The 57,671-nt window shown below is 39.4% G+C and carries 60 protein-coding genes, 1 pseudogene and 1 riboswitch (1 of these 62 running past the window's edge); of the genes and pseudogenes, 40 read left to right on the top strand and 21 right to left on the bottom strand.

Features of this window, described 5'->3' with window-relative positions; genetic code table 11:
- The 5 genes from WFK81_RS20685 to WFK81_RS20705 form a co-directional block, all read left to right on the top strand.
- On the top strand, nt 1–857 hold an 857-nt coding region (locus WFK81_RS20685), incomplete at its 5' end, for a M23 family metallopeptidase (RefSeq protein WP_336788277.1).
- A 106-nt stretch (nt 858–963) separates the two neighbouring features.
- Nucleotides 964–1,197 carry an SHOCT domain-containing protein gene (locus WFK81_RS20690; RefSeq protein ID WP_336788278.1) on the top strand — a complete coding sequence of 78 codons (234 nt, stop codon included), beginning with the start codon at nt 964–966 and terminating at the stop codon, nt 1,195–1,197.
- A 21-nt stretch (nt 1,198–1,218) separates the two neighbouring features.
- Nucleotides 1,219–2,142 carry a F510_1955 family glycosylhydrolase gene (locus WFK81_RS20695; protein ID WP_336788279.1) on the top strand — a complete coding sequence of 308 codons (924 nt, stop codon included), beginning with the start codon at nt 1,219–1,221 and terminating at the stop codon, nt 2,140–2,142.
- Nucleotides 2,143–2,248: 106 nt separating this feature from the next.
- A riboswitch (cyclic di-AMP (ydaO/yuaA leader) is annotated at nt 2,249–2,386 on the top strand.
- A gap of 3 nt (nt 2,387–2,389) precedes the next feature.
- Entirely contained in the window at nt 2,390–2,860 is a 471-nt protein-coding gene (locus WFK81_RS20700) for a C40 family peptidase (RefSeq protein ID WP_336788280.1), read from the top strand.
- 133 nt (nt 2,861–2,993) lie between these two features.
- Nucleotides 2,994–4,481 carry an IS1182 family transposase gene (locus WFK81_RS20705; RefSeq protein WP_442956083.1) on the top strand — a complete coding sequence of 496 codons (1,488 nt, stop codon included), beginning with the start codon at nt 2,994–2,996 and terminating at the stop codon, nt 4,479–4,481.
- 179 nt (nt 4,482–4,660) lie between these two features.
- Here the strand turns inward: WFK81_RS20705 and WFK81_RS20710 are convergent, their stop codons facing one another.
- Nucleotides 4,661–5,458: a C39 family peptidase gene (locus WFK81_RS20710; protein WP_336788282.1), complete on the bottom strand. Its 798-nt coding sequence runs from the start codon at nt 5,456–5,458 to the stop codon at nt 4,661–4,663.
- 370 nt (nt 5,459–5,828) lie between these two features.
- Between WFK81_RS20710 and WFK81_RS20715 the strand changes: the two genes are divergently transcribed.
- From WFK81_RS20715 to WFK81_RS20730, 4 genes are all read left to right on the top strand, one after another.
- Nucleotides 5,829–6,344, top strand: coding sequence for a C40 family peptidase (locus WFK81_RS20715; protein ID WP_336775245.1), 516 nt, complete (start codon nt 5,829–5,831; stop codon nt 6,342–6,344).
- A gap of 113 nt (nt 6,345–6,457) precedes the next feature.
- A complete protein-coding gene (locus tag WFK81_RS20720; protein ID WP_336775246.1) occupies nt 6,458–6,871 on the top strand; it encodes a BlaI/MecI/CopY family transcriptional regulator in 414 nt (137 codons plus the stop codon).
- Between the two features lie 103 nt (nt 6,872–6,974).
- Entirely contained in the window at nt 6,975–7,712 is a 738-nt protein-coding gene (locus WFK81_RS20725; protein ID WP_336788283.1) for a M56 family metallopeptidase, read from the top strand.
- A gap of 179 nt (nt 7,713–7,891) precedes the next feature.
- Nucleotides 7,892–8,158: a DUF2933 domain-containing protein gene (locus tag WFK81_RS20730; protein WP_336788284.1), complete on the top strand. Its 267-nt coding sequence runs from the start codon at nt 7,892–7,894 to the stop codon at nt 8,156–8,158.
- A 157-nt stretch (nt 8,159–8,315) separates the two neighbouring features.
- Here WFK81_RS20730 and WFK81_RS20735 read toward each other — a convergent pair whose 3' ends face one another.
- Nucleotides 8,316–8,885 carry a YdhK family protein gene (locus tag WFK81_RS20735; protein ID WP_336788285.1) on the bottom strand — a complete coding sequence of 190 codons (570 nt, stop codon included), beginning with the start codon at nt 8,883–8,885 and terminating at the stop codon, nt 8,316–8,318.
- Nucleotides 8,886–9,263: 378 nt separating this feature from the next.
- Between WFK81_RS20735 and WFK81_RS20740 the strand changes: the two genes are divergently transcribed.
- From WFK81_RS20740 to WFK81_RS20795, 12 genes are all read left to right on the top strand, one after another.
- The gene (locus WFK81_RS20740; protein WP_336788286.1) at nt 9,264–10,172 is read left to right on the top strand and encodes a WD40/YVTN/BNR-like repeat-containing protein; all 909 of its coding nucleotides are present in this window, start codon (nt 9,264–9,266) and stop codon (nt 10,170–10,172) included.
- Nucleotides 10,173–10,396: 224 nt separating this feature from the next.
- On the top strand, nt 10,397–10,726 hold the full coding sequence (locus WFK81_RS20745; RefSeq protein ID WP_336788287.1) for a four-helix bundle copper-binding protein: 330 nt from the start codon (nt 10,397–10,399) through the stop codon (nt 10,724–10,726).
- A 138-nt stretch (nt 10,727–10,864) separates the two neighbouring features.
- A complete protein-coding gene (locus WFK81_RS20750; RefSeq protein ID WP_336788288.1) occupies nt 10,865–12,076 on the top strand; it encodes a multicopper oxidase family protein in 1,212 nt (403 codons plus the stop codon).
- Between the two features lie 84 nt (nt 12,077–12,160).
- Nucleotides 12,161–14,359 carry a spermine synthase gene (locus tag WFK81_RS20755; protein WP_336788289.1) on the top strand — a complete coding sequence of 733 codons (2,199 nt, stop codon included), beginning with the start codon at nt 12,161–12,163 and terminating at the stop codon, nt 14,357–14,359.
- Nucleotides 14,360–14,587: 228 nt separating this feature from the next.
- Complete coding sequence (locus WFK81_RS20760; protein ID WP_336788290.1) at nt 14,588–15,334, top strand: urease accessory protein UreH domain-containing protein; 747 nt, start codon at nt 14,588–14,590, stop codon at nt 15,332–15,334.
- A 122-nt stretch (nt 15,335–15,456) separates the two neighbouring features.
- Nucleotides 15,457–16,170: a cytochrome c biogenesis CcdA family protein gene (locus WFK81_RS20765; RefSeq protein WP_336788291.1), complete on the top strand. Its 714-nt coding sequence runs from the start codon at nt 15,457–15,459 to the stop codon at nt 16,168–16,170.
- A gap of 5 nt (nt 16,171–16,175) precedes the next feature.
- Nucleotides 16,176–16,997, top strand: coding sequence for a prolipoprotein diacylglyceryl transferase (lgt, locus tag WFK81_RS20770; protein ID WP_336788292.1), 822 nt, complete (start codon nt 16,176–16,178; stop codon nt 16,995–16,997).
- Between the two features lie 102 nt (nt 16,998–17,099).
- Nucleotides 17,100–17,336 (top strand): hypothetical protein, encoded by a 237-nt coding sequence (locus WFK81_RS20775; protein WP_336788293.1) that lies wholly within the window; start codon nt 17,100–17,102, stop codon nt 17,334–17,336.
- 154 nt (nt 17,337–17,490) lie between these two features.
- On the top strand, nt 17,491–17,985 hold the full coding sequence (locus WFK81_RS20780) for a hypothetical protein (RefSeq protein ID WP_336788294.1): 495 nt from the start codon (nt 17,491–17,493) through the stop codon (nt 17,983–17,985).
- 272 nt (nt 17,986–18,257) lie between these two features.
- Nucleotides 18,258–18,887, top strand: coding sequence for a hypothetical protein (locus WFK81_RS20785; protein ID WP_336788295.1), 630 nt, complete (start codon nt 18,258–18,260; stop codon nt 18,885–18,887).
- Entirely contained in the window at nt 18,880–19,779 is a 900-nt protein-coding gene (locus tag WFK81_RS20790) for an LTA synthase family protein (RefSeq protein ID WP_336788296.1), read from the top strand. Before WFK81_RS20785 ends, WFK81_RS20790 begins: the two co-directional genes overlap by 8 nt.
- A gap of 433 nt (nt 19,780–20,212) precedes the next feature.
- Entirely contained in the window at nt 20,213–21,451 is a 1,239-nt protein-coding gene (locus WFK81_RS20795; protein WP_336788297.1) for a hypothetical protein, read from the top strand.
- 43 nt (nt 21,452–21,494) lie between these two features.
- Here WFK81_RS20795 and WFK81_RS20800 read toward each other — a convergent pair whose 3' ends face one another.
- Nucleotides 21,495–23,078: a multicopper oxidase family protein gene (locus WFK81_RS20800; protein WP_336788298.1), complete on the bottom strand. Its 1,584-nt coding sequence runs from the start codon at nt 23,076–23,078 to the stop codon at nt 21,495–21,497.
- A gap of 235 nt (nt 23,079–23,313) precedes the next feature.
- Here WFK81_RS20800 and WFK81_RS20805 point away from each other — a divergent pair, with 235 nt between their 5' ends.
- The 7 genes and pseudogenes from WFK81_RS20805 to ltrA form a co-directional block, all read left to right on the top strand.
- Entirely contained in the window at nt 23,314–23,736 is a 423-nt protein-coding gene (locus tag WFK81_RS20805) for a BlaI/MecI/CopY family transcriptional regulator (protein WP_336788299.1), read from the top strand.
- A complete protein-coding gene (locus tag WFK81_RS20810; RefSeq protein WP_336788300.1) occupies nt 23,733–24,581 on the top strand; it encodes a M56 family metallopeptidase in 849 nt (282 codons plus the stop codon). Before WFK81_RS20805 ends, WFK81_RS20810 begins: the two co-directional genes overlap by 4 nt.
- A gap of 77 nt (nt 24,582–24,658) precedes the next feature.
- Nucleotides 24,659–25,192 carry a TlpA family protein disulfide reductase gene (locus WFK81_RS20815; protein WP_336788301.1) on the top strand — a complete coding sequence of 178 codons (534 nt, stop codon included), beginning with the start codon at nt 24,659–24,661 and terminating at the stop codon, nt 25,190–25,192.
- The gene (locus WFK81_RS20820) at nt 25,189–25,923 is read left to right on the top strand and encodes a prolipoprotein diacylglyceryl transferase family protein (protein WP_336788302.1); all 735 of its coding nucleotides are present in this window, start codon (nt 25,189–25,191) and stop codon (nt 25,921–25,923) included. The genes WFK81_RS20815 and WFK81_RS20820 overlap by 4 nt, the downstream gene beginning before the upstream one ends.
- A 367-nt stretch (nt 25,924–26,290) precedes the next feature.
- Nucleotides 26,291–26,641 (top strand): RNA polymerase sigma factor, encoded by a 351-nt coding sequence (locus WFK81_RS20825; RefSeq protein ID WP_336788303.1) that lies wholly within the window; start codon nt 26,291–26,293, stop codon nt 26,639–26,641.
- A gap of 77 nt (nt 26,642–26,718) precedes the next feature.
- A complete protein-coding gene (gene tnpA, locus WFK81_RS20830) occupies nt 26,719–27,036 on the top strand; it encodes an IS66 family insertion sequence element accessory protein TnpA (protein ID WP_336788304.1) in 318 nt (105 codons plus the stop codon).
- Nucleotides 27,037–27,522: 486 nt separating this feature from the next.
- Nucleotides 27,523–28,369, top strand: a pseudogene (gene ltrA, locus WFK81_RS20835) (group II intron reverse transcriptase/maturase); the annotation flags it as partial.
- Nucleotides 28,370–28,574: 205 nt separating this feature from the next.
- Here ltrA and WFK81_RS20840 read toward each other — a convergent pair.
- Nucleotides 28,575–29,336 carry an SDR family oxidoreductase gene (locus tag WFK81_RS20840; protein WP_336788305.1) on the bottom strand — a complete coding sequence of 254 codons (762 nt, stop codon included), beginning with the start codon at nt 29,334–29,336 and terminating at the stop codon, nt 28,575–28,577.
- A 258-nt stretch (nt 29,337–29,594) separates the two neighbouring features.
- Between WFK81_RS20840 and WFK81_RS20845 the strand changes: the two genes are divergently transcribed.
- From WFK81_RS20845 to WFK81_RS20865, 6 genes are all read left to right on the top strand, one after another.
- Complete coding sequence (locus tag WFK81_RS20845) at nt 29,595–29,915, top strand: tyrosine-type recombinase/integrase (RefSeq protein ID WP_336788306.1); 321 nt, start codon at nt 29,595–29,597, stop codon at nt 29,913–29,915.
- Between the two features lie 37 nt (nt 29,916–29,952).
- A complete protein-coding gene (locus WFK81_RS31000; RefSeq protein WP_442956084.1) occupies nt 29,953–30,102 on the top strand; it encodes a hypothetical protein in 150 nt (49 codons plus the stop codon).
- A 548-nt stretch (nt 30,103–30,650) separates the two neighbouring features.
- On the top strand, nt 30,651–31,007 hold the full coding sequence (locus WFK81_RS20850; protein ID WP_336788307.1) for a type II toxin-antitoxin system RelE/ParE family toxin: 357 nt from the start codon (nt 30,651–30,653) through the stop codon (nt 31,005–31,007).
- Nucleotides 31,008–31,319: 312 nt separating this feature from the next.
- Nucleotides 31,320–31,604 carry a helix-turn-helix domain-containing protein gene (locus WFK81_RS20855; RefSeq protein WP_336788308.1) on the top strand — a complete coding sequence of 95 codons (285 nt, stop codon included), beginning with the start codon at nt 31,320–31,322 and terminating at the stop codon, nt 31,602–31,604.
- 536 nt (nt 31,605–32,140) lie between these two features.
- A complete protein-coding gene (locus WFK81_RS20860; protein WP_336788309.1) occupies nt 32,141–36,934 on the top strand; it encodes a DNRLRE domain-containing protein in 4,794 nt (1,597 codons plus the stop codon).
- 31 nt (nt 36,935–36,965) lie between these two features.
- Nucleotides 36,966–37,271, top strand: coding sequence for a hypothetical protein (locus tag WFK81_RS20865; protein WP_336788310.1), 306 nt, complete (start codon nt 36,966–36,968; stop codon nt 37,269–37,271).
- A 337-nt stretch (nt 37,272–37,608) separates the two neighbouring features.
- Here the strand turns inward: WFK81_RS20865 and WFK81_RS20870 are convergent, their stop codons facing one another.
- Complete coding sequence (locus tag WFK81_RS20870; protein WP_336788311.1) at nt 37,609–37,911, bottom strand: hypothetical protein; 303 nt, start codon at nt 37,909–37,911, stop codon at nt 37,609–37,611.
- A gap of 717 nt (nt 37,912–38,628) precedes the next feature.
- Between WFK81_RS20870 and WFK81_RS20875 the strand changes: the two genes are divergently transcribed.
- Nucleotides 38,629–39,567 carry an AlbA family DNA-binding domain-containing protein gene (locus WFK81_RS20875; protein ID WP_336788312.1) on the top strand — a complete coding sequence of 313 codons (939 nt, stop codon included), beginning with the start codon at nt 38,629–38,631 and terminating at the stop codon, nt 39,565–39,567.
- A 591-nt stretch (nt 39,568–40,158) separates the two neighbouring features.
- Here the strand turns inward: WFK81_RS20875 and WFK81_RS20880 are convergent.
- On the bottom strand, nt 40,159–40,617 hold the full coding sequence (locus tag WFK81_RS20880; RefSeq protein WP_336788313.1) for a M48 family metalloprotease: 459 nt from the start codon (nt 40,615–40,617) through the stop codon (nt 40,159–40,161).
- A gap of 386 nt (nt 40,618–41,003) precedes the next feature.
- Between WFK81_RS20880 and WFK81_RS20885 the strand changes: the two genes are divergently transcribed.
- Nucleotides 41,004–42,143 (top strand): hypothetical protein, encoded by a 1,140-nt coding sequence (locus WFK81_RS20885; protein ID WP_336788314.1) that lies wholly within the window; start codon nt 41,004–41,006, stop codon nt 42,141–42,143.
- Nucleotides 42,144–42,208: 65 nt separating this feature from the next.
- Here WFK81_RS20885 and xerS read toward each other — a convergent pair whose 3' ends face one another.
- Complete coding sequence (gene xerS / locus WFK81_RS20890; RefSeq protein ID WP_336788315.1) at nt 42,209–43,285, bottom strand: tyrosine recombinase XerS; 1,077 nt, start codon at nt 43,283–43,285, stop codon at nt 42,209–42,211.
- Between the two features lie 210 nt (nt 43,286–43,495).
- On the opposite strand from xerS, the gene WFK81_RS20895 reads away from it, so the two are divergent.
- Complete coding sequence (locus WFK81_RS20895; RefSeq protein WP_336788316.1) at nt 43,496–44,173, top strand: hypothetical protein; 678 nt, start codon at nt 43,496–43,498, stop codon at nt 44,171–44,173.
- A 124-nt stretch (nt 44,174–44,297) separates the two neighbouring features.
- Here the strand turns inward: WFK81_RS20895 and WFK81_RS20900 are convergent, their stop codons facing one another.
- The 6 genes from WFK81_RS20900 to WFK81_RS20925 form a co-directional block, all read right to left on the bottom strand.
- Nucleotides 44,298–44,480: a hypothetical protein gene (locus WFK81_RS20900; RefSeq protein ID WP_336788317.1), complete on the bottom strand. Its 183-nt coding sequence runs from the start codon at nt 44,478–44,480 to the stop codon at nt 44,298–44,300.
- 249 nt (nt 44,481–44,729) lie between these two features.
- Complete coding sequence (locus tag WFK81_RS20905) at nt 44,730–45,920, bottom strand: outer membrane protein assembly factor BamB family protein (protein ID WP_336788318.1); 1,191 nt, start codon at nt 45,918–45,920, stop codon at nt 44,730–44,732.
- A 230-nt stretch (nt 45,921–46,150) separates the two neighbouring features.
- On the bottom strand, nt 46,151–46,315 hold the full coding sequence (locus tag WFK81_RS20910; protein WP_336788319.1) for a hypothetical protein: 165 nt from the start codon (nt 46,313–46,315) through the stop codon (nt 46,151–46,153).
- Nucleotides 46,316–47,029: 714 nt separating this feature from the next.
- Nucleotides 47,030–48,043 (bottom strand): hypothetical protein, encoded by a 1,014-nt coding sequence (locus WFK81_RS20915; protein ID WP_336788320.1) that lies wholly within the window; start codon nt 48,041–48,043, stop codon nt 47,030–47,032.
- Between the two features lie 104 nt (nt 48,044–48,147).
- Nucleotides 48,148–48,780, bottom strand: a complete 633-nt coding sequence (locus WFK81_RS20920) for a hypothetical protein (protein WP_336788321.1) — start codon at nt 48,778–48,780, stop codon at nt 48,148–48,150.
- Nucleotides 48,771–49,253: a hypothetical protein gene (locus WFK81_RS20925; protein WP_336788322.1), complete on the bottom strand. Its 483-nt coding sequence runs from the start codon at nt 49,251–49,253 to the stop codon at nt 48,771–48,773. The genes WFK81_RS20920 and WFK81_RS20925 overlap by 10 nt, the downstream gene beginning before the upstream one ends.
- Nucleotides 49,254–49,442: 189 nt before the next feature.
- Between WFK81_RS20925 and WFK81_RS20930 the strand changes: the two genes are divergently transcribed.
- Nucleotides 49,443–49,592 carry a hypothetical protein gene (locus tag WFK81_RS20930; protein ID WP_336788323.1) on the top strand — a complete coding sequence of 50 codons (150 nt, stop codon included), beginning with the start codon at nt 49,443–49,445 and terminating at the stop codon, nt 49,590–49,592.
- A gap of 36 nt (nt 49,593–49,628) precedes the next feature.
- On the opposite strand, the gene WFK81_RS20935 is transcribed toward WFK81_RS20930, so the two are convergent.
- The 8 genes from WFK81_RS20935 to WFK81_RS20970 all read right to left on the bottom strand — a co-directional run bounded on the left by WFK81_RS20935 (nt 49,629) and on the right by WFK81_RS20970 (nt 55,901).
- Complete coding sequence (locus WFK81_RS20935) at nt 49,629–50,588, bottom strand: hypothetical protein (RefSeq protein WP_336788324.1); 960 nt, start codon at nt 50,586–50,588, stop codon at nt 49,629–49,631.
- Between the two features lie 849 nt (nt 50,589–51,437).
- Entirely contained in the window at nt 51,438–51,617 is a 180-nt protein-coding gene (locus WFK81_RS20940; RefSeq protein ID WP_336788325.1) for a hypothetical protein, read from the bottom strand.
- A 182-nt stretch (nt 51,618–51,799) separates the two neighbouring features.
- Entirely contained in the window at nt 51,800–52,903 is a 1,104-nt protein-coding gene (locus WFK81_RS20945) for a GGDEF domain-containing protein (RefSeq protein WP_336788326.1), read from the bottom strand.
- A gap of 43 nt (nt 52,904–52,946) precedes the next feature.
- The gene (locus WFK81_RS20950; protein ID WP_336788327.1) at nt 52,947–53,564 is read right to left on the bottom strand and encodes a nuclease-related domain-containing protein; all 618 of its coding nucleotides are present in this window, start codon (nt 53,562–53,564) and stop codon (nt 52,947–52,949) included.
- Between the two features lie 78 nt (nt 53,565–53,642).
- Nucleotides 53,643–54,137, bottom strand: a complete 495-nt coding sequence (locus WFK81_RS20955; RefSeq protein WP_336788328.1) for a hypothetical protein — start codon at nt 54,135–54,137, stop codon at nt 53,643–53,645.
- 27 nt (nt 54,138–54,164) lie between these two features.
- The gene (locus WFK81_RS20960; protein WP_336788329.1) at nt 54,165–55,133 is read right to left on the bottom strand and encodes a helix-turn-helix domain-containing protein; all 969 of its coding nucleotides are present in this window, start codon (nt 55,131–55,133) and stop codon (nt 54,165–54,167) included.
- Nucleotides 55,134–55,138: 5 nt separating this feature from the next.
- Nucleotides 55,139–55,612 carry a hypothetical protein gene (locus WFK81_RS20965; RefSeq protein ID WP_336788330.1) on the bottom strand — a complete coding sequence of 158 codons (474 nt, stop codon included), beginning with the start codon at nt 55,610–55,612 and terminating at the stop codon, nt 55,139–55,141.
- A 55-nt stretch (nt 55,613–55,667) separates the two neighbouring features.
- Nucleotides 55,668–55,901, bottom strand: a complete 234-nt coding sequence (locus tag WFK81_RS20970) for a hypothetical protein (RefSeq protein WP_336788331.1) — start codon at nt 55,899–55,901, stop codon at nt 55,668–55,670.
- 418 nt (nt 55,902–56,319) lie between these two features.
- On the opposite strand from WFK81_RS20970, the gene WFK81_RS20975 reads away from it, so the two are divergent.
- Nucleotides 56,320–57,420, top strand: a complete 1,101-nt coding sequence (locus tag WFK81_RS20975; protein ID WP_336788332.1) for a tyrosine-type recombinase/integrase — start codon at nt 56,320–56,322, stop codon at nt 57,418–57,420.
- Between the two features lie 38 nt (nt 57,421–57,458).
- Nucleotides 57,459–57,671, top strand: partial view of a prepilin peptidase gene (locus tag WFK81_RS20980; protein WP_336788333.1) — the 5' end (the start) only. The gene runs 432 nt beyond the window's last position; 213 of the gene's 645 nt are visible here — the first part of the coding sequence; its start codon is at nt 57,459–57,461; the stop codon falls past the right edge of the window.

Raw genomic sequence — 57,671 nt, forward strand, 5'->3', positions numbered from 1 at the left:
TTCGGCTCATGTATCAAAATGGTGCGGTCTCCTATATAAATGTTCTATTGCAATCAAATAGTTTTATGGATTTTATTGACCGGATCGAGAGCCTGAAAATCATTATTGCCCAAGACCAATCCATCATCGAACAAAATCAAGCAGATGCAACAAACATTTCCCTAAAGCAAACAAAGATGGAGGAGCAAATGCTTGAGGTCAAGGAGCTCCGTTTACAAACGGATCAGATGATGAGTGAGCTTCGTCTTAAGGAGCAGGAAAAGCAAGTATTAATTGCTTCATTAGAGCAAGAACAGAAGGCGCTGCTAACGGTATCAAAGGATCAAGAAATTAAACTATTGGATATGGCCAGAGAAGCTGCTGCCCTCAAAGAGAAGAAAAAAACGCTGGAAGAGCAAGCATTAAAAGAAAGTGAGCATGAGGAGCATCAAACCAACAGCGATAGTTCACCTTCTAAGGGAACCGGGCTTATTTGGCCATTCGCTAAAACCTATCCCATTACATCTCCGTTTGGAGGCCGGGAAGATCCGATAACTGGGGAGAAGGACACTTTTCATAAGGGGATTGATATTGGGGCGCCAGGAGGAACGGCAATATTGGCTGCCCAATCAGGTACGGTCTTGTTGGCAAGATGGACAAGCGGATATGGAAATACGGTTATCATCGATCATGGAAATGGTATGTGGACGCTGTATGCCCATATTCGTATGAACGGAATAAAAGTGGAGGAAGAAGAAAAAGTTAATAGAGGCCAGAAAATAGCCGAAGTAGGCTCGACAGGGAATTCAACTGGTAATCATCTTCATTTTGAAGTCAGGATCAATGAAGAAGTTCAAAATCCAATGGATTATTTATAAGCATACGTTGTCATAACATTTTTATTTCCTACACATTATCATCAAATGTGAATTGTATCATGGAATAGAAATCGACAATGATATCGAAGAGAGGAGCTGATTTGTCATGATGATGGATAATATGACAGGAAATTCATCTATGATGCAAATGTGTATCATAATGGCTATTGCAGGGATCGTGTCTATTCTAATACTTGGTTTAACCATTTTTTTCGTCATTCGTTCATTGCAAAAGGGTAAAGTGAAAGACCATCCCCGGATGATCTTAGGCGAGCGTTACGTTAATGGCGAAATCAATCAAGATGAATACTTTGAAAAATTGAAGTGGTTGGACAAATAATCGGGTAGAGAGGAACAGTTAATGAAAAAGAAAGGTTCGGCCATCATGCCGAAAACATGGTGGGCAGGAGGACTACTCTTAGGATTTTTGGGTGCTGCATTTATCCAATTAGTAGTGTTACCGTCTAAAAAAGAAAATGCAAAAATCACTCATATTCATGGATTAGGTTTCACGAACGACGGAACTCAGCTGTTAATTCCCGCACATGACGGAATTATGGCCTATAGAAATGATCGCTGGAACCCCTTTGAAGGGGACAAGCATGATTATATGGGATTTAATCTTGTTGACGTCGGATTTTATAGCAGCGGTCATCCTGCATTAAGGTCCGACCTGGTTAATCCTCTTGGAATTGTGAAAGTTACTAATGACGGAAAAACGATTATCCCATTGGATTTACAGGGTGTCAGGGATTTTCATGGGATGGCAGCAGGGTATAAAACGCACGCCATTTATGTCTATAATCCGGAAGCCAATGCAAGGTTAAGTACATCGGGCGTATACGTAACATTAGATGACGCGAAAACGTGGAAAAAGAGCGAGTTAAATGGATTGGACGGACAAATGACCGCAATAGCCGCTCATCCTTCAGACCCCCAAACGGTTGCCATCGGAACAAGCAACGGTGTTTTCTTGTCGAGCGATTATGGCGATCAATTTAAGAAGCTAGCTCTTGAGGAAGAAGTGACTGCCGTAGCATTTGGAAAAAACGGCGATTTATTTATCGGAGGAAAGAAATTATTGTGGCAAATAAATGAAGAAATAAGATCGCTTATTACACCTGCCCTTGACCCGAATGATTTCATTACTTTCATCGCCCAAAACCCGCAAATTGAAAACGAAATAGCATTTTCCACATCTGAACGAAACGTTTTCTTAAGTCGGGATAAAGGAATAAGCTGGATCAAAATAGCGGTTAAAGGAATCGGTATAAAAAACAAGTAAATATATTATATTCATTTATTCTTTGTCGAATATGAGATTATTCTAATAGAAAATAAGAAGGAATTGGATAGAAAAAAGAGAAATAAATAAACCGAAATAAAAAACAAAACGAAATTTGCCGAATTCCTCTTAAAAAATGGAAACGGGGGATCCACTCTCGGGTGAATTAATCTGCACTTAAGGATTATAGGGAAACCTTCTTCCGAACCCTTAGCTAACCTCGTAGGCATCGAAGGGAGAAACTGTTTTGAAGAAAGTTATTGCTTCACTTGTATTGGGTACTATGTGTTTTGCTTTTTCTGGAAGTGCGTTTGCAAACGGAATGGATATCAAACATGCCGTTGATCAGGTCGTTGGAACTCCTTATAAATGGGGGGGGACAACAACAAACGGCTTTGACTGTTCAGGATTCATCTTATACATATTCAATAAATATGATGTAGATCTTCCACGGACATCCAAGGCACAGGCGCAAGAGGGAATAAAAGTTGCAAAAGAGAATTTAAAACCTGGCGATCTCGTGTTCTTTAACACAGATGGAAAGGGCATATCTCATGCCGGCATATATATCGGTAATGAACAATTCGCTCATTCTTCCAGCAGCAAAGGGGTAAGAATTAGTAGCCTCTCCGAGGACTATTATGAAAAACGGTATGTGACAGCTCGGCGTGTCGTAACAGAAGAAGTTTATGGGGAAATGACAACGAAAAACCATTAAAAAACCGAAAGAAACAAGTCCGTTTACGAGAGCCCTGCAAAACGAATACAGTTTCTGTAAAAGACAACCCAGTACCGCGCCGGTACTGGGTTTGTTGTATACTAGAAAAAAAGGAAAAAGCGAGTGACCATTTTTGTTGAATGCAGCCAAACAATTAACCGCATCGTTTCATGCGGAACTATATAATCTTGTTCCTGAAGACCATCTACTGCGGAAGATCCATGCATTAGTGGATTTCAGTTTCATCCACGAACTGGTGGAGCAATCTTACTGTAAATATTATGGCAGACCTGCCAATGAGCCCGAGATGCTTTTTCGCTTGTTGTTTCTGCAAATTCTGTACAACCTCTCCGATGAGCGTGTCGTACAGGAAGCGCAGGTAAACTTGGCTTACAAGTGGTTTCTCGGCGTGAATCCAGAAGATGCCGTACCAGATGCTTCGCAGTTATCACGGTTTCGAAACCATCGGCTCGGAGCGAGCCAAGTAGAAGACGTACTGAAACATGTGGTCGGTCAATGTATCGACCAAGGTTTGGTCAAAAGTAATGCCATTATTCTGGATGCTACACATACGCTGGCCGGCAGTCAGAAACAACGGCCTTTGGACGTTTTGCGAGATGCAGCAAAACGTTTGTTTCGTGTGGTCACCAAGCGTCACCCTAAATTAGAAAAGAAACTGCCTCAACTGCCAAAAGTTAAAAGCGACCAGGAAGATGCGGAACGAATTCTGCTGATCTATCTTGCCACATTAGGAGAAACCATTGAAAATCTTCTGCCTGACCATGAAGGCGCAGTAACGGAAAAGCTGGAAATTGCAAAACAAATCGTTGAAGATGAACGCTTGTTATCAAGCAAAGGTGTTTTATCGGCTATCGATCCGGATGCACGCTTCGGTTGGAAGAGCAGCACAAAGTCATTCTTCGGTTACAAAGAACATATCGCCATAACGGAAGAAGAAATCATTACCGCCTTGGAAGTCACACCAGGAAGCACAGACGATGGTAAACAACTACCTGTTCTGCTCGAACAAGCTAAAGCCAATGGAATTGACGTAGTAGAAATCATTGCAGACAAAGCATATTCCGGGAAAGACAATTTAGAGATAATGAAGACGGAAACCATTTCGCCGGTGGTTCCCCTTCATCCTGTTGTTCACGGTGGTGGTGAACGTCAGGAAGGGTTTGAATATAACAAGGATGCCGACTTTGTTGTTTGTCCTGCAGGTGAACACAGCACACGAAGGGCCATTCAGGGTAGCAAGAAAGACGGACGCAGTCGTTCGATGGTCTATTATTTTGACATTGAGAAATGTAAAACTTGTCCTCTGCAAGATGGCTGCTACCAGCCAGGAGCTAAAAGCAAGTCTTACTCCATACGAATAATAGCCGAACACTATAAAGAGCAGATTGAATTTGAGCTTACCGATACGTTCAAAGAAAGAATCCGGCGCAGACCGATCATAGAACATAAAAATGCGGAGATGAAAAGGTTCCACGGTATGGCTACAGCTAAATACCGAGGCTTATTTCGCATGCGAATACAAGCTTATCTCACCGCTTTCGTTGTAAACGTAAAGCGGATGGTGAAACTAAAAGAACAAAAACAGCTCGCCCTCAGATGAGGAACGAGCTGTTTTTGTGTGTGATTGAAATACATTTCCCAATTTCGAGTCCACTCTTATACAAAAGCAAGGCTTTTGCAGGGCTCTCGTTTACGGGGCTTGTTTCTTTTACTAATTGGCGAAGGAAAGGATAATAGAGGCCGTGTGAGTATTATCCTCTTATGCCCAACAAACCATTCTCAATTACCATAAGAAATGGCCTGCTTGCCCAAGGCTGTCCAACCTAACAAAAAAATATGTTTATTCACTTTTACTTGTTTCTTACCGCTGAGCGGGTCGTTTAGATAAACGTGATCTTTATCATAGCCAACCAGTAATACGCTATGTTCTTTAAAAGTAGCTTTAATCGTTCCAGCCGGAGAACTCCACGATTTCCAGTCATTTTCCGCTGGTGCACTATAGTTAACTGTGGTCCAAACTACGACCGGGTAGCCGGCTGAAAGCTTCTGTTCCAATTCATCCAAGGAAGTACCGCTTAAATCGACAGCTGTATCGATGTAAGTTTTTAGCAGTTGATATAATGGTTCATGGTAGATACCGTAACCAATTTTCTTGCCGGTAATATCGCCGACAAATCCAATGTTCGGATCTCCCCAGGTTAAAATTTGACCATTCTTACTTTTAATAATCGGTGTTTCATCCCGAATAAGCTCCGGGACTAAATCCATTTTATCCTTCTTAATTCCGTAATATTGCAAGAGCATTGTTAAGGATGTTATTTCGCAGCCGTTTAACAATTCGGGTAATTGTTTAACTAACGGTGCGGTCAATAGAACGGATGTCTTCCGCTGAGAGGGAGGCAAGTCCTTAGTCATATTAATTGGATCGGTTTCTTTGGGTGGAATTGCTCTAGCAGGTGTGGGTGTTGCCATCAAAGTGCTTGTTTTTTCCTTTTGATTTTGTTCCACGATTAGAACAATACCCAAGATGATGAGAATAATCATGAGAATATTGAAGTATAATAATATCTTTTTCACGCTGAAATCATTCCGTTTCTGCTAATTATTATTCTTCTCTGTTCTTAAAATATACCATAAGGTCCTGCGTTTCTTAAACAATAATTCACTTGAAATTTGGGATGCATATATGCTTACTATTTCAAAAGTCAAACGTTTAAAAATATAAGAAGAAAAATCTATAATTTTAACACAAGGTACAAAATACATCTAGTAAAAAAATATTTATATTTCTAAGATCTATTGCCAAAATAGAAAAAAAACCGCAATTTATCAGGCTTTTTTCAACCAAACAACTCATTGGTGGCGTTTACATGCCAATTTTTGATTATTTCTTGTTCTGACTAATAAAAATATACTTTCCTTGAAACTAACGAAGAGGAGAGACAACATGAAAAACGGAATCAAGACAAAGATCGCACTCTTAATGCTGGCCTTGAGCTTGCCGGCAACATCATTACTTCAGCAAGTTGAAGCAGCCTCATCTTCTGTAGAAGCCAAAAGAAATAAGGTTGTCCAAACCGCACTCTCGCTGGAAAATAAGGTCGAATATGTGAACTGGAGACAAAGACAAGAAACCCGCGCACCCTATAAAACAGACTGTTCCGGCTTTACGTATCTTGCATACAGACTTGCAGATATAGGTGTAAAACTTGTTAATAAAGATGATGATGATCAAGCTAAAGTAGGGCAGAAGGTTGCATGGGGAGATTTTAAAAAAGGCGACTTGATCTTCTTTTGGCTCGACAGCAACGATAAGAAGGATGTCGGTCATGTCGGAATCTATATTGGCGATGGAAAAATGATTCATAACATTACCGCCGAGAGAGATGTTATCATTACAAACATTTATAATAACAGCTGGTACAAAAAGAGATTTATCGTAGCAAGACGAGTAATTAATTAATTCGGATAATATACCGATACCAACTAATGAAGTTGACGAGCCTAAGGATTAGGACTACAATATGTAGTATTAATCCGCTTGAAGGCGAGGTTTTAGTTCTGGATATAAAACGTATGAAAATGCACGAGGATGGACTGAACCGTTTTTTCGGCCCTCTTGAGTCGTTAATCATGGATATAGTATGGGAGTATCAAGAAGTAACTGCAAGAAGAGTCCAGGAGTTGTTAGAAACAGACTTATCGTATACCGCAGTAATGACTGTATTAAATCGCCTGCATGAAAAAGGAAATATAGGCAAAACGACCTCTGGAAGAGGCCGTGGAAAAGTGACATGCTATTATGCCCTGCAAAGCAAGGAAGAATTCTTGCAAGAACAAACACGCATCGTTACGGAAGGGCTTATCCATGAGTTCGGCGATTTAGTTGTAAATCATATGGTAAATGCCTTGCAGGAAGCAGATCCAAAGTTAATGAAATTGCTTGAAGAGAGAGTTTCGGAATGGAAACGTGATAAATCCAATGAATAGGTATAAGCATCATATTATTTATTCCTTGATGATACTCTGCAGTTTCTTTATTTGGTTTCAAATGCTCTCTTACCTCATACATGAGTTTAGAGGTTTCTCGGTCTTGGGATTTCTGCAATACTGTATCTCGGCAATTCAAGAAGAATCTTATCTCCATGATCTTATATTTGTAAGTCTTTATGGATTGATTGCCTATAGCTTTGGCATGGTTATCATCCGTCTGTTTCAACAAATCCTATCCCAATCGCGCTGGAGAAAAAAGGTTTTAGACTGGAAAGACGATCAATCAACCATTCAACTCCAGAAGAACTATACGACCGGTCGATATCCGATCATTGTGTTGAAGCACGATGGAGATATTGCCATGACTGCAGGAATCTTTCTTTCGAAAATTTATATTTCAACGAACCTGATCAGCCGGTTATCCGAAGGTGAATTACAAGCCGTAATTTGGCATGAATATGCACATTGTCGGCATTATGACCCACTGCGATTATTTTTAGTACGCTTAATAAAGGATAGCTTACCCTTTATTCCGATGTTCAAGAAAGGTTATCATCACATTCAAGTTTGGATGGAGCTGCTTGCCGACCAATATGCGATTCGCAAAATGAAAGGTCCTTACGAACTTGCATGTGTGCTAATGAAATGTTCAGAGCGTAAAGATAATAATATGATGGTTACTCACGTTAGTTTAGCTGATGTTGAAATTAATTACCGCATCAAACAACTCCTTTTACCAAATAAAGTGCAAGTCCCATTGTTTGATGTGAAGCCTTTAGTTGTTTCAAGTATTTTTATTATAATATTAAGCGGAGTAGTAGCAAGCAGCTGTTCATGAGCTGCTTGCTTTTTACATTAATCAAGGTTTATGTCGTTACGCCAACGGCGAACTGAGCGAAGAGGAATTAAACTACCGTTCATCCGGTAATTTAATTTGTGGCGCACAGTTTAATCTTCATCGTTTCATCACAATTTTTCGATATAATCAGTTTATCAAAATGAATGGAGGGAATTAAGATGCAATGGTTAAGTATTCTTGCAGTTTTTGCCTGTCCTTTGATGATGCTGTTTTGCATGAAAGGTATGTTCTCCGGTCATAAACACAGCAGTGCGAAAAAGGATTGCCATAATTCTTCAAATCAGAACGTGCAGTCGCTTCAATTAAAAATGGCTGAATTGATGGAACAAAACCATAAATTGACGAAGGAAATCGAAAACTTAAAACAAGCTTCAAATACCGCTGAAAGTCACGGCGCCAACCACTCCGCCCATGTGATGAATTAACTTCTATTGACGGAGGTCGATATAAGCCGGACTGCAACAGATATATCTGTTAATTAGTCGTTCGAGGAAGAGCGGACAAAGACTTTATCGAAAATCATTTCAAGCGAAAAATGACACACCCCCGTTGTTGGACTTGATGACCGCGGGGGTGATTTTATTATTTGGCTGATAGTTCACTTTCTGTTAACCATTTATGGTTCTTAACTAGTTTTCCTCCCGTTGTCGGAGTGTAATCAACCATATAGATTGTTGTTTTCTCTGCTGTATCAATTGTCGCCGCTGCGCCTTTCATCCCCGGCATGTGTTCAGCGTTCAACACAACTTCATCTCCCGGTTTGTACGGTTGATCGTCGCTATCTTTAATATCTTCTTGAATCACCCATTTGTGGTTTTTGACTTTTTCACCGCCTGTTGTTGGTGTATAAGATACAGCATATACAGTTGTATCATAAGCGCCGACAATCGTCGCGGTTGCCTTATTCATCCCCGGCATATGCTCGGCTTTAATAATCGCTTGACTTCCTACTTCGAATTTCGGGTTCTTAGCTTCCATTAATCCTTTTGGTGCTTCACTTGAACCGGAATGGTTCATGCCATCCATGCCCGTATTTGTTTCTTGTTGATTATTGTTGTTATTGGCTTTTCCTTGATTATTGGTATTTCCATTTCCACATCCACTTAAAGCAATTACAGCTGCGATTCCTATTACAATAAAACTCTTTTTCAAATCGTCTTCACTCCTTATATTTTTGTTGATTCAACAATAATATACCCCGTATAGAATATTCCAAGTGAACATTCTTTGAATAACTTATCCAGTAGGGCGCATAATTAAACACTTGAAGGTAAAATAAAAAATGGCGGTGTCAGGATATTGGGAGTGCTAACCGTGGCAGACTGCATCGCGCAACAGTCGAGATGGCTGCTACCAGCCTGGACCTAAGAGTAAGTTTTATTAAATCCGAATTATCGAAAAACACTTCAAAGAGCAGTTTGAATTCGAGCTTAGGCAATGGAGTTTACTCCAGAGAGCTTTGGACCTCACAAAATCTTCACAATTGTCATCTATAATAATTGAAAACTTTAATGTTAAGGAGAATGGTGCATGCCTCGTGAGAAAAAGGGATTTTCCCTGGGAATTGGTTTTTATTTTACATTAGCACTCATCGTTATTATCGGTTCTGCTATATGGGGGGGCTTGAGAAAAGACAATAAATCGAATTTGGATGTGTTGACCCCAGTGTCTGGAACCCATCCACATATTTTTAGTTATTCTGCGGATGGTACGAGCCTATGGATGGGAACACATACTGGCGTATATAAACTAGTTGATCAAAAGTGGCAGCGAACTTTTAAACCGCTCGCGACAAGTGATGTGATGGGGATCGAAACGAGTCCGGATAATCCATTGACGATATTTGCAGCGGGCCATGGATTTGTCAAACGATCTAGCGATGGTGGGCAGTCATGGGAGACTATTGAGAATGGACTTCCAAATCAAGCGAAACCAAATGAGCCGGATGCGCACTATTTAACCATGGATCCGAATAATTCAAAACATCTATTTACCTTGCTTGCTGGCGCAGACAATAACTTGTATGAAACAAGAGACGGTGGACAAACTTGGCAGAACGTGGGGACCATCCCTCAAGGAGCTTATTCCATAATGATGCTCTCTTCAGCACCGGAAACCATCTTGGCTGCCACAGAAACAGGTCTGGTTCGCTATACAATCCAAGCTGGAACTTTAAAACAAATTCAACTAACCAATGAACCAGCTTATGAAGTCTTCTCCCTCTCTGATGGAGGTGTGATTATGATGACAGAAAGCCAGTTTTTAAAATCAACAGACCTGAAAACATGGTCAGATATTGACGTGGATTTAAATGATGGCGAAATGCCTTTGGGGATCAGGGCATCAAAGATAGATCCGAAGCGGCTGACCATCATCACTGATCAGTATTCCGTTTATGAAAGTAATGATGGGGGGAGTAGTTGGTCTCTAAAGAAGTAGTGATTGCCTAAGCTTATGTGGGGAATGACTTCACTTGTATTAACTTTTTAGTTTGATCACACCACTTTATTTCTTCATATTCGGACTCACGAGGGTTTGCCCATGGTTTTGGATCAAAAACAATTGTTTAGGTTGCCGCATACCGGGTAATAATTACTTAGCGTAGTATTAAAATGAGTTTTATGAACTCAGGCTACGAATATCGAAGGAAAGGGTGTTAAGTGATGTCTCACGAGAAATATCAAGAATGTATTGAAGAATGTCTGAAATGTATGATCGCTTGCAACCACTGTTACGACGCTTGTCTCAAAGAGAGTGATATCGGGATGATGCGAGATTGTATTCGTTTAGACCGTGAATGCGCAGATCTGTGTGAACTCGCGGCTCGATTCATGTCTCTGGGGAGTGCATATGCACCTCAAATCTGTAAACTTTGTGCGGAACTTTGTGAAGCATGCGGAAAAGAATGTGAAAAACATATGCACGATCACTGTAAACGCTGTGCCGAAGCATGTTTTTCTTGTGCAAAAGCTTGCCGTAAAATGGCTGCTTAATATTTTTAGTGGCGTCTCTCATAGAGGGGCGCCTTTTTGTTTTTTTATATGATTCCTTCATCAAGTATATTGACTCGCCTGCATAAGTCATTACTGGAGTTGGCATAATAAGACTAACTCATTTTGGAGGGATCACCAATGAAACAAACCTGTTTTGTACCCTTATTTTTGGCACTACTATTGACTGGCTGCAGTGGACAGCAAGCTGCAAGCCAACAGGTACCAACGGGAAACCCCACTGTGAAAAACCGTAGTTACCAAGTCCTTGAAACGGCAAAAGGCGATACGGCGGATGATATCCTAACCACCAAAAAACTTCGTAGTTTACCCGCACTCCCGGAGACAGATTCCATAAAAAAAACCGGCAAGGTTCGAGAGGTTCACCTCGAAGCAAAAACAGCCAAATGGGAGGTAGTTTCCGGAGTAACAACCGAGGCCATTACTTTTAACGGTACCGTACCCGGTCCGCTCATTCGGGCCAAAGAAGGGGATACGATCCGTGTTATTTTAAAAAACAGTCTTAAAAAAGAAACCTCCATTCACTGGCATGGACTTCATGTTCCTAACAAGATGGATGGTGTTCCTTCTTTTACGCAACACGCGATTAAGCCTGGAGAAACGTTTACTTATGAGTTCACGGCGAACCACGCAGGGACTTATATGTACCATTCCCACTTTAACAGTATTGAACAAATCGACAAAGGATTATATGGCCTGCTTATTATAGATCCGCAAAACGAAATCGTAAAACATGATCGAGAGTACAGCTACATCATTGGGGGATGGAACATACCCGATCAGAAAAACGGAGGGAAGACGGAAGACGAAAAGGATTCGATGGCGGGCATGTCCAAAGGGAGCCCTTCCCCTTTAAAGAGAAAGGGTGATGTCTCGCATATGATGAAACAGGGATTAAAAACGAAATCGATGCAAGGGATGACACCGGGTGAAAAAATGGAGATGCCCGGTAAGGAAGAGGAAGCCGGGAGCACAGTCATGGGGATGGACTATAACTATTGGACGATGAATGGTAAATCATTCCCTGATACGCAGCCTCTTGAAGTAAAGCAGGGGGAGTGGGTTCGTATTCGACTAGCCAACATTAGCAATGGTATCCATCCGATGCATTTGCATGGTCATGACTTTCGGATTATTGCAAAGGACGGACATCCTCTCCCCACACCTCAGGTAGTGAGTACGGTAACCTTAAACCCAGGCGAAACATATGATATTGATTTTATTGCAGACAATCCGGGCGAATGGGTATTCCATTGCCATGAACTGCACCATACAACAAATGCTGATGTTGAACCGGGGGGCCTCCTTACACTTGTGAAATACGTGAAGTAACCGATTTACCCCACCAGATGTGTTCAACAACTGGTGGGGTAAATTCATCAGGATAAACCGGAATTATTAAAGGAGCGCTAACTTATGTTTGGAATTATACGTCAAAAAGATATCGTCATTACATTTTGCACAGCCTTCGTGCTCTTGGTTTATGAAGTGTTCCTTTCCCGTTTTTTTTCGGCCGTTCTTGATCATAATTTTGTGTTTTTGGCAATATCCCTCGCAACACTCGGAACAGGATTAGGCGGTTATATCGCCTACAGGTCGGCTGGCCGTGTTTATCAATTAAGATTTATTTGGTTAGGCAGTTTTGCCGTCGTGTTGCTTCTAACCGTTTCTTTGATGTACACTGTTCCCTTCAGAGGGATTTGGTTCTATGCTGTTACAGCATTCCTACCCTTCTGTGTTGGCGGGACAATACTTGCGGCGATCATTCAAGCACAGCGGCAGCATATCCATGCCGTTTATTTTTCGGATATGATCGGTGCTGGCCTTGGAGCAATCTCATCGATATGGCTAATGAATGTGATGGATCCCGTAAGGACGATATATTGGTTAGGGGCAGCGGTTCTGCTGATTAGCTTTTTTTGGATGAATACACTACGATTACCTCTGAAAATATCTTGTATACTCGTAATTCTGATTGCAGCCTATACGTTTATCGAGCCCTTTTCTAAAGATATATTCTTTCGGGCCTTTACAACCAGCCCCAATCATATATTTAAGAATAATAAAGATGTTAAGCCCGTGTTTTCTGAATGGAACTCCCTTGCAAAGACCGATGTTTACGATGCAGGTGATGGTCAGCTGCTTTACATCACAATCGATGGGGGTGCAGTCTCTCCAATATCAAAATACAATGGAAATTTAAAAGAGGTTGATTATTTAACCCATACGACAAGCTATTTGGCTTTTCAGGATATTCCCAAGGAACATGCACTAATTATAGGTGCAGGAGGAGGACAAGAAGTTCTTACGGCTCAAATGGCCGGCTTTAAAAAGATTGATGCTGTCGATATTAATGATGACAGTTTTAAGGCCGTACATAAGATGTCGACATTTTCCGGAGATGTCTTTCAACAACAAGGCGTTTCAGCCATTGTCTCCGACGGAAGGTCATTCATCCGACAAACCAAAAATCAATATAATATCATCTACTTATCACTAGTTAAAAAGAAATCGGAAAATGGGCTGGGGGTCGCCTTGACAGAAAATTACCTATTTACTCAAGAGGCGATTCGTGAATATATACAGAAGCTCGAGCATGGGGGGAGACTTGCTTTTCTTTTGCACGATGAAAATGAGCTTCTTAAAGTTGAAAACGCAGCTGAGAAGGTTTTACAAGGGCAGGGTGTCCCCATGAATCAGATCAACGACCACATGGCAGTCATAGGCACGTACCAACATCTGGGCCATGTGGTATGGGGAATGAATAAAACCGTGATTACAAGACCTTTATTGATTATAAGCCCTGAACCATTTACCCTATCGACAGCGCAACATTTGAAATCAGAGGCTGAGTCCATACAGCAGATTCCTATTCACGTTCCACTCATTGCGGATCACATGAACGAGATGAAGGGTTCACTGAAGCAAAAAAATGTGGATCTTTCAGCGAATCAGGATGACAAACCGTTTTTTTATCAAAAAACGAGGGAGGTTCCCAAGTCACTGATCATGTTAATTTCAATTATATTCATCATCAGTGTATATTTCATTCGAAAAAATCGTTTATCTTATGGAAGTTTCGCATATGTATCTGGCCTGGGCATCGGTTTTATGGTGATTGAAACGACTCTTGTTCAGCGGTTCATTTTGCCATTAGGCCATCCTACATACGCATTTGTGCTTGTACTGAGTATTCTTTTAATTGCCGGTGGAATTGGAAGTATAGTAGCCCCGCGATGGTTTTCAAACCGTTCGAAACGCTACACTCCCTTACTTTGGGTCGCTGTACTAACGATTGTCATCAATCTTTTTATCACCTGGTATGACCAGCAAATGTTTTATGTGCCAATCTTGTATCGATTAATCGGGGGTGCACTCATCTTAATCCCTCTAGGCTTCTTTGGAGGTATGCCACTTCCTTTAGGTCTTTCTTTGCTTCCTTATCAACAAATTGGCCTCAGTTGGGCTATCAATGGATTAATGACTGTTGTTGGTTCATTACTTTCAGTTCTTATTTCATTGAACTGGGGGATTACCGCAGCTTTAGGCATTGGCTCTCTCATTTATGGCCTATTATATTTACTGCAACCCCGTTTACATCTGCACAGTCGGTGAAAGCAATGATGACATCATTGCTTCGTCAACTTGATTCCCGTGCACAAATGACTAAGAGACAGATAAACTTTGAGAAGAGGCAAGAATCTTGGACAATGATCCAAAGGTTTTTGCTTTTTTCATTCAGTCGATGGAAACCTTCAATGAATTGAAAGTCTGCTATTGTTTTTCGGTCATTTAAACTACATAATGTAGTATGATAAAACGTATCCTGAAAGGTGGAATCCTATGTACACTTTTTTTAGTGAAATTAGCAGATTATTGAGCAGTCCATTTGCCGATATTGCAATCAGTTCCAAAATCGCATTTCTCGCCGCACTGTTTTTTGGGTTTGCCGGCTCTGTTGCTCCTTGTCAATTGACCGCCAATCTTGGAAGTATTACGTACTTCGGCAACAAATATATGAACGAAAGACTGGCCGGAATGGAGTTTCTTTTATACTTAATCGGGAAGATAACGGTATATTCTGTATTTGGGTTGTTGTTCTGGACTTTTGGTCAAAGAGTATCCATTGATTCGATCCCTATTTTTGTTTATGCGAGAAAATTTGTTGGCCCGCTTTTTATTTTGATGGGCTTGTATTTCATTGGAGCGATTAAGTTGAATCGTTTATCTTTCGGATTCAGGCTTTCTGCTTACGTTCAAAAATTATCACAACGAGCTGGGAGTAAAGGCGGAGCTTTCTTGATGGGGGCAGCGTTTTCGCTTGGGTTCTGTCCTACGATGGTATTGCTATTTTTCGGTTGGATGATGCCGGTAGCCATGCAATCTTCTTACGGATTCATCTTACCATCTGTGTTCGCGGTCGGAACTGCGTTACCATTGCTATTATTTTTTGCGCTCGTAATTGGCTTTGGATTAGAACGAACGGCTATGAAGAAGGCCAAAAAATGGGGGAACATGATTTATAAAATTTCAGGCATCTTCTTAATCGTTCTCGGTATTAGCGATACGATTACCTATTGGGCCATATAATGTCTGTATTTAAATCGATCGTTGGTTTGTTTAAGCGCGTTAAAGTGTGTATAGTATTTTTCATTCATTCAAACTACAATATGTAGTATAATAATGATAAGATCAGTCGCTAGGGGGGTTATATGAATACTGCCGATTTAACGATAGGGATTGTATTCGGAGCCGGTTTTTTATCTTTTATTTCACCTTGTTGTCTTCCTCTATATCCATCGTACTTATCCTACATAACGGGTGTTTCCGTTAATGATTTAAAGGAAGGCAGAGGTTTATTTCAAAAGCAGGCTCTCTTGCATACGGTGTTTTTTATTCTTGGATTTTCAATCATTTTTTTCGCACTGGGATTATCTGCGGGCTTTATCGGAAATGTATTTTCTCGCAACCAAGAATTAATTAGACAATTGGGCGGTATAATGGTCGCGTTATTCGGGCTTGTCTTGCTTGGGATATTTACTCCTAAATTATTGTTAAAAGATGTCCATTTCCAGTGGAAGAATAAGCCGGTAGGATACTTGGGCTCCGTTATGGTGGGAGTTACCTATGCGGCGGGTTGGACGCCATGTGTAGGTCCTATTTTAGCGGCAGTGTTGGCTTTAGGGGTCAGTAATCCGGGGCAGGCACTGATATATACGGTTGCCTATACCCTTGGCTTTGCGATACCGTTTTTCCTAATGGCCTTTTTTATCGGAAAATTACGCTGGTTACTGAAATACTCTAACGCGCTCATGAAAGTGGGTGGAGCATTGATGGTTGTTACAGGGGTTATGCTCTATACAGATAAAATGACGGACATGACAAAATATTTCGTTAAGCTTTACGGTGGATTCACAGGATTCTAAGGAGATTGGGTGATGATGTGAGGGTCATATTATTTACGATTGGCGATTATTCCGTTCGTTCTTACGGTCTCGTTGTTGCTTTGGCGATTTTATTAGCGATGGGCGTTGGTTATTTTCTGGCTAGGGGGACTTTGTACCAGAAACATATCCCCAATATGATGATTTACGTCGTTTCTGCTGCGATTGTAAGCGCTCGAGTATGGCATGTCTTCTTTTTCCAATGGGATTACTACAGCGAACATTTATCAGAAGTACCGGCGATTTGGAACGGCGGGATCGCCATACAGGGAGCTTTGATAGGCGGGTTTGCCGCAGCTGCTATTTATTTGAGAATTCATCGTCTATCATTTTGGGAAATGGCGGACTTGGTTGCGCCAGCGATCGTATTAGGACAAGCCATTGGACGGATTGCTTGCTTTCTTAACGGAGACGCTTTTGGCTCACCAACAGGTTCGGGTTTCGGCATCGTCTATCCTGAAGGAACGGTAGCTTATGATGCTTATGGTTCTCAACCCTTATGGCCTGCTGAAGTATGGGAAGGTCAATGGGATTTGATCGTATTTGCATTCTTAATAACGATTAGAAATAAAACCATGCCTACCGGATTTAGTTTCTTAGTTTACAACATCCTTTATGCATTGGGCAGATTTATGCTCGAGTTCTTAAGGGGAGACTCTCCACGTTACGCAATGAATTGGACTGCCGGACAATGGACGAGCATCAGCGTAATTATTGTCAGCACAGCGATTATGATGATACTGGGATATCGATTGAAAAAAAACAAAAAAGGCGAGGGCGTTCCTGCTCAAGGAGGATTATTACAATAATTATGGGGAGTTCTTCGTAGCAGAAGTCGAAGTTGTTTATTCCAACTGGAAAGGAATCTATCTAAAACTAAAAATAATAACGTTACTTAGGAGATATGCGATATGACTAGAATTGTTCCATTCGTATTAATTTTATTGGCGTTATCGACGATTTATGGGGCAACGTGGGATATTCGGTCGCACGATATGGGTTTTGTCGAAACATTCTGGACACCTAGTCACGGCATTATTTACATTTCCGTCGCATTGACAGGGATCGTTGTATTGGCCGTTGTCATTCAGCAATCCATAAAAATCGGTTCCTTTTCTCCTAAACATATCCCCAATTATCGAATATAGTTTTGTTGATGATTTTTCTTTAACTGAACGATGGCAAGCTTTTAACGCGTATGTAAGTATCTTGATGTCTCCTGTCATGGTCTACTGTTTTACATTAGGCGCAAAGCGTTTAAGCAGACCGGTTGCCAGCCTGATTAGCGCGAGTTCATTCTGCATGAATCTGTGTATTTATTATTGGTGGAACTCGACGCCGAGCGGCTTCAGATTCCCGTTGATGCTATTTATCAGCGGCCTCTTGTTTGATGCTACTTATATCGTCTTTAAGAACAAGAAGCTTCGCTTCTATGCTGCTGGGATTAGCGCTGTCATCGGTTTGGAAATCGCACAGATGTTACAAAACCCGCTTAGCATAAAATGGGATGCGACTATTTTCTCCATTATCATCAGCTTCTTATTAGGACTTTTGTTCATTTCATTCTCCGAGAACAAATTGATTTTCAAAAACTATCATGTTCTGGTTATTCTCATGATATGGTTAGGGTTCTTCGTACCAGAAACCGTTATGGCTCATGGAGAAGACCTCTCGGGGAAAGTTGCTCCAGAGCTTCATCCGTCCCTAGTTCTTCTTGAATTCCTTATCATTTTCTTTTTGGGGTATTTGATTGCCACTGCCTTATCCAAAATTAACATGGTTAAACAAATTGAATAAGAATCAATGGGAAGGTACCTTTTTTAGACACTTAACGAGATAAATAGAATTTTCAGAGGTGTTCGTATTGTTGTTATGGAAGCGTCTGGAACGGCTAGTAATTAAGCCGTTTGTCATTTTCTCCATCATTTTGCTTGTCAAAATGTACTTGGTCCGATATTTCATTTGGGATGGTTCGGAACCCTGGGTACCGATTTGGGCCGGTTTACCGTCCGTTTGGGTGCTCTTTTGTTTGGTCGAATGGATATTTCCTAAGAGAAAGTTATTCGCTTGTGATTGTCGATCTACTTGTTACTGCTGTATATATCGCCGTTACGAATTTTTACAAATATTTTGGAGTCATTCCAACATATCAAGCCTTAAAACAAGTCGGACAAGTCTCGGAAGTGAAGGGCAGCGACTTTTCCTTGATGCACGCTTCGTTTCTTTTCCTTTTTACCGACATTGTTCTGTTTCTAATTGCCATTCTAACGAGCCATTCTTTTCGAAAGTGGGGGAAAGCTCGTTCCGTTCGTGAACGGGGCGTTTTTGTTTCGATAGTTTTTATTTTGTCATTCTCGCTTTCTTTCGTTGGCATTTGGTTCAACAAGAATATCATTAACGAATTAAAGCAAGCAGAAGTCATGGACATACTAAATTACCAGGTCTATGCCGCGGTTGCGAGTGCCCAGGACGTGTCCGTCGATCCTAAAGTGGTTACTCAAGAGTCCATTGACCAATTAAAACATGTGCAAACAGCCAGATTGGCAGCCCCGCAATATTGGGGCCAGGCAAAAGGAAAGAACGTTATCATCATCCAAATGGAGGCGTTCCAAAACTTTCTGATTAATATGAAGCTAGACGGACAAGAAGTGACTCCGAATTTGAATAAGCTCGTGCGAGCAACTTCCAAGCATGCCTAAGACGTTTGCCGCTAACGGTTATCAAACGGCAACGTTCCATACGAATGACGTTCTATTTTGGAACCGCAATAATTTGTATAAAGCGCTCGGTTGGCAAAAATACTATGATGACGATTTTTTCGGAGAAAGCGATATTGTAGCTTTTGGTTCTTCTGATGAAGTGCTGTATGACAAGACTGCGGCTGAGCTACTCAAGATGCAACAAAGCGGAAAACCGATCTATACGCAACTTATCTCTATGTCGGGTCATCACCCGTTTAATTTGCCGAAACGCAAGTATAATATCAAACTGCCAGAGCGCTTCGAAAACACTTTGGTCGGCAATTATATCCGCGCCGAGAACTACGCGGATAAAGCGCTGGGACAGTTTATCGAAAAACTGAAGCAAAATGGGGTATGGGATAACAGTGTTATTGTCATCTATGGCGATCATCTCGGTCTTCCCAAATATACTTTATCCTCGAAAGATAAAGATTTAATGAAAGAGATTTATGGCCGCGAATACGACGCACAGGATATGTTGAACATACCGTTAATTATTTCAGTGCCAGGCTCTTCAGCTAAAGTGTTACCGCAAGTCGGAGGACAGTCCGATCTGTTTCCGACGATAGCGAATCTTGTCGGGATCTCATTAAAAGATCATATTCATTTCGGTCAAGATTTGCTTAACGCAACTTCGAATTTTTTACCTGAACGGTATTACTTGCCTTCCGGATCTCTAATTACAGACAGTGGGATTTTCGTCCCAGGGGTCGGGTATGAGGATGGCTTATCGTATAAGCTTACGGGTGGCAGGGTAGAGGAGACAACGGCTACGAAAGAGCAATTCGACAACGCGCTTCGATTGCTTGAAATGTCGGATAGCTATGTGCAATCATTACCGGATAGATAACGAATATGTTCTGATTTTCAGGGATTAACTACTCGAGATAGTTAATAAAACTTGGAAGTTACCACATGTCACACAAACGATTTTAAAGATTTTATTGATAAATGTCTTATAACGATAAACAGAGCTTGTCAATACAGGGCAAGTTGTTCTGTTTTTTAATTGATTGAGCATATCGGCAAAATTACAACTGATTCAGATTAGAGGCTTAAATAATGAAGACTATCTATCTACAAGATGCAGCAATTACGAGTCGCAACGACGGGAAATATTGCTTATAAACTACGTACCCCGTTAACGACCATGAAGAGTTTTATGTCCGTTATGAAAGATGAATATTGTAAGGAGTAACTTTTTTTCTTAAAATTTCCGATTGCGTCGTGATATAATTGCTTATCGGTTCACAAATCGTCGTTTGAGGGGCGGCTAGTAAAGCATGGAAAATATAATTCAAGAATATAAGCAAGATGAAGAGTCGACTTACCATACTTGGTTTCTAAATAACGATGAAAGACTGAAAGCTTTTCGTTCAATTCGAAAAAGTTTAACAAAGGTCATTGTTGAGATTGAGAGTGGGACTTTTGGCAACGACTTTAAAGGTTCGAGTCTCGAAACTGTTCTTTCCGCTATTTCGGAACAGAAACAGGTGTTTGATGGTGCGGCTCATGCTTTTTATTGGAAGCCCAAATTACGTATTCCGGATATTTACGAAAATGAGTCTAATAAAAGGGCATTTGGACGTTTTTTGAAAGTGTGCATGGAAGCAATGAATGAAGAGCAGATCTTAAGCGAGATTCGAAAACTGAATGGTCTAAATATCAAAGGATTGGGTCCAGCGACGGCTAATATACTGTATTTTTTACATCCCACTTGGTTTCCGCCTTTCAATACCGCTATCGTGAAGGGCTTTAATGTTTTGTTTTCGAAAAAGAAAAAACTGGGTTCCTGGGACTCTTACCTCGAGATGCGCGAAATAATTATTGCGAAGAACAACAATCACCGTTATTCATTATCTAAAGATTTGGGTGCATTTGCTGGACTTTTATTTGAAATAGGAAGTAATCGACTTGTTTTGGAAAATAATGCATTGAACTTCCTGGAAATTGACAAGGAAAAAATACATAAAGCATTAAACAAAAGACATAAAGAAGTACAAGAAGATGAGAAAGAAGAAAGCGCCCATTCGGAAATGCAGTATTATCTGGCTAAGCTTGGCCAATCTCTCGGATATCGTGTCTGGATCGCGCGTAATGACCATAAGAGGGCTTGGGGAAATCAGCCTCTAGGAGAGTGGTCAATAAAAGATTTGAAACTGGATAAATTCCCGGAGGCCGTCTTGGACACGGTTTCATTAATCGATGTTCTTTGGCTGGATCAAGCCAACAACATTGTCAGCGGTTTTGAAGTCGAGAAGAGCACATCAATCTATTCTGGGATATTAAGATTGAATGATCTAGCCCTCTCATTAAATACGGGGAAGAATCAATTTTATTTGGTTGCTCCTGATCACAGAGAAAAGGAGATCAGAGCCCAATTACTTCGGCCGTCGTTTCAAAATTTAGAGACATTGAATATTTCTTATATCCTATTCAAAGACCTACGATGCGATTGCGATGCCATGTGCAAATTCGGAAATGATATTTCCGTGCTTCATAAAATATGTAAGACGGTGTAAAAGCGAAGGGGATGGCTAGAAGCCGTCCCCTTCGTTTTAACGTTTATTCAGGCATATTTCCAGCGTTCGGATCCGCAACAAAATCAGTCTTGAAGTCTGTATATTTTAATTCCGTTACCATGCCTGCGGACGCATGATGCAAGTCATGGCAGTGGAACATCCAATTTCCTGGGTTATCCGCTTCAAACGCGATCACGTATTCTTCTCCAGGCTTCACATTTAACGTATCTTTAATGATCGGAGATCCTTCTAATGGTTTTCCGTTTTTGCTGAGTACTTGAAAGAAGTGACCATGTAAATGCATCGGATGATCATTTGTCTTGGAGTTGTTCACGAGTCGAACTTTGACGGTATCGCCTTTTTTGACCGTCAGTGCATCCGTATCCGGGAATGTCTTGCCATTGATGGTATAAACCGTATTCCCTTCTTGCATTTCCGTGTTGAGGTCCATCGTATATTCCATTGTATACTTTTGATTCAATGTGAAGGACGTTTTACCCGCTTGACCGTAACGTGTCAGATCGACGGCCGCAAGTTTCTCTGAAGCGTTTGATTGATCTGAACCAGCGGAAGCTCCTTCGTACACAATTGTTTCTTTCATTCCCGACGCTGCTTTATTATCGCTATGATCCTCAATCAGCCATTGGCCTGGATTGTTGGCAACGAATTCGATATCATAACGTTCTCCCGGAGCGATATTGATTACATTATCTTTCAGAACACTTGGATTATTGATGGGCTGGCCATCCGTTGCTATAACTTTGAACTCGTGTCCATGCAAATGAATTTGATGAGATAAATAACCCGCGTTAATTAATCGGATCCGAACCTTATCTCCTTCTTTGACTTGCAATTGATCCACGAGAGATCCGGATTTCCCGTTGATCGTAAACAAATCATACATGCTCATATCATCTCCCATGGTCATGGAATTATTACTCATTCCATTTTCACTGGAAGGGGAATTAGAGCTATCCATGTTCATGCCGCTATGATTCATGCCGGACATACCCGAGTCTGACATGCTCTTTCCCGAGCTAACCCATTCATCCAACATTAACGTGTAATCACGATCTACTTTGTCCTCGTATTTTCCTTCCACGATAAACGAACCGTACAATCCGCGATCCAACTGATTCACACTATCTTGATGAGAGTGGTACCAGTAGGTCCCTGGAACATCCGCCTTAAACTCATACGTGAAAGTTTCACCAGGTTGCACTGCATTTTGCGTTACTCCAGGAATACCGTCCATTGCGTTTGGCAATGGAACACCATGCCAATGAATCGTAACCGGCTCCGAAAGTTCATTTTTCAAGTTAACCTTGACCGTATCCCCTTGCTTCACCCGTAGTTGCGGTCCCGGAACGGTATTATTGAATGTCCAGACAGGGAGGGTTTTACCTGGGGCGATTTCCTGATTACTCGCAACGGCAGTTAAATTAAATTCTGTCCCTGTTAATACATTAGAATTAACTGTTTTTCCTTCTGTAGTCTTTGGCGTCTCAGAGTTCCCCATACTCATTTTCGAATGATCCATGCCGCCCATCGTATCGGAACAGCCAGCTAATACAAGCGAGAAGATGCCGACTACAATTGCGATTTTTAGTTTCCAATTCAGCTTCACAACTCTTCATTCCTTTCAATTTCGAATTCATAAATCCATTGTAAAGTACAATTGTGTAGAACTTATGAGGAGAGAAAATTACTGCGCAATTCAATAATGAAAACATTCTAATTTGGATAATGAAGGAATCCGAAAAAGAAACTCGAATATTAATACTACATTCCGTAGTAATTGATGGTCGTTAGAATGAAGAAGAATTGTGTTATGATGGAGGGAAGGTGAAAGGAGGCGGAAAATGAAAGTACAACGAATGAAGTTAAACGAAGAAGGATTAAATCGATTTTTCGGGCCGCTAGAAGCTCATATCATGGAGATCGCTTGGGAGCATGAAGAGGTCAGCGTAAAGAAGGTTCAATCCTTGCTCGAAGATGAACTTTCATATACTGCAGTCATGACGGTAATGAATCGTTTGCACGAAAAAGGTCATCTTAAAAAATATACGACAGGCAAAGGTAGGAATCGACTCAGTATTTACAATCCTGTACAAAGCAAAGATGAGTTTTTGAAGGAACAGACTAGGCTCGTGACCGTAGGATTGGTGCAAGAATACGGGTCATTAGTGATGAACCATTTGGTGGATGCTTTCCAACAAGTCGATCCGAAGCTAATAGCCACTCTGGAGGCTCGACTCAATGAATGGAAGCGTGAAAACTCATGAAGCAACTAAAGCATCATTTCATATTATTCTTAATGGCATTAACAAGCGGCTTTGTTTGGTTGCAAATGATGGTGTACCTACTTCACGAGTTATACGGCTACAAACCTAATTGGGGATATTTACAATATTGCGTCGCAGCTCTGAGTGAACAGTCTTTATTACATCAAGTCGTTCTTCTTGGATTAAATATTATGATTATCTATAGTTTCGGAATGGTACTTTGGATTATTTGTAAACAATTTGTTCTTGTAAAAAAATGGAGTCTATATGTTAGTTCGAATAGAAACAAATGTTTATCCAACCAGTTAAACTCCCATTACAGCCAATTTAAACACAGAATCACTGTCATTGATCATGACTCGATTCTTGCGCATACATTCGGATTTTTCCGACCAAGAATCGTTGTCTCAGCCAAATTAATCGAACAATTCTCCGAGCGGCAATTGTTAGCGATTTTATGGCACGAATGGAGTCATTGCCGAAGTTATGATACGATGCGTATGCTATTCGTCAAAATTATGAACGATAGTTTGCCGTATATTCCAATCTTTAAGCGACTGGCACATTACATTCAGATCTGGGTGGAATTACAAGCGGATCAATATTCGGTCAGAAAAATGAATTCTTCATATGAACTGGCAAGTGTTCTTTATACATGTTCACAGCTTGGAAACCGTGTCCCCATTGGCGTCGGTTTTGCGGATCAGGCGATTAATTACCGAATTCAGCAGCTTATTGAACCCAACGGAAAGATCCGAATCCCTTTGTTAATTGCAACGCCATTTTTATCTTCATCCTTAATGGTGATCTTGTTGTCTAGTGTTTTGGTAAGCAGCTGTTCGTAGGCTGCTTACTCTTTGATAATTTAAACTACTTTATGTAGTACTTAATGAATAATTTTTTTACCAAAGGGGCCACATTCATGAAAAAGCAATTGTTGTTGTTGATCGTAGTTGCGGTTCTGGTTATATTAGCGATCATGCAACCTAACGGTTCAAATAAAGAAAAAACAGCAAAGGTCGGATTCCAGGCGCCGGAATTCGAACTTAGAGGATTTAATGATGCATCGTACTCATTATCTCAAATAAAAGGGAAACCGGTTCTCATTAACTTTTGGGCTTCATGGTGCGTACCGTGCCGGAAAGAGGCTCCCGAATTTGTGCGTCTTTATAACAAGTATAAAGATAAAGTTGAATTCTATGCTGTCAATGCAACTTCGGATGACACCATTGAAGGCGCGGTATCGTTTGTACAACAGTATCAACTGCAATTTCCTGTCCTGTTAGATGAAAAGGGCAACGTCTCCAAACTCTATAATGTGAGATCTTATCCAACCACGTATTTCGTTGATGGAAAAGGGGCTATTGTAAGCATTAACCTTGGAATCGTATCTCCCGAATCTCTAGAAAAGACTATTATCAGCACCATTGAGGCGTCGAAAGGAGATGTATCATGACTGGCGTCCTGCAATTGGGACCGTTCTTAATCCGTACGGATTGGCTTTACTATGGTTTATCCATACTATTAGGATTAGCGATCGCGAGAAAATTGATTTTGAAGAAATCGCCGGAGGATTTGCGGCATTTAGAGTCGTTCACGGGTGCTTTACTCATTGGTATTTTGCTTTGGAAAGTAAGTCCTATCTTTACAGAACCGCAAATTCTTAAAAAACCACTTACATTATTGCTTTATCCAGGTACATCACTGGGAATAACACTAGCTTATATTGGAGCGGCATTATATTTGATCTATACGGTGTGGAAGAAAAAATACAATTGGAGAGCGAGTTTGGATGTATTTACGATCGTTGTTATCTGTTCGGTACTCATATACACTTTGACGCATTGGCAGTATGGGCTTCAAACGACTTTACCATGGGGGATATCCATTTCAGATCCCGAATACCGGTATCACCCGATTAATGCGTATCAACTAATGCTAATAGCCCCGCTTATATGGTATTTGTTCAGATTACCGATTGGACAAGGGAAAATAGCTTCCAATTGGTCCCTCGGCTTCGGAGTCATTATTTTATGCCTTTCTTTACTGAAGCCTAAAATGTCTTCATGGCTCAATTTATCAACAGACCAATGGCTGGCCATCGTTTTGATAGCAATTGGATTTCTTGTCACTCACATTAATGCATTCAAATCACATGTCAACAAAAGAAGTTGTGTTAGAAAATAAGATAGGAAATCCTGATGGAGGTGGACATGCGTATTGGGATAATGTGTAAAGTTTTTTTCACTTTGAACCTCCAAATTATAACTTATTCATATACTCATGTGATTTTACCTAGTAGAACATATTACCCGTTTAGAACAATATGTAGCTCAACAAAATCAGATCTGACTAAAAAACGAGTTTGAGAAATTTCAATGATACAAAAGGGTAGCAGCCGATCAAACGGCTGCTTTTTTGCGTTATTGGCTGAAAGGTTTGAGAGACGACGTAGCTTATTAAAATAGCTATTTGTTACAAGGATATTTAAGGGATTTGAAATTGTATACATTTAGTCTTTTAATTCGTTATATTACATGAAGGGAGGTTGAAAGTGAAGAACGAGCTGATGTTGCAGCTTCTGCAGGATAAATTGAAGCATTTAGAGCGATATTTAATTCGTTTAGGGCCGAGTCGAGCGGATGCTGAAGATATCGTTCAAGACACGGTTTATAAAGGACTTCTCTATCTCGATTCGATTGTACCAGATAGATTCTCATGCTGGCTTTATCGAGTTGCACTTAATCGATATTATGATATGCTTCGAAAACGCAACCGACTCGAATGGATAATTGAGGACGACTTTGTAGAGGTTAACGAAATTCCAGAAGCAGTACTGCTAAGTAAGGAGCAGAGAGAAGAGATAGATCAAGTTATGGAATCCTTAACACCAATATATAAGTAAGCGTCAAACTCTTCCCACCTACAACATCTAATCCCGGTATGAGATCATGAAATAAACCTGAATACGGAGGGGATCTCATGAATGGCAAAGAACAACGCAGACAAGATTGGCAAGCACGCATCGCATCTTATCGGGCAAGTGGACTTACAATGAAAGCGTGGTGTACTGCAAATCAATGCTCTGTTGAACAATTGAAATATTGGCTCTACAAGTTTAAGCGTAGTACATCCCAGGTCACTCCAAAACCACTAGTTATGCTTAAATACGAAAGAGTTTTATTTATAAAACGTTCTGTTCTAGTTGTTTTGTTAGTCGTAATGATTTTAATATTTGGATGTCAGAATGACTCTGAGACGCAATCAAAAGCTAAAAGCTTAGTAACGTTGTTATTGTAAGAAAGATTAAGGGGGACGGGGAACGTTAGTTCAAAATCAAATGGAGTAGTTTGCCGTCCGGCAGCTGCTCCATTTTTATGTACGCCCAGCATGGGCGTCATCTCTACGGTGAAAGTCCGGAATGGGGGCTGGCAAGCGCCTACCATTAGCCGAGAGCAAGGGTGTCCGCCGCGAGGCGGAATCTGAAGGAAGCTGGAGGCAAACGTACGGCTTGAGGTACACGAATCCAATTTGAGGCGGATGCAGTCGGATGAGTCACCATAACATGACGAAATCCTAAGCTGCCAAAGGCTGCATCCGTAAACTTGGGCGAGCACGGCGGAAAGATGACGTTCTTATCTGGGGAGGCCTGTGAAACAAGCGAAGTCCCTTCGTAACCGTAATCGGAAGATTGCGCTGAATTTGCAGGAGTCAGCAGACGCCATAGTACGGAAGTACGGGACGCCGGAACCCGGAAGGGCTGAACTTAAAGGGGAGAAGAAACCGATGCGTTCGCACGAAGAGCAACGACAGCAGCCAACTTCATATGAAGGCTTACGGCAAATAGTAGCGGTGAAACCGCAAGGGTATGTCGGATCGCCAAGTTCTTTGTCGGCACAACTCGACCTTTCTTCTCGCGAAAGACAAGAAGACCTGCTGGAGAGAATGCTCGAAGGGAACAACCTTCGGCACGCCTTCAAGCGAGTGAAACAAAACGGAGGAGCACCCGGCATCGATGGAGTGACAGTAGCTGAGCTACAAGCGCACTTATGGGAACGCTGGGAAACCGTGAAAGCGGAACTCCAAGAGGGCACATACAGACCTGCCTGTCAAACGGGTGGAAATCCCCAAACCCGGAGGCGGAGTTCGGCTGTTAGGCATCCCAACCGTAATGGATCGATTCATCCAGCAAGCCCTTATGCAAGTAATGACACTGATCTTTGATCCGCATTTCTCGCCGTACAGCTTCGGCTTCCGACCTGGGAAGCGAGCCCATGACGCAGTCACACAAGCGCAATCCTACATACAAGAAGGATACCGCTGGGTCGTGGACATGGATTTGGAGAAGTTCTTTGACGGAGTGAACCACGACATCCTGATGGCAAGAGTGGCTAGGAAAGTTTCAGACAAGCGTGTCCTGAAGCTAATTCGAGCTTTCCTGAATGCAGGAGTAATGGTAGATGGAATGAAACACGAGACGGCAGAGGGCACACCTCAAGGAGGTCCCTTGAGCCCACTCTTGGCTAACATTCTATTAGATGATCTGGATAAGGAACTAACGGAACGTGGATTGCGTTTCGTCCGCTATGCGGATGATTGCAATATCTTCGTAAGAAGCAAACGCGCGGGAGAAGATCAAGGGCTGCTTAGTCTATCTGCACGTTATCTTGAAATTCGTTAACCTTTAGGAACCGCCGTATGCGGACCCGCATGTACGGTGGTGTGAGAGGTCAGGGGCTAGCCGCCCCTATCTACTCGATTAAGGATAGTTAAATGAGGACTAGAAAGTAGCCGAACTACTCAATGATCGGCTGCTTTCTCATACCCATACTTTTATCTTAAACCTGTGCAGTGGGACGAATTACAATCTCGTTCACAGCAATATCGGCCGGCTGCTCGATTACAAATGCAATAGCTCGAGCAACAGCATCCGGCGGCATCGCCAACTCGTCTCGAATATTGGCTAGCCGATCCCTCATTTCCTTATTTGTTATACTTTCCGTGAAATTTGTTCGCACGATACCAGGCGAAATGACCGATACACGAAGTTGGTCGCCTGCCTCTTGACGCAGCCCCTCGGAGATTGCGCGAACGGTGAACTTCGTACCAGAATAGACTGACTGGTTCTGTCCTGTTTTATGTCCTGCGGTAGAAGAGGTGTTCACGATATGTCCAAATCCCTGTTTGCGAAAGACGGGCAGCGCTGCGGCGATACCGTACAGTACGCCCTTCATGTTGATGTCGATCATCACATTCCAGTCTTCGATTCGTAACTCATCAAGAGGTGAAATCGGCATAATGCCTGTATTGTTAATGAACACGTCAAGCTTGCCGTACCTTTCGGTTGCCAACCTGACAAGACTGGACAAGTCCTCACTCCGTTGTACATCTGTGCTTGCATAAATGGCTTCACCACCCCGATTTACGATAGATTCCGCCAGTGCCTCAAGACGCTCAACTCTGTGCGCTCCAAGCACGATCTTCGCTCCACGTTCGGCAAGCAGGAGAGCTGTTGCTTCGCCAATTTCACTGTTTGCACCTGTAATTATGATGACTTTGTCTTTGATTTCAGACACAAACACGTTCTTTTCATAGCTCATATCTGATTCCTTCTTCCATCCAAATTTAGATCACAATTGTCTGTCGGCCTTAAGAACTATCAATAAATCCCAGGTATACAAATCTTACGCGTTCTTTGCCTAATTCTGTTTGCCTAGTTACAATTACATGATATTACACGAATACGGATTGGTGTTAAAACATGAACCGACTCTTTCCCCCGTTGCCAATTTTGATCTATCAACAAAATTGGCTCGGTACAATTCGCTGCCAAACGTAAATTTAATGAAAGAGATTCTTTGATCACCACGTTATTTTTATTGCTCGGACTACGAGTCTCTGAACTTGTAAGTATCGATCTAAAGCATTTTAATGAAGATGAAGGTTCAATCACAATTATTGGTAAGGGGAATAAGGAAAGAAAACTCGTGCTGACTCCGAAAATTTTAAGAGCTTTGGAGGTTTATAAGCCAGCTCGGCAAATAAGTCTTCAAAAAAGGAACCGATTGGATGAACCGGCTTTATTCATCTCAGAAAAACAAGGGAAACGGTTAACAAGAAGAGCCGTTGAATTAATTATCGAGGTGATTGCAAAAGAAGCTGGTGTAAAGGCAATTTAAAGTAACGCCTCATAAGCTGCGTCATACCTGTGCAACAGTGCTATATAATGACGGTGAAGGAGCCGATCTGTTAGCAATAGCTGATTTATTAGGCCATGCAGATCCCAAAACAGCTACGATTTATACAAAAGTAAATATAGAGAAAATGCGTAAGATTGTGACATCAAATCCATTAGAATTAACGTAAATAAACAATAAACAGCAAACAGCCTAAGTAGTTGCATAAGTGGTGTGTGTTGCTATTATGTTTGTTGTCAGTTGAAATAAACTAATGCAACATACTTGGGTTGATTTATGCAACCAGATTGGGTTGAACGGACATGGGCCGGCTGCGGCGGCGGCAGTATAGAATCTACTAATCTATCAAACTTTCAACAAAATGTCCGTTTTGTAGAATGATTGTATGCGAACAAATGTTTTGGCATACTAGAAACTAGTAAGCGCAGGAGCCGGCCAGAAGCCGGTTTTAATTTTTGTATAATTCCAAGCGCTTGGAATTTATTGTTGTGATGATTAAGATACATTTCTACATGTTGTAAACCGCCAGCTAAGCTTTGGTCGCCTCTGTCGTCCGGAAGAAGTGCTGCATGTTGCCAATTACCAGCCGAAGCATTAGCAACCGCTATCGTCCGCAATCTCTCATATCGGAGCAGGAACTTGACTATTATAACATAAGTGTTATAATTTAATTTATAACGTTCTTGTTATAAATTGCATTGAAGGCGAGGCATTCTAATGTACGAAGTTGTACTGTATGAGAATGCCCGTGGAGACAATCCAATGCAAGAATTTATCTCAGAGCTTGTATCATCCAACAGCAAGTTAGACCAAACACGCCTAAAAAAACTTTACTACACCATATCTTTGTTAGAGCAGGGTGGAACCAGGTGTGGTGAAAAGTTTACCAAGCAGATTACAGGTAAACTATGGGAGTTGCGGTCTGGTAAAGATAGGGTGTTTTTCTTTATCTGGAGGGGTAATCATATTGTGTTATTACATACATTTAGAAAAGAAACCCCGAAAACACCTGTTGGTGAGATAGAACAAGCCATTAGTGAGATGAATAATTGGATTGAGCTTCACGGGGTATAATCGTGGGGGCTTAGCCCCCACCAATTCTTCTCAACAGTACCATTACTTAGACCTTAGACCCTAATTGAGCCTGCTTCAATGTCAAAAGCAATATAACCTAAACTAAATTCCTAGGAGGAATCACAATGACTATTGTAAAGGTAAAGAAAAAGCGACGACGACCTGTATTTGTATGGACTATAGGGGACAATTTGTATTATACAGACTATAAATGATTCAAATGATTTGTTAAGCTAAGAATAACTATGACTATGATGAATTGGGAATATGTAAGAAAACTTCAAGTGAAATGAAAGGTAGGACTATATAAATATGAAAAAGTGGGACGATGTCAAACGTACTATATCGTCGATCCCTGATGATGAAAAAATCGCTCTAGAGGTCACAGCCTACTTAGTTTCAAGATTAATTGAAAAACGTCATGAATTGGGATTAACACAAGAGAAAGTTGCAGAAATTACTGGGCTTAAGCAATCGGCTATTGCCAGAATCGAAAGTGCGCGAGTAATACCAAAAGTAGATACAATTCAAATACTTGCTCGTGGATTAGGTTTAAAACTTGATCTTGTCGATGAACAAGCTGCCACATCAGCTTAAAATGAAGAAAGCCTACTGAGCAAACTCAGCGGGCTTTCTTTTTATTAGAAATGAAGCAAAGCGACATCATTACAAGGAGTGTTTTTACTTTACTTTTGTTGGGTGACAAGAACATCATCTCATTAATTGCTGCTTAATTCGCAGCCTTTTTATGTTATGAGATCAAGGTCTTGTTAAAATCAAATGAAAAGTACTTAGGAAATGCCGCCTGCAGTCTACTTTTTGTATAGACTGCTGCATCAGTACTTTGCCCATGTCTTACAAGTAGTAACTTTTATATAAATGGTAAGGTTGCTGCAGCACGAATTGGGTTTTACCAACTCCATATCCAATGGTTTCCACTGATATCAAAAAGAAGCTGGACTTAATTGACCAGTTTCTTTTGTTTTTATTATAAAGTTCGAAAGCATTTTTCCTTACTATTTAAGAATTTTTCACTAGAATTAGCAGGAGGAAATTCCCACTATAACTAGTTTGTTTAATGTGTTATAAATTTAAAGTCCAAAACAAATAGAAATAAATAGGGAGCTAGAAAAATGTATCAAAAAAGGTTTACGTTTAAGATTCTATGTGTTTTCTTAAGTATTGTATTAATTGCAACAACAATTGATCAGCAAACAACGTTCGCTGCAAATTCGCAGGATCAGACATCAGTAAAAGGTGATGAGCAAAAATCTACTTCACAGAGAGAAAAAAAGAGGCAGGAATTATCAAATCTAAGGAAAGAGAAGTCAAGAACATACTTTAATGAGGATGGGACTTACACAACAGAGATCTCACAGATCCCAATCAACTATTGGGATAAGAATAGTAATTCTTGGTTACCAATAAGCACTAAGTTAAAATCGGATTCTAAAAAAGCATTTAACGATTATAATTCATTCAAAACCTCTTTGAATAAGAAGTACAGCAAGAACAGTGCACTCCTTGAAATTACAGATGAAAAATATAAGCTTTCATTAAATCCTAAAATCGATACCGTACCTAATGGTGAAGGAACAGTCTCGGAAAATTCTGTTAATTACATAGATTTTTATTCAGATGATTCTGATCTGAAATATTCTTTAGGTAATGACCGTGTTAAGGAAGAAATTATTCTAAAGAAAAAGCCTGGTAAGAATAATCTTATTTATTCGTTCTCACTGGAATTACAAGGTCTTAATTATAAACAAGAAGAAAACGGATCCATTACATTATATGACCCAGTAACAAACCAAAAGATGTACTATATTCAACAACCATATATGTATGACTCATTCATCCCAGAAGGTTATTCTCAAGCTGCAAATGTAAGTTCTTTCCCAGAAGAGGCACTCTCATATGATATTCATTATGAGGTTAAGGAAGAAAATGGTTCCCTATTTGTGGATGTAATTCCAAATCAAGATTGGCTCAATGATAATGATCGAGTTTATCCCGTTACGATTGATCCAACAATTGTTAAGTTTCAACCTAATAGCAGTCTACAAGATACTAACATTAGAAGTGCATTCCCGACACAAACCGGTCCAACTGAGAGCACTCTAGGAGTTGGTTTGTATAAAGATACGACTCAGACCAATGTTATTCGTTCATTAATTAAATTCGACGTATCGGCATTGCCAGCAGGTGCTGCTATTTTAACTGCAGATTTAAATTTATGGTTAGCGGCAGTAAGTAATAACACTGATATTGGTGTAACTTTACATGGAATGACTACGGCATGGACAGAAACAGATTCATCTTGGACAAAAGCAACAAGTACAGTTTCATGGACCAAGCAGGGCGGGGATTTTAACACATCCCAATTGTATACTCAAAACGTTTCATCCCTTACAGACTTATCTGTAAATTACAGATGGGCGCTTTCTCCGACGACAATTGAAACATGGATAAATGATTCAACAAGAAATAAAGGTTTTCTTTTAAAAAGTAACAGTGAAACAGTAAATAGTTATAAGAAATTTATCTCAAGTGACGATACAGTAAATGTTAACTATACGCCATTGTTAAGCGTTACTTATTATCCAGCTAGCAGATTGGGACTCGAAGATTATTGGACATACGATAATCATTCCCTTACGAATGGGACGAGTTATACAAATTTAGGAACCGGTAATAACGTTATTCAGTATACAGATTATTCTCTGGATGAGAAAGGGGACACCCAACTCGACTTAACTAGAACATATAATTCCAAAGCGGTAGAAACTTCTCCTTTGGGTTATGGTTGGAGTTTTACAGGTTCGGACACTGTAGTTGAAGCAACTGGAGCGGGTATCATTTTATATACAGATAGCGATGGTACCTCTCATAAATTTGACTATGACTCTACCAAAGGCTACTATGTATCACCAGCTGGTAAGTATCTCAAGATAGAGAAAATAAAGGAAGACCAAGTTATTAAAGGGTATAAAATTACCGATAAGTACGGATATATAACTTACTTTGATCAACCAAAAGCAGATCTACAAAGTAGCTATATAAAAGCCAGAATAAGTTATGAACAAGACGTACGGGGAAATAGAATAACATATAATTATGATACAAACGGAAAATTATTAAGCATCTCTGACCAGGCCAATAGAGCAATTACGTTTAGTTATGGTTCAGATGGACTGATTGACTATGCTATGTTGGACGGACGTAAAACAGATTATACTTATTCAAATGGGAAATTAATATATGTAGATCAATACTTGATCGATGGGTCATATAATCGGACGATTTATCAATATACCGGGAATTACATTAAAAATGTTATTGATCCTAAAAATAGAAAAACAACCTTTACTTATAATGGAGAGTTACTTGAAAAATTACAAGAACCATCTACGGATGACACGGGTGAGGACCTTACGACTCGACCGGGGACATCATATGATTATGATTTGACAAATCGTACTGCAACAATAACGGATCCATTAAATCATACGATCAAGTATTATATGAATGACAATTATTCTCCTACGCGTATTGTTGATGCATCTAATAATGAAACCAATATAAAGATGGATGAAAACTATAACCCTATAGAAATTACCGATGACCTGGGAACTACTATTCAAACATTCGATAGTAATGGCAACTTATTGACATCGATAGACCCTGAAAGCCATAAAAACAGTTTATTTTATGATCAATATAGTAATCTTATAAAACAAATTGATGGCGAAGATAATGTAATACAATATTTTTATGATGAAAACGGAAATCTAGATTATGTAATTGATGCAAATAACAAGAAAACAGATTATTTATTTGACGAATTCGGTAATTTATTGCAAACGGAATATCCAAATCACACAATTGAAAGTTATGATATTTCTAATAATGTAAAAACTATAAAGGATGCTGCTGGTAATATTACGACTACTACTTATGATACTATTGGCAATATAATAAGCCAAACAAATGGTAATGGATACAAAACATTGTTTGATTATGATAATCAGAATAGGCTAAAGAAGGTGACTGATTCAAAAAATAATGTATTTAACTATAATTATGACGGATCTGGGAACTTATCCGAAATTATTGATCCTGATAATAATTCAACAAAGTACTTCTATAATGGTCAAAACCAATTAACTAAAGTTACAAATGCATTCGGTCAATCAATCATTAATCAGTATGATGCTAAGGGTAACTTATCCGGAATCGTTACTGCCAATGGAAATATTATTTCCAATAGTTATGACGAGTTAGATCAACTAAAGGAAACTAAAATTAACAACATCCTTAAATGGAACTTTAACTTTGATGCGAATGGTAACTTAAGATCGGTAATGACAGATGGAGCACTATCTAAGGTACTTGATTACTATAAAAATGGCTCGGTAAAAACTTCAACAGATAGAGGACAAGTATTTAATTATACTTACACAAATGTTGATTATTTAGATACTTTAAGCTATGTGATTGGTACTAAAACTACTACAATTAATTATGACTATTCTAATAATAATAATGTATCAAAGATTTCTAATAATGGGTCACTATTTGCTCAGTTTGAGTATAACGATCTTGATTCAATTAGTAAAATAAATCGGTTAAATGGAACTAGTACTGAGATTTCATATGGTAGTGGTAATCAAATTGAGAACTATGCTGATATGAAATTGGACGGGACGCCAATTAATAATTTTGTATATAAATATGATTCTAATATGAATATTACTCAAATTGAATCAGCTGCGAGTGGTAAAAGCTCCTATACGTACGATGAGTTAAATCAACTTAAGAGCGAGACCTTAGAAGACGGGACCATTACAACATATGATTACGATAAAAGAGGTAATAGGCTCTCAAAAACAGTTAATAATGGACAAGACGACTCAAGGGTAACAAATTATTTCTATAATGATTTGAACCAACTAACTAAAGTTGGTGATACTGAATTTACTTATGATAATGATGGTAACCTTAAAAACGATGGAGTTAGAAGTTATTATTATAATGAGTTAGATCAGTTAATAGAAATAAAAGATGCAAATGGTCAATCCATTTTTAAAGCACAGTATGATGAATCAGGTAAACGTGTCAGAACGGAAAGTAATAATGAAGTAGTTAATTATTTTTATGATGGGGAAAATGTTGTTCTTGAAACTGATGCCAACAATAATGTTATTAGAGAGTATACTTGGGATATGGCTCGAAGGCCAGTGACTATGAGTATGGATGGAATAACATATTTCTACCATCTTAATGCTCATGGTGATGTCGTATCAATGACTGATATGGCCGGAAATATTGTTGCATCCTACACTTATGATGCGTGGGGTAATCTATTGAGTAGTAATGGGGTTATTGCAAATAGTAATCCTTACAGGTATGCTAGTTATCGTTTCGATAACAATACAAACCTCTATTATCTAACTACAAGATACTATGATGCAAATAATGGAAGGTTTATCACTAAAGATACTTTCCAAGGATTACTTGATGATCCATTGAGTTTGAACTTGTATTCTTATACTAAGAATAATCCAATTAACAGTATTGATCCTGATGGACATTTATCATTTGCTTATAGGTATGATGTAGGATGGGGAACCTATGCTGCTTTTAGAATTGGTCTTTCATATGTCAGAGTGTCAGCAGTACTTACGGTAGGTGGTGTAATTCTTCAAGTTGGCAAAGCATATGTAGGGTCTATTTTTTCAGTAGTGGATTCATTAATAAATAAAACAATGAGAGGAGCTTCTAGGTATTTAGGAAAAGCCTGGATCTTTATACATCAACAAATTACTAATTATTTAATTAAAATTTTAGGTAAACAAACCATGGGAACACTTCATGGTATCCTTTATAGAAAAATTTTTGGATTTACTAAAACATTCTACTTTTAGAGTTTGATATAAGATGGAGGGAGTAAAATAATTGGCGGCTTGGATATTAGCATTATTTTGTTGGTTTATTGCAGCTATTGCACTCGGTTTTGCTATTACTCTTACCAAAGAGGTTCATAATAAAAGAAGAACTTTAGATTATTCAACTCAACCTAATTTTTTTAACATATCTTCAGACTCAATCTTCGGATGGATTTTTGGTGCAATCGTCTCGATTATTATTGGATTATTCGTAGGGTTCTTCTTTAAAATATTACCTTGGTGGTTAGCGAGAAGTATACATTTTGGCATAAGTATATTGATGGTTATAGTTGGAGTTTTTGTTTTGCGTTATTAATTATATAAAGTACTTGTTTTCTCATAAAAAGAGCCTCTTTTATTTAGACAAAAGAGGCTCCTTTTTATTCTTACTATTGCATCCACGTATACACTATATACAAGCAACCCTACCGATTCCAATTGCTATCAAAGGGAAGCGGAGATGATTAAATATCCTGTTTATAAAGAAGTTGGGGATGTTAATAATTCCCAGGCCGGATTAATAGAGGAAATTCTATTTAATTCTCAATAGTTGATTAACAGACACCTACTAAGTGTCTTTTTTAACATAAACCAATACCCATCGCAGCGGCCATAGAAAAGAAATGCCTAGATTGACCCCTAAAGTCCATTTATTAATCCATATAAGTCGTATACTTAGTATCACTTTCGGTACTAAGCTTAGACGCATGATTACGCATTATGCACATACCCGCTTCACCAATAGCATAACTAGTGTATTTACCAGCTGGAGCTCCTGCTCTGACCGCATCACTGATTCCCGTTTTATCTAAAAAAGCAGGGTTTATGGTAACCGAAAGAGAGTTTTTTTCAGGATCACTTGCATTTACTGCTCTTACACTAAATTTGCCTGTTCCATACATAAAGTATGCTTTTGATGCTCTTCCAAAGCCATTGGCAGTAAATGCTGTCGTCATTCAGTCCATCATAACGTCAAGTGCCCCAACCCCGTTTGCGATTCTTCAAACCAGGGGAGAGTTTGAACCTTGCGTATTTTCGCATGCAATTTCGAAACCTTGGATTTGTGCCTTCTTCGACTTCTTCATGATGTGCGAGCCAAGCGTATATCGTTGAAGCAAGCATTCTGCTTACTGTTTTCAGATGGGCAGCGGTAAATCGAGTATCGACGTAGACGGTTAACGATTTCGGTACCGGTTCATTTAAAGAAATGTTGAACTTGATCCTCAAAAGGTATCGTTATTTTACGTAAAGTTGCTGCAATACGCGCCATACGTTTAGATTTAGGGGTATTATTCTTTTTCATGAAGTTCACCTTTCATACTTGTGTAGGATATTATATGCCAAGAAGGGCCAATAGTTCTTAGGCAATCTAAAAGTAAGAAGGAACGAATGAAACAAGAAATACGAATGATCTCGTGGCCACTGTGCATGATTGCGGAAGAAAAAGCAGCAAACCCGTACTTTGAAAGACAGAAAGCCCAAGTACCAAGTACTTGGATACCAGCTGAATACTTTGCATGTTTGACCTTTGATTTGCTTCTCCTTGTTATTTTTTGAAGCTGCTTGCAAAAGCGAAAAGAGAGTCAACATAAGCTTGAAATTGTTATAGAGATTGATAAAATAAAGCATTAAACTAGAGTGATAGAGTGCTCTTCTGGAAGGTGCTGAATATCGTGCAATTAGACGAAATCATTAAGTATGAAAATGAAAATACATTTGTGGATTTCAAAAAAACTCAATATTCTCGCAATGAGGATCTGATTAAAGACATAATGGCAATGGCAAATGCGGACTCGGATGTGCTCACTCGTTACATCATTGTTGGTGTTAAGCTTTATCCAGGTGGGGATAGAGACTATCATGCGATTCCAGAACATGAATTCAAAGATGACGCTGATTATCAGCAAATTATAAGACAATATATTGAGCCAGAGATCAAATTCAGCTATTTCCCATATCATTTTGAGGAGAATCGTCTTGGAATTATTAAAATTTACGCGGGACAAAGCCGTCCATATTTATTGAAGCGCCAGTTAGGTAACCTGAATCCGGGAGATGGCTACATTCGCCGAGGTTCACAGCAGGCCCGTTTAATACGCGAGGACCTCGAAGTAATTTATGAAGATCGCTACCGGAAACAACGTGAACAAGAAATTAAAAACTCGTATCTTCATTTGTTAAGACATGAATATCGTAATAACAAAGATTTATTATGGATTATGAATAGCTATATTACTGAGGGAAGAATACTCAAAGAGATTTGGGAAGCTGCTGGCGAGATATCAAATCATTTTGTATTCGAAGCCTGGGATTCTTTGATGCGCTCAGGGCTTATAGCGTCACTTGCTTTTGGTGAGATGGATACTTATCGTTACGCTGTTAAAACTGTAAGGGATGCCATAAGATCAGTTCGGACAGCAAAAGCCAACTGGCTCCGACTCTGGGATTGGGATAAGGTTGGACAAGGCGAAAATGTAAAGATGATTAGTCAACCGATTCCCAAGTCTGTCACCCTTCAACAAAGCATCCATAACTGCCGTGAAGCTATCAAGATCGCCCAAAATGCTCTTGATTCAGCAATACAGCTACTTGAATCCACTCATCAAATTTAACGTCATCGATATTGCCCGCTCCGTTAAATACATCTTAGATTGACACTAGACGCATAGTCGTGTCGTGACGTGCGCTACAAGCACTCGCTGTCGGCGACGACTGACTCAGTCAGAGACGGTTGAGATGAAGATACACAGAGAGACGTCTTCCTGACCGGCTTCAGCGTGCAATCTCCCACAGGCTAGAAGCGGGGTTTGATTGAGCAGAACCCTCACATAAACGTTAACCGAACATTTAAATGCGGTCTAGGTATTCGTCAGAAGATTGGTGAGTATTGAAAGGAACGGGACGTGTTAATGTATGCCTGTTCCGCTCCCGACGCAGACGGTCGCTTCATTTATTTCCCGATAATGGGCAGCTGCTATGAATTAGGTTTAAGCATGGTGCTTAATGAATAGTATCGTTGAAACTTGATTTTTACCTTATCTATGAAATTAACGCGGTCAGATATGTTCATCACATTGCAAAAGTCGTTTAGCAACTCATCAATAGCTTGAGCAGACAGTTTAGTATAATTTGCTGCATAATAAATAATGAGATCACGGCTTGGATAGCCCCTGTTAAACGTTTCTTCCTTTGATCGACCATCGTTATTTTTTTTTATAGATTAGCTGGATTTTTTTATGTCTTCTTTGAGTAAGTCCGGCAATAATAGGAGCCTCTATTTCAGCTCGCATTTCTCTTAATAGAGTAAGTGTTCTGCTTATGTTATTACCGTTCCAATCTATCATAAAATTTTCCCTCAATATTTTAAATCCAACGTCACCAAACTTTAAATGAGCAATTTCATGAGCAAGCATACACCTTGTAATACTCGGTGCCTTGTTATAAACATCTAAGAGAGCTGTAGAAATTAAAATTCTATTATTGCTAAAAGCTTTACCATTGTAGTTGTCATCAGGGTAGGGGACCAACTTTATCTTACGATTAATCCCTGCAACTTTAAGCAGATTTCTAAATTCCTGATAAAGCGATGGATGAGACCGGGCTGTTATCCCTCTATAAAGAGTCATCGACAGAATTTCCTTAATCTCATTTTTGATATTCAACAATAGTCCCCCTTAATTGCATTACCTGCTTATTTATCTCTGAATGAAAATAAGGGATATATTCCTTATTTTTTTCTATTTTTCAACTCTATCAATATCTTCATGGAGCTGTCCATAAGTATTGCTTAGGGGAGGGTTAGGAACGAAGAAGGATTAATAACCTACCGGTTGGTTAAGGGCATCTGTATTAAAGGAGTCGCATAAAACTGAAGCTTATTTATATGAATATTCGATAAAATTAATACGTTCCCGTCTCTATAGAAGCTCTTTTTCTTTCATGGTAGAATAAGGAGATAAAATCTTACTCTTCCAGCAAAGGGTGAAGGCATTTGGCTTTTTGTTTCCTATGCGGTAGCCAATCCGTAGAATTGTGGCGTGAATCTCTTATGTTTCATATCGATTGTGATTGGTGTGGTAGCTATAAAATTTCGCATCAGGCAAGTTTTAATTACCCAGTAAATAATGCCGGTGTGCCAACGGAATTAGCTTATAAATCGGCTGCGTATATTAAACGGTTTTCACTATACGCTGACAAGAAGGTCGGAAGTATTACGATCGCTAGTTACCCAAATCCGCTGTTAGAGCCAGTTCGTACAAAAGAACAGCTCGAAAAAGCTTTTCCTGCCCCCCGCGATGTTATACCGCTTACTGCGCTTAACCTCGTTAAATTAAGCAGCGCATTCGGCAGCATAATTAATATACAACAAGAAGATACCGCCTTATTTTATGCTCCGAGTGTTAGTGGCATAATGGCAGCATTGAGAGGTTTGCAGAGTGCGGGATATATAGAAGGATTCAATAGCGCATTGCCTTGTGAGATTACCATAACAAATAAGGCCTGGGAACTACCGCATGAGATATATGCTCATGAGATCGGAGGAGTGTTAACGGTGAGTACTCAAAAAGAAGTTCAAAAGAGATATTTGCAATACTTACAAGATCAAGTAGAGGGCAATCCAGAACATATACCGAATATGTATGTACTTGGACGAAACCTAGGACTGCTGGAACCTGATATAGATAGCATCGTCAATCAGTTACTCAATGACAAACTGATTAAAGCCATAACTTTAGATACAATTACGATTACCCCTGAAGGAATTAAAGCTTTGTCACCAACACCTGACCCGGTACCTGCTACTACAACACAAAACGTAACAAATAATTATACCGTTTCAAACTTTGGCCATAACACTGCATTCCAAATTGCAAGCAATGGTAGCACCATTACTCAATCGAATCAACACACAACACCACCGATAGATGAGTTGCAACAGCTCGTTCAATTTCTGAAGAAAAATATCAAACAGGCCGGCTTAGATGAACTTGAGCTCGAGGAAGCAGAGAATGATATTCAAATGATCGAAAAGGGCCTCCGGCAAAAGGAACCGAAATTCGGCACTATTAGAAAGCGATTTTGGACGATGCTCGGAAACATTGGAGAAAAAGTTTCGGTGAATCTGCTTACGGCAAAGTTTCCGGAAGCTCTGAAATGGCTTAGCGATAAGGATATACCTTTCACTTAATCAAATAATTAAAAATTTTACATGTTCATGTACAAAAGGCTACCTGGGATCCAGGTAGCCTTTTGTTATTTACTTATTTTGTCTGCATTTTGTACAGCGGCTAACTTCTCATCATCAAATACGTGTGTATAAATCATGGTTGTTTGCACCGATTCATGTCCAAGCTGATCTTTTAATTTAGGCAGGTTATTATTTTCTTGAGCGTGACGCGTTGCAAAGCTATGACGTAGCTTATGTACAGTCAGCGCCGGCCGTCCAAATGCCTTTGCATACTTCTCGACAAGTTTTTGGACAGCCCTAACTGTTAACCGACCTTCCTTCCAGTTAATCGACTCAGGCGAGGGTAGGAACAGGGCGTTTACCGTTGAAGTTGGTTTGTACTTCTTCTTTCGAACATTTAGATACTCCTGCAGATCCGCTTTTGCTACGTCGCTAAAGTGAACAATTGACTTTTTATTTCCTTTTCTTACGACTTCAAATGCGTTTACTTCCATATTGACATCATTAATGTTCAGTCCGACCAACTCTGATACTCGAAGACCAGAACCTAGAACGAGTGATACGATCGCAGTGTCACGTTCTCGGTTTATCTCATGGAATTTCTTAGTTGTGCCATGAAGGCCAGGAAGGGCGCCAAACTCAAATGCAACAAATTCCCGAAATTTCTCAAAATCATCGTTACGCAGAACGAAGTTTTTAATTTTCTCCGCTTTTACATCGTTATCGACTTTGGCGTTCTTCAGATCAATCTTTGCCATTACATTTCGATTTAGGTAAGGCGTTAAATCCTCATGTTCAGCCTTGTTGGTAAGGTAGTTGAAGAGAGATTTTAATGAGCTGAGTTTTCGATTTATTGTGGGGTCAGCATTACCTTTGTGATTAAGTAGATGACCTCGAAACTTGGTGATGTCCTGTACGCGCAGCTTCTCTAACAAAATAAGAGGGATATCTGTTTTGGCACCGGTGTGGTAACCAGCTGCAATTAACCATTCGAAAAAGATAGTGTAGTCATGGGCGTAGTTGAGTAGGGAAGCGGGCGAGAGATCATAACTATGCTCCATATACTCGACTACATACCAAGGCAAAAGTGGCAACTTAGATTCAGTACGGCTAGTGTACTCGTCTGCTAATTCTTTAATCATGGGGAAGGGGGACACCTCCGTAATATTATTATAGGAACTTATGTTCCTATAATAATATTAAAAGTAAAATTTTGTCAACAAAATTTCGTAAAATATTTTATCGCATTAATTAAATTCGTATAAATGATTCTTGACGTAATTATTGTTCGAGAAGATAATTTAAAGAAATAGGTTGGGAAGAGTGTGAACCATTTGACTAATATACATTTCATGCAGAACGAGCTATTGATATTTGCCCTTTGCGGCTCAATGGCTAGAAACGAATCAATTGTACATCAATTAAAGGACATGGCGAGTAAACTGGGCATTGATTGCGAAATAAAAGGTTATCAAGAGGGATCCGGCGTTCATAGCTTGGGTAGACACTTATTAACTTCTTTGGCCGAAGATGTTGCCAAACAAATGTTCAACTTTACTAGAACTGAAGTCGATGATATGTATCTGCAACGAAATCTATACCAAGCACTAATTAGTCAAATTAAGAATGATCCAACACTTGATTATAATGGCGCAGTTGATGAATTGTTAAAAATCGCTAAGCAGACACAGGCAATAATAAGAAGTAAACCGGATCCAGGCGTTCTGTACCGTCAAATTCCAAATGGGACTAATAATTACTTTGGCTATTCAGGGTCAAAAATTTTCCTAATTAACAATATACTATCTTCATACAGCTTCAGGCGTGGACCGTATTATAGAATCAACACTTGGTCAGATGATTTATTAGTTCGGAAGGATATTTCCATCGATAGAATTATAATACACCCGAGATATTTGTTTCTCGACTGTTTTGGGGATGGAGAATCAGAAGTAATCGTATTTAATCCGGACGTGAAAGAAACTTTAGATAGCCCCAAAGATGGAGATGTCGAAAAAGTAAAATTTTAATTCATCAAATTAATATTTTACGTAATTAAATAGGAGCCCGGCCGCCGTTGTACTCCTTAGCTGGCTGCTAGAAAAGAATCGATTGATAGGCATGAGAAAATCTTAAAAAGGTTTGGAGAATATATTAAAAGAGTTTATACTTTAATTGCCAGCTATCTAAATCATAACTGTAAATGTAAAGGGGATTTCTGATGGTAAAATCAACATTTGTATTTTTCAGAAAGGTTATAGATTTTTTTGATACACCAGTATTCCCAATATTAGTTTTAATATTTTTTAGTTTTGCATTATTCATTTTAAATGACATATAAAGCCCCCCCTAACTATAGCTTCGGTATGATGTCAATTTGTACGCGGGATAAACGGATCGTACCTACAATATTGATATGTGCTCCGTCTACCCTATTAAAAAAGAAACGGCCGGAAAGTCTCTTCGGACTACCGGTCGTTTCTTTCTCTAATTTGCTGTACAACGAGAAACTTTAATTGCTCTATAGCTCTTTCTTTACCCATTACTCTTACTTCATTAAGTATTGTAATTAACTTTTTGGATTTTCTATGTTAGGTGATAATAAGATATCTTATTCTCTTTCCAAAAATAAACGAATATGCTTTTGTTTTTATAATCCAGTATGGTTCCCTTAATACCGTTGCTGAAATCATACAAACTATTCAACGTGACCGGATCCAAAATATATTGCCTACTTATAAGGTTAACCAGTATCTTTCCATCCGATGAAATTCTCGCTGTTGGTAATGTATCTCCCTCAGGCATTTTAAAATCGGAAAGAGTACGTTCCTTTATCAAACCCTTGTTATTATAGTAGCTTAATTTATTCGTTGTAAAATTTAAGAATAGATATCCATTGCCGGCCGTGAAAGCCAAACCATTGCGGTCCATCGTTCTTTTCCAAATCGAATTCCCGGATGAGGATAGAGCAAGCAGTATTTGCTTTTGCTTATTGTCTGGGGAACTGGTCGTAAAAACCAGTGTTCCATCCGTAAGGGCGAAAGTGGTGTAATCGTTAACATATACTCCTTTAGCAAACGAGTACGTATAGGCCTGCTTCAAAGCGGAATCGTAACCCATGATTTTTTGAGCATCACTGGTTTTCATTATAGCTTTAACCACTATTCTGTCTTTCGTGACAGTTACAATTTTGCCTGAAATGATTTTATCGAACTTAGACTTACCGTTAGGATCAAAACCCATGAGTCGGACTGATTCCTTCCCAACGGCAGAAGACTTCACAGCGGCAATAACTAAAGTTCCATCGCTCAAGCGATAGAGTTTCCCATCAAATGGAACGTCAGAGGGCAAGCGTTTGCTCCACTTTTCCTTACCTGCAGCGGTTACTGCGTATAGTAACTTTTCAGAAGAGAAATACGCATACACGTTACCGTCTGGTGTATATACAAACGGGTCTTTCGTACTTGGCCATCCGTAACCAGATTTTGCAAACGAGAAGATCCACTTAACTTTGCCTGTATTCTGATCAACTGCACGAAGTGTATCAGGCGTCCAGACTTTCGTTTCTGATGCCTTTTCCTCTCCTACATGGAGGTAGATAGTACTTGTGCCTGGCACCATATAGATATCCTCTTGGATTGGTACATAATCCGCATTTGGCTTCTGTGCCCATACTTCCTTTGGCAGTTTGTCATAGCTTTTGGCATACGCATCCCCAAAGATACCCATACCAATTACCATAGCGACAAAGAAAGCGATTATAATTCTCTTTTTCATTTTTCCACTCCTGCATTAAAATTTATTATTTAATCCATTTGTGATATTTATCGGAAAATTTCTTTTAAATATTTACATGATCATCCACGTCCTCCTGTTGGTTTAATCTCAAAAAAGCAAAAAAGCAGCCGATCATTTATTAGGCTACTAAGGCCTCAAGTTATTAATCATACAGCAGAGTCTGGCCCACACAAAAAAACCCGCCCCCGTTGAAGGGACAGGTCTTTCCTTTACTTTGGAATTGCTGCTACGATTAAGTCCTGATCTGTTTCTAAGACAGAGCGGCTATAATTTATTTCATCTTTGCCGGCTGCTCTAATTTGCTGGACTACCAAAAACTTTAATTGTTCGACTGCTTTATCTTTACCTATTACACGCACTTCATCAAGTTTCATTGAAGACTTAAACATTTGCTCCTCCAATTAAACCATCATTATAGCTACATTATAACGAACAGATGATCGGAAATTCAAGAGAATAACAATATATTAATAGCTCATAAATGCGCCTAACTAGAGTTATTCGTGTGGCTATGCTACTATCTATTCTCGCCAATCTGGTGCTCGGCATCTCCATCAAATCCTTACGATATGAGGACCATACGGATTTAAACTTGTCCATTTATACAAAAATGGAAAACGGACTTATAATCTTTGGAAGCGGGCATTGAAGGCCGGATCCCAGATGTCGCTGCTGCTAATCTGCTTCGGCATGCTTGAAGCGGGAATTAACCCTCCTGCATAAACTAGTTGATCTGCTTCCAAGTAATTTTGACTTCACGGCATCCAGCGGACATTTTACAACTTCAACGTATTCTCCTTAGTTCCAGGGAAAAACGAAAAAAAGACATGCTTAATATAAGCAAGCCTTCATTTCGTAAAGGGATCAATCATTATACTGAATTACTTATCAATCAATGTCGCATCATCCACTGATAATCAATATAACAATCGACTGTTAAGCAATATAATACCATCTCTTCATAATAAACGCCACAAATACTGGTGTTAGTAGCATCTTTGTCCAATTTTCGTCTTGACTCTTACTTTGATCCTCGGTTCAAGATGAACATATTTCCTCAAGTCGCCTCTAGCTGAGCTCAGTGCCGGCTACTCCTTGCTGGCTACTTCTATATTTTTGTCACCTTTTACACAGGAAGCTATTGTATAATATCGAGGACCAGCATTATTAATTTTCGGCCGTGGCCGGTGTGGCAAATAGACAGCATTTTGTACGTCCAAATTGTAAAAGCGATATGGCTCAGAGTCGAAGCCAAACTTCCCACTGGATCGCTGAGCTATATATCCTTTAATTCTATGAGCAAAATCCGGATCAATTCCCTCCAATATTAAAGACAACGAAGGTATGTTTGGATCAAGCACCACAATATCTTTGATCTTATATAAATACTCCATTTCTCCCCCGCTAGCCATACGAAAGGTGATATAAATTGGGGTTTTATAGCTGTTGCTATCCGGGCAAGCGTGGACTCCATGGATTTGCGTGAGATCATAAGTTTTACCGGCTGCGACGGACAATACTTCTACTTCATAATAATGCATACTTTTGTCTGCCCCCAATAAAAAATTGATGTATTCGCGTATAATCCGATACTCCGGTACCGAATGTTTTCTCAAGAACTGATCTAAGATAGCAATGAGTTCAAACCACGTCATACTAGTGAATCCAGTTACTGGATCATGCAATATTCTATTCTTCGTTAATGTAATCCCCATTGCGGTTACGCCTTCATCCATTGGGAAGTGCTGCGGATCCAAATACGATATTAACTGGTCCTTTATGTCGTTAACTTTAGCTGAGACTTTGATACTTTTAGCTTCAATGATCAGAACAAATTGCTTGATGCGTCCCTTAAACAGTGACCGTGTAATATCACGGCGAATAGGCTTAGGACCAAATGATGTCATCTCCGCATCTACCTGCACAAAGTCTATTTCCTTTAAAGAAGGAAAATCAGGGATTTGACTACAAAAGTGAGTCAGTAGATCCGGAAATGTTGCGAATAAATAGGCAAGTCCTTTGGTTTGCTTTGTTTCGCTATCTCCATCGATTAAATTGAAGAAAGAGGCGTTGTTTTGGTATAGCCGAAATGAAGTTTTCACTATATATCTCCTCAACATTGTTGAATAGTGTTCTTATTTCTATTGTCATCATCTCTAATCCTCCATAAGCAAAGACTACTCATGATCTTTTATTTAATTAATCCTTATCTGGCTTCTTGTAGCTGTCCAATTAGACGCTGGACATATTTATTGTTGTACCCTTTTCTCGATTCATTGACCATGTCTATAATTAATATAGCCATTAACCCTTCAACGGTTAGCAAAAAATCAGGGTCCATCTCTTCCATGTTTGAAAGAAGCAGTTCAGCCTTGTAGATCGATCGTTTCCGTGCTGGAACTTTAACGCGCATCCAGCCTCCGGATTGCCGCGGATGGCGTTTCTCTGGTACAGCCCAGTGCGTTTGAACAGTTGGATGTTTTGAAGTCGGTTGTTGCTGTTCTTGTGGTTTAATCAGGCACTGCTGCTCTTTTAGGTTTCGGTATACAGTTACCTGATCAATTCTCCCCCGACGAAAGTTGAAAATAAAGTCCTCGAATATATTCGAAATAACCGAATTCAAGCTAATCTCAGTATCGATTAATTCTTGGATATCATCTACAAATGATTCCGCCCTGAGGAAATCTCGAGTCGGTAAGTACGTTGTAAGAATAAGAACTTCTTCTTCTTTTGGCCGTATATAATCGAACAGTGATTGCAACAATGTTTTATTCTCCGGAGGCTGGCCAACTGAATTTATTCGCTGACCGATCAGATCCAGTTTACTCTTTACCCCCATATCTTCACCCCCCTCTTTATAGCTGCCATAATAAGTCGGTGAACTGTTTGTCGTTTAGGAAGTTCCCACTTTAACATCAGTCTTACGATCTCATCGTGATATATCTCAATCAATTTCACGTGCATATGCTTTCCGGTGTCTTTGTATGGAATTAGGATTACCGGCTTGTCTGATGTATAATGACCTTCCTGGTATATCAAAGTAGTTGGTTGATGATAATAGGCATCGATAATCTGTTTATCATTCAAAGCAGCAATAATGAGTTTCGTGTTGTACTCGGATTGTTTTTTTCCCATCCCATAATCCATTGCCCACTTTCGGAGAGTAACCCATTGATCTGAGGTAACTGGAAACTTTACATTGTGTATTTTATCAGATCTCTGTTTTCGTTTTTTCTTCTCCTGTTCATCAGGCTTTTTTTGTGGTTCACGCTCCAATATGGGATTCACAGTAAATAAGTTCGGTTGATTCAAACTACCCTCTCCCCCACTCTAAAATTGCTCCCCTACCTCCATTACCGTCAGGGCCACTTTCCTAGTTTCCCAGTTTCCTATTCTTAATTTATGTCTGAAATGGACAAGCTATGTTTGAGGGAAGTATAAAATTTTTAGGATTGGAAAGACTAAGCAATTACTGACTGTTACCTTCGGAGGTGAACCCTGTTGTTTCAAAAATCTTTGGCTACTAAACAGACTGCAACAGCTTTTGCAAAGCGTACAGCTGACTTACAAAAAGTGCTGGGATCAAGAAAATTCAAGTCTTCGCCAGCTACACAGGAAGAAGCCGAACGTACACTTTTCAAAAAAAAATAAGTCCCAGGCTATGCCCAGGGCTTATTTTTTTTATCGTTAAGATTCTTCGGAATTCTCCACCTTATGTGAGTCACGTTCCTTCTGTAAGGCTGCTTCAGTGTCCCTAATTCTAATTTCTGCATCTACAAGGAATTTTCTCAATTCGTCCCGTTGTTCAAAAAGTTCCCTCATCTTTGCCGTTGCTTCTGTTTGAGTCACTTCCAACTTGCCTTGATATTCCGATCGAAGAGCAAGTAGATCCCGCTCCTTCTCAAGCTCTTTACGTTCTTTAAGACGTTCCAATTCGTCCTGATGACGTTCTAGTACATTCTTCAGTTGTTCTTCCTTCAGCTGATTAAGTGCCCTCAATTCGCCTTCCAGTGAAGCCACACGTTCACCTTGTTTATCAAAGGCTCGTTTCAACTGTTCGAGTTCTTGAGACAGTCCTTTACTGCCTTCAGCAGCATCTTTATATTCCTTAACCAAGCCGGCGAGCATATCATTCTTCTCTTTATACTCGTCTACAAGTGTTGCTTTATCGTGTACTGTAGCTTCAAGCTGGTCCGCAATTTTATTATTGGATGTTATCTCTTTTTGAAGCCGCCCAAGTTCATCGGATTGCTCTTTAATCAACTTTTTTTGTTCAGCAATCTCCCGCTCCTGGTTGAAAATTATATCCGCTCGATCCTCAAGTTTTTCATCATACTTTTGAATTAACTGATGTTTCTCTGCTGCTTCAGTCTGAATCATTGAAATAAAAATTTCGAGTGGCCGGCGAATATGATATTCAAGTTCATCAATTTGCTTTGCATATCCCTGCCCGCTCCCTTCTTTCAATAGCTGCAGCTCATACAACAAAGCAAGATGCTCAAGAAACTCTTCTTGCGTATCAAATTTACCTTCTGTCGCAAACTTTTCAAGCTTCTCTTTTAACCCCGGACTCATCTTATATGCTTTTGACAACTTCTGTGGCTTATTGTTTTCGAGGACACCGCCAGCGGAATCTTCAGTAGACATATATAACCGCCTCCAAATCAAAATACAAAAAGTTTACTTTTTAATATTAGTATGCCCTAAGTTTACCGGGTTTACTAGGTAAACTTATCTTGATAATGGACAGCTTATTGATATCCAACAAGAAAATGAACTTCCTTTAAACTGTTAATGTACCGGCGCCATGAATTGATTTACAAACTCTGTTGCTAGCTCCCGATCCGTCATTAATATCCCAATGTAGGTATCAAAGAATGCTTGTACTATTTCAGTCTCCCAATGAACTAATGACAGCTGCTGTATTGTTTGATTAACGGTTTCATTAAATTGTTCCAATGATTGATCATTCGGATTAAGTTGTACGATTAGCTCCCCAAAGACAACAATCACCCTTTGGATCAATGTCTTATGTATTAGCATTGTTTCATATGTAATAATGACACGTTCTCCCCTTCTATGGTTTTATGTGAGACGACTTTCAGATAAGAATAAAACTACATATTCTAACAGTCAATCAATAATTGTGTAATAATATGACAATTGGAATTTAACAAAATCAAAAACGCCCCTCACACTTTGTGCAAGGGGGACCGGTCCAACCAATTCTCTCATATCGCTTAATTTTCTTTGAATTCAGAGGAATCTATCAAATTCTTCTTCATAATTCATTCGTTATCAAAAATCCATGGTTGTTTTTCTTTACTTTCATACTCTCTAACTACGATAAGAACGTTTAAAACTAAAATTAGGAGCCCCATCCACACAAATACATCAAATCCTTTTAAATACGAGCAAACAATACCAAATAAAGCAAGTAAACTCGTTACTATGACGAAAATCCATCTCTTCAAGTTCAAATTGAAACCTCCCTCTTCATTTTGTTTCCTTAGAGTCTTTAATTCGGTCTATCTCTTTCTTTCCATCCTGGATACCATAAAATTCATTTATCTTCCCATGTGGAGTAATTCTCGTTTTAGTTGCGATATGAAATAAATAAAATCGGCTTGTATCTGGATTAAATCTGATTTCAAATCCGCGATATCTCTTAGCCATTCCTGTACGCTCCCTATTCATTTTGTTTCATTATTCGGATGCCTTTTATCCAGCCATATCAAAAACCTAATACATCCAAAAACCAATATAAATGTGAGAGTGCCATAGGTAATAAATAATGCATCGATCATGGACATCATGTAAGCTCCCTATACATTGAATTACTTAGCCGATTCGGTACATTAGACTGCAGTTTCATTCTGATTTTCGACTAAATCGTTATATGCAACGACCTTATTCTTGCCAGAATTTTTTGCCTTGTACATGGCAGCATCCGCTTCAGAGATAAGCTTATCCGTAGCCCCCTCTTCACCGGCTACTACATAACCAATACTTGCTGTAACAACAGTTTCATTCTCGATCCGTGCGCGTATTCTCTCCGTCAATTCGGACATATTTACTTCAGGTTCTTCTACAATAAGAACAATTTCTTCTCCACCGTATCTGCCTGCAATTCCCACTTCTTCTGCTTCTTCTTTTAAAATGGATGCAACTGATTTTAGTGCTTTATCTCCCTCTTCATGACCAAAGGTATCATTAAGGCGTTTGAAGTTATCAAGATCAATAAATACGATAGATATCGGAGCTTTTTTACTAATCTTATATGCCATTGTCGTATTGATATAATAGGGGTTATGCAATCCTGTTAGGGCATCGTGAGTTGAGTTATGGTAGATATCCTCCAAGATTTCAATAACACGATCAAACAAAATGATAAACAATGTAACGTACCAACCAATTCGCATTAGATTATCTAACGCATTAAGGCCGGCTAGCGGACCAAAAAACTGATTTCCTAGATGAGCGACAGAAGATAACGTAAAAAACACAATGCCAACAAGGAACTTTTTATTGCCAGCAGTCAGTGGGTATACCATAATAACGGACATTGCGGTCAAGGCAAGCAGGTACAGGCTACCAGCAACAGGGATAATGGGTAACAGCACTGCTGCAGCTAGAAAGGTAATAGATAGTCTTTTGAAGCGCTTAGAAGTCTCTTCATACATTTGATAGATGCCCATATTCGCTCCGATAAAAAAGGCTGAGTAGAATAACACCCGGAGATACTCCGACATTGCTCCCGCTCCACCCTGCATAAATCCAGTAATTAGTACGATGATCTGCTCCAAAAGCATGATGCCTATTACTACAGTAAGCGTGAAATACGCTCGTTTCTTACGATGGATCAGCAATCTTGATGTTTGTAGCAACAGAAGAGTAAGGACAAGAATACTTAATGAAGAGTAATACACTTCACCTTGTGATTCGGTAAATAATTGAGTCATTACAAATTCTCCTTATTGTTTATAACCCGAGAGTTATCATTTGCTATTTGATTCCACGAAGATAATAAATGACTTTAGATATTTGATCGGAATTAAATCGTCTATTTGATACAAATTGAAGCAAGTACTGATCTAATTGAGCTAGCTTAAGTACCGGTACTGATGGGTTTCCAACTACTATTTCAATATAAGGATTAACAAAGAGAACGACTCCTTGAACCCATACATTAATCCCAAGTGATTGTAGCTTTTTCGATAAAACAAAAGTTTTCAGTTTAGCTTCCTTAATGGGATTTAACATTTCTTTGTGGGAATCCCGCTTCATATGAAACCACTTACGTTCTCTTTCATTTCCAACTATGCGACCCGATCGATTCTTCTTCACAATGACAAAAACACCATTATCTCGGACAATGACCTCATCAATAATGACTGTCAAATCCCCGTTTTTAACTGAAATATTGAAGAAAGATTCATAGGTAATAGAGATATTATCTGGTTTCTTGCTATAATCTATTGGCTTATGGGGTACTTCACTTATCGAAGCAACCTCAAGTAATACTGAACCTTTTCTTCTTAACAGTCTTACCGTAATGAATGCAGCCAGGACGCCAGTTATGCATAGTGCTGATATGACACATAGCATTACTGTGACGGACATATAGACGATCCTTTCTTAAAGAATTTATTCGTATACCGAATTCGAACGCTTATTGTTCGAGGATATAAAGGATTAGTCTTATAATTTCTGAGATACATCAGCTATTCCCCAGCTAAATGTTATCTCACGTCTGCCTATATTTTCGACTTCTTCACGATTAATGGCCATAAAGCGTATTCCTTCATCCGTATAATAGATTAATTGAGGGTGATCATTAGAGTCATACTTTATATATCCTAGAAACTCTATCCAAAGAGCATCGATGTATGGATATATCCAATCAAAAAACAACTCCGCTTCTCCCCGATCTTTATATACAGACCTAACAAACATAAATAAGGATTCATCGCTTTTATCCTTTTCAAAAATTGAAACCTTCACAGGAGCGCCAGAAGGATCATTGTATGAAGACAACATAGTATCCCATTGTAGCGCTTTAAATAGTGAATGTTCTGGCAATACTGTAGGTTCCTGTGAACGAAGTGAAGCCATATACTTAAGTATTTCAACGATATTTTCAGGAGTGTCTACTTTTAATTTGAGACGAATATTCAATTCAGTAAAATCACCCATATAATTGCCCCTTTCTTCTTCGCACACTTATTCCATAGAAAATTGATCCTCCAGCCACTCCTGAAGAGTCTGATTGTTTGCTGCTGCTTTTTCAATAAGCTTTAATTTCATTTTATCTGCTATATAAAATGTAATCGGCGCCAACCCTGTATCAATTAATGTTCCATCGTATTTATTTACGATTTCTCCGGAGCGAATAAACATCTTTAATTTATCAATAAGATCCGGATGGGTAGATGGTAGGACGTCAAGCAACACACACTTCTTTACCTCAACAACTATCTGATTCTGATCAGCAGTTGTAATACGCATGTTCTTCGGGCCGGCTTGCTGGAATAACTCTTCAATTATCCTATAGATAATTGAGTCCAACGTTGGGGGAAGCGGGAATATGAATTTTGCATATCCGTAGCTTGTAATGGCCTTCTTATCGGATATAGGTTGTTTAGGAAGCCATCCTGCTTCGATTGCGTTCTCATAAGACAAAATTTCATTATGAGCCAGCTGCAGCATGATCTCCTTTTTCTTGTTACTTATCTTTTTCATTCTTACGATTCGCCCAATTTTTCCGTCCTTTTCGAAAAGTTGATATAGATAGACTCCTGTTGCTTTATCATAAATCGTGTCATACTTACCGCTATCCGGATTGTCAGATACATACTTCATGAGATCCTCTTCTTTAATGAAATATGTCTTCTTACCTCGCAGTTCCCCTTCGGAATGCGGTAACCCTTCTCGTATTAATTTATGTATGAATGTTGTCGAACGGCCGATTCGCTTGGCTGCTTCTGCTGACGTAAGGTCTTCACGTGTATAGAAGGGCTTAATGCGTTCAACATCTGATTGTAAATAAACGTATCCTCCGTCCCCTCTATAGGTGAGGGCGTTTACTGGCACCAATTTTTTATTATCATCCGGATGGTCCTTTAATTTATTTAAAGCCGTAACTGAGATTTTCAGTACTTTTGCTGCTTCTTTTGCTTTTATATATTGCATGATCCCTAACCTTTCGATTGTAGTTTACGACTGAATCGGTATCTATATTGACCTTCCTGGTCTATCCATTGACTACTTTCTTTCATTATCAGCTTACCATTTAGAGCATCCATATTCATTTGAAAATAGGAATAAAGGGCATTCGTCCGATCAAACCAATAACTTTGCACCCGCTTCATAGGATAACCGATAAAAGTATGATTTTCACGGGAAATTTTAAAGTTCCAGTCCATGAAATTCTCCGTTTCTTGTTGCCATTCAGCCCCGTCAACATTTCGAACGAACACTTCGCCAAGGTAAATACCATAAGACATGATTGTTGACAGCATGGGTTCATGCCCAAGCGGATATACCCCATTAAGTGCAGCGTCTATTTTTCTCAGACTATCCGGTGTAAAGTCAACATGCACATCTAATGTATCTCCTATGATAGTTGCTAAAACTGGTGATGCTTGTATAAATTCTTGAAGTTTGCTCATCTTAATAGTCTCCTTATCAATAGAGTGAAAATAGATTCTAATATACTTGTTTTACTTAAAGGAGAGTTAATGAAGGTCTCGGCAACATCTCAACTGGTATAATGTGACCTATAACAGCATTGGATTTATTAAGAGCGATATGTGTATGATTTAGGACAATCCATCTCTCAATTCTTTTCCATTGCTTAGAAGCTCCAGCTCCAGTGACTTTGTTACTTCTTAGGAAACTGATCTTCAAATAATCATTTCTGATGCTACCCGCTGCCTTCCTTTTCATTTGCTTTTCCATTCATAAGCATCCCCTTTATAAATCAATTCACTTGTGCTAGATAACTATTCAGATACACTATTTGCTACAACATTGCGGAAGAGACCAGAAATGCTAACATACTATTCTCCACTAATAACCATCTTCTCAAAAATGGATTCATGTATATATACTAATATATATACATGAATCCATTATAGCATACGTTCATTTCAATTCACACATTGACCAGTTTTTATTAAATTAGGTCGATACCATACGCTTTTACGAAATCAACCATTCATAATATTTTAAATTAGAATCTTTATTCAAACAAAACTAATAATCTATTATTTTTTCTTGAGTTAATCCTACTCAATATTTCGTCATCATTATGAGATTCGAACATTTGTTTGATATAATTGCATTTAGGTAATATTTACTGAAAGGAGTCTTCTTTTTGAATAATACTATCATCACCAATTGGATGACGAATAATAACTATAGTCTAGAGAACCTTTCAAAAAGTAAAGAACGTTTAAATGTACTATTAGATAATCAACATTACGAGCTCATACATTCCTATATCCTGCGTACAGAAAATGATGCTGGTGATTACGACTACTCCTCCCTCTCTAATATTGGAATGTTATATTTGTATCTCCATAAAGTTGGAACTAACCGAGAGGCTAATACAAAAAAAGAATATGCACGGGAGATTATGCAATTTTTCAATAAGATACACTCTAATGGTATATCAGACATCCGATTGTTGAAACGCAGCCAGGTAGAAGTGTATCGGTCTTGGCTCGTTCGAGAGTATACGAAAACAACAACACAGGCGAAGAAAATCACTATCGTCAGCAGCTTCCTATCCTGGTGCTATGAAGAAAAATACCTGCGAAGGGATTTAAGCCGAGCGCTGGTAAATGTAAAAGTAGAAAGAGAGCAGATCCCGGAGAGGGAGATTGATCATTCATCTTTTCAAGCTGCAATTAAGTATTATGAACATGATCCCAAATTCAAAGGATTAATCTTATTAATCTCAAGTACCGGCCTAAGACTAAATGAGGTTATCACCCCAGACTGGAAAGACCTTTATTTTGATTCTGTACGATCAAAATACTATTTAAGGACAATAACGAAGCGAGGCCATGAGCGACACGCACATATTAAGGAATATGTTCTAAAGGAAATCATTGAATATCGTCGACGCCTTGGCTTAAACGTTTCGATTGATCCAACCGACGAATCTCCCTTCTATCCGAATCGAACCGGCAAGCGCTACTTACTGACTAGCCTCTCGGCTATCGTGACGAAGAAGTTAGCCAAAGCCCAAGTAGTAACGATAAAAAACAATAAAGTGACCGCTCACTACTTCCGTCACTTCTTTGCTCGGACTGCTTTTAACAGCGGTGCACCAACAGACCGCATTTCTAAAACATTAGGGCATAGCTCAAGCAAAATCACTGAAGAGAATTATCTTCACCGTGAGCTCAAAAAGGAACATGATGTTAGTGATTTTGTTGATCTAAACGAAATACTTCAACCTAAACCATAAGTCATGAGATCGATATTTTGACGTGTTTCTTCATTATAATGGCGCTCATTTTTGGATACATAATTAGCTTACCATTGAATGCATTAGCGACGAGATTATGTGCTGCCGCTGCAGATGATGCGATCCCGCTTCACATTATGAGATATATAGCGCCTTTAGTTTCAATCGCTAGCCTTGGAGCGGGTATCCTCTCTACATCTCCTGTCTCATGGGGAATGACTATACCCTTTGTTCTTCTTCTTATATTAGTG

The sequence above is a fragment of the Paenibacillus sp. MMO-177 genome, assembly GCF_037147795.1.
Lineage (GTDB): Bacteria > Bacillota > Bacilli > Paenibacillales > Paenibacillaceae > Pristimantibacillus.

Excerpts from the sequence above, each read along its gene's own strand:
- WFK81_RS20690 (WP_336788278.1), top strand. The coding sequence starts at position 964 with ATGATGATGGATAATATGACAGGAAATTCATCTATGATGCAAATGTGT.
- WFK81_RS20695 (WP_336788279.1), top strand. The coding sequence starts at position 1,219 with ATGAAAAAGAAAGGTTCGGCCATCATGCCGAAAACATGGTGGGCAGGA.
- WFK81_RS20715 (WP_336775245.1), top strand. The coding sequence starts at position 5,829 with ATGAAAAACGGAATCAAGACAAAGATCGCACTCTTAATGCTGGCCTTG.
- WFK81_RS20720 (WP_336775246.1), top strand. The coding sequence starts at position 6,458 with ATGAAAATGCACGAGGATGGACTGAACCGTTTTTTCGGCCCTCTTGAG.
- WFK81_RS20730 (WP_336788284.1), top strand. The coding sequence starts at position 7,892 with ATGCAATGGTTAAGTATTCTTGCAGTTTTTGCCTGTCCTTTGATGATG.
- WFK81_RS20740 (WP_336788286.1), top strand. The coding sequence starts at position 9,264 with ATGCCTCGTGAGAAAAAGGGATTTTCCCTGGGAATTGGTTTTTATTTT.
- WFK81_RS20745 (WP_336788287.1), top strand. The coding sequence starts at position 10,397 with ATGTCTCACGAGAAATATCAAGAATGTATTGAAGAATGTCTGAAATGT.
- WFK81_RS20750 (WP_336788288.1), top strand. The coding sequence starts at position 10,865 with ATGAAACAAACCTGTTTTGTACCCTTATTTTTGGCACTACTATTGACT.
- WFK81_RS20755 (WP_336788289.1), top strand. The coding sequence starts at position 12,161 with ATGTTTGGAATTATACGTCAAAAAGATATCGTCATTACATTTTGCACA.
- WFK81_RS20760 (WP_336788290.1), top strand. The coding sequence starts at position 14,588 with ATGTACACTTTTTTTAGTGAAATTAGCAGATTATTGAGCAGTCCATTT.
- WFK81_RS20765 (WP_336788291.1), top strand. The coding sequence starts at position 15,457 with ATGAATACTGCCGATTTAACGATAGGGATTGTATTCGGAGCCGGTTTT.
- WFK81_RS20775 (WP_336788293.1), top strand. The coding sequence starts at position 17,100 with ATGACTAGAATTGTTCCATTCGTATTAATTTTATTGGCGTTATCGACG.
- WFK81_RS20780 (WP_336788294.1), top strand. The coding sequence starts at position 17,491 with ATGAATCTGTGTATTTATTATTGGTGGAACTCGACGCCGAGCGGCTTC.
- WFK81_RS20790 (WP_336788296.1), top strand. The coding sequence starts at position 18,880 with ATGCCTAAGACGTTTGCCGCTAACGGTTATCAAACGGCAACGTTCCAT.
- WFK81_RS20795 (WP_336788297.1), top strand. The coding sequence starts at position 20,213 with ATGGAAAATATAATTCAAGAATATAAGCAAGATGAAGAGTCGACTTAC.
- WFK81_RS20805 (WP_336788299.1), top strand. The coding sequence starts at position 23,314 with ATGAAAGTACAACGAATGAAGTTAAACGAAGAAGGATTAAATCGATTT.
- WFK81_RS20810 (WP_336788300.1), top strand. The coding sequence starts at position 23,733 with ATGAAGCAACTAAAGCATCATTTCATATTATTCTTAATGGCATTAACA.
- WFK81_RS20815 (WP_336788301.1), top strand. The coding sequence starts at position 24,659 with ATGAAAAAGCAATTGTTGTTGTTGATCGTAGTTGCGGTTCTGGTTATA.
- WFK81_RS20820 (WP_336788302.1), top strand. The coding sequence starts at position 25,189 with ATGACTGGCGTCCTGCAATTGGGACCGTTCTTAATCCGTACGGATTGG.
- tnpA (WP_336788304.1), top strand. The coding sequence starts at position 26,719 with ATGAATGGCAAAGAACAACGCAGACAAGATTGGCAAGCACGCATCGCA.
- WFK81_RS20840 (WP_336788305.1), bottom strand. The coding sequence starts at position 29,336 with ATGAGCTATGAAAAGAACGTGTTTGTGTCTGAAATCAAAGACAAAGTC.
- WFK81_RS20850 (WP_336788307.1), top strand. The coding sequence starts at position 30,651 with ATGTACGAAGTTGTACTGTATGAGAATGCCCGTGGAGACAATCCAATG.
- WFK81_RS20855 (WP_336788308.1), top strand. The coding sequence starts at position 31,320 with ATGAAAAAGTGGGACGATGTCAAACGTACTATATCGTCGATCCCTGAT.
- WFK81_RS20860 (WP_336788309.1), top strand. The coding sequence starts at position 32,141 with ATGTATCAAAAAAGGTTTACGTTTAAGATTCTATGTGTTTTCTTAAGT.
- WFK81_RS20870 (WP_336788311.1), bottom strand. The coding sequence starts at position 37,911 with ATGACGACAGCATTTACTGCCAATGGCTTTGGAAGAGCATCAAAAGCA.
- WFK81_RS20885 (WP_336788314.1), top strand. The coding sequence starts at position 41,004 with ATGTTTCATATCGATTGTGATTGGTGTGGTAGCTATAAAATTTCGCAT.
- xerS (WP_336788315.1), bottom strand. The coding sequence starts at position 43,285 with ATGATTAAAGAATTAGCAGACGAGTACACTAGCCGTACTGAATCTAAG.
- WFK81_RS20895 (WP_336788316.1), top strand. The coding sequence starts at position 43,496 with ATGCAGAACGAGCTATTGATATTTGCCCTTTGCGGCTCAATGGCTAGA.
- WFK81_RS20900 (WP_336788317.1), bottom strand. The coding sequence starts at position 44,480 with ATGTCATTTAAAATGAATAATGCAAAACTAAAAAATATTAAAACTAAT.
- WFK81_RS20905 (WP_336788318.1), bottom strand. The coding sequence starts at position 45,920 with ATGAAAAAGAGAATTATAATCGCTTTCTTTGTCGCTATGGTAATTGGT.
- WFK81_RS20910 (WP_336788319.1), bottom strand. The coding sequence starts at position 46,315 with ATGAAACTTGATGAAGTGCGTGTAATAGGTAAAGATAAAGCAGTCGAA.
- WFK81_RS20920 (WP_336788321.1), bottom strand. The coding sequence starts at position 48,780 with ATGGGGGTAAAGAGTAAACTGGATCTGATCGGTCAGCGAATAAATTCA.
- WFK81_RS20935 (WP_336788324.1), bottom strand. The coding sequence starts at position 50,588 with ATGTCTACTGAAGATTCCGCTGGCGGTGTCCTCGAAAACAATAAGCCA.
- WFK81_RS20940 (WP_336788325.1), bottom strand. The coding sequence starts at position 51,617 with ATGGCTAAGAGATATCGCGGATTTGAAATCAGATTTAATCCAGATACA.
- WFK81_RS20945 (WP_336788326.1), bottom strand. The coding sequence starts at position 52,903 with ATGACTCAATTATTTACCGAATCACAAGGTGAAGTGTATTACTCTTCA.
- WFK81_RS20950 (WP_336788327.1), bottom strand. The coding sequence starts at position 53,564 with ATGTCCGTCACAGTAATGCTATGTGTCATATCAGCACTATGCATAACT.
- WFK81_RS20955 (WP_336788328.1), bottom strand. The coding sequence starts at position 54,137 with ATGGGTGATTTTACTGAATTGAATATTCGTCTCAAATTAAAAGTAGAC.
- WFK81_RS20960 (WP_336788329.1), bottom strand. The coding sequence starts at position 55,133 with ATGCAATATATAAAAGCAAAAGAAGCAGCAAAAGTACTGAAAATCTCA.
- WFK81_RS20965 (WP_336788330.1), bottom strand. The coding sequence starts at position 55,612 with ATGAGCAAACTTCAAGAATTTATACAAGCATCACCAGTTTTAGCAACT.
- WFK81_RS20970 (WP_336788331.1), bottom strand. The coding sequence starts at position 55,901 with ATGGAAAAGCAAATGAAAAGGAAGGCAGCGGGTAGCATCAGAAATGAT.